The following is a 55,213-nucleotide window of genomic DNA, read 5'->3' on the forward strand; positions in this document are numbered from 1 at the left end:
ACGGGGAACACGACGGATGATCGACAGTCCACGACTCGAGCTGGTGCTTGCCAGATCCGGACGGGAGATCGCGATCGTGCTGGCCGTCGTCGGTGTCCTGTCGATCGCCGCCACCGGCTGGGCCGTCGCGAATCCAGTGACGACGACGACACCGCAGTTCGACGAGGAGCGTGTCTCGGCTGACATCGGGACGAGTGCCGTCGTTACCCAGAACAGCACGCTCTGGACGGAAGGCGACCGACTCACCGATAGTTCGGTCTATATGCTCAACGAGTCACCGGAGCTGACGGTCCACCCCGAGACGCGAGTGCAAAACGCGACCGGGGAGACGTCGCTCGAGGACGGTGACGTAAGCCACGAGCTAGTGCTTCGGTTCGAAGCGACCCGCAACGACGAGCCGTTCTGGAACGAGACGCGGCTCGTGTTGCGCGAGTCACCGGCGGTCGAAAACGGGGTTGCGACGTCGAACGCGACGATCGATATCGAATCGATCCGCCAGCGACAGCGACAACTCGAGCGGGAGGTCACCGGCGTTGGCTCGATCAAGTTAACGATGGAATTTCACACCGAGTACGATACCGGTCGCCATCAGGGGTCGATGACGACGACGACGCCGGTGACGATCACGGACGAGGCCTACTGGCTCGGCGGGTCGCTGTCGGATTCAGCAACGCACAGTCATCAAAGCGGAATCGATCGGACGACCGAGTCCCGGAGCCCGGTGCTCGTCGGTGGGCTGTCGGTGCTCGGGACCCTCGCACTCGCCGGTGCAGTGATCGTCGTCCGCCGGTCGCCCGCGGATATCGACGCCGCCCGCCGGGCGGTCCACGAACAGCGCTACGCCGAGTGGATCTCGCAGGGATCGATCCCGATGTGGATCGGCGATCATCACGTCGCGCTCGATACGCTCGAGGACGTGGTCGACGTCGCGATCGACACGAACGAGCGGGTCGTCTACGACGACCAACGGGACCTGTTTGCGGTCCTCAGCGACGGTGTCATCTACTATTACACCGATCGGGGCCTCTGGGAGGAGACCGCCTGGCCGGAGATGGATCTCCAGAGCCGGTCGTCCGCCGTGGACGCTGACGGGGAGTTGCCTCCCGGAGATGTCTCCGATCTCGAGGACCTCGACGAGTTCGCGGACGCTGACGATCCGGATAGCTTCGAGGACGACGAGGAGATCTGGAACCAACTGTAAGCCGTTTTTTCTTCGTGCAAGTGGGGGAGAACAATTCTGACAACGGATCGTGGCCGGGGAGCGATGGTGTTCGGATCGTGGACGAGTGGAGCATGCCTGCTGACAGCTTTTTAGCGCTTTCCCGCTGTCCCGGCGAGTCCGTAGGACGGGTCGCGAGTGTGCCGGCACCCACTGACAGGAGTTCGCATCAACCAGATTTTATGTACACGTCCGGTGTCCAGCCCGATCGGTTTGATACCTTCCAGTCGAGCAGTCACAGTCCGCGTCGCCACCTGATCGGTAATCACAGTCATACTTTCCGGACGTAAAAATACAGAGCTTTATCACGATCTTATTTTTGGTAAGGCTCAACTTTTATACTGCTGGGACCGTTCGATTCGTAATATGGTAGAGACCGACGGGGAGGAAATAGAAGACTTGCCACCGAGCGCGAAACTCGTCTTCAAGGTCCTCGAGTACGACGGGCCATTGACCCAGAAGCAGATCGTCGAGGAATCGATGCTCTCGGCTCGGACGGTACGCTACGCGCTCGAGCGCCTCGAAGGGATCGGGATCGTCGACGAGGACATCTACTTTGCGGACGCTCGTCAGAGCCTCTATCGACTCCAGGAACCGGTCGCGGCCGACGGTAACGGCGTCGAGGAGTCCCCGAAGAAGGACGCCTGCTGTGCGGAATAACGGCTGGAACGCCAGGATTATCTCCCAGCGGTGACCGTCTCCGATATGAACAAAGAGCGGCTCCCGCGGTGGGGCTGGCTGGTAGCCGGACTGTTTCTCGCGGTGCTGGTTTCGAACCTGCTCAACCTGCTGGTGCTGGTACCGGCGGTGCTTCCGGAGGCGTATCGATCGATTACGGTCATCGCGGCGATGGCACCGATCTTGATCTACGTCGGGGTCTGGTACGACGAGGAGCGGCAACCGTACTGGCGGCAGTCGCGGGTGAAAATCGCCGGCGACGTCCTGTTCGTCGTGACCGGCGCGATACTGGGATCGGCAATCGTGCTCGTGGCGCTGGTCGGCGTCGGACTTCCCAGCACAGTGTTGGATATCCTCGCGATGAGCGCCGGCTTCCTCCTGGCGTGGGGGCTGTTCTGGTGGCGCAATCCGGAACTCTACGCCGTCGACCTCGAGCCCTAGCCGTTCTCTCACACGAGCGTTCGACGGACAGTCATACGGTCTGCTGTCCCGGCGGGCCCGCCGGACGGATCGCGGGTGCGCTGACACCCACTGACAGATGTCCGTCTCAGTCGAACTGGGGAACTGTCTCGCCGCGACCGGCAAGTCCCGGCGTCGGTGGAACGGCGCGTTTATGCGCCGTCTCGGCGTACCGTGACGCGATTTCCGCGGCCGTCTCGCGGTCGATCCTGAGCCCGGCGATGGCCTCCTCGAGCGAGCGGTTCTCCTCGACGAAGCGGTAGAGTAATGGATCGATAACGTCGTAGCGTGCACCGAGTTCGCTGGCGTCCGTCTGTGTGGCCCAGAACCCCGCTGTCGGTTCCTTGTTGACGATCCGACGCGGGAGGCCGATGTGTTTTGCGAGCGCTCGCACTTCCGTCTTGTAGCAGTCGCCGAGCGGATGAATGTCGGCCCCGCCGTCGCCGAACTTGGTGAAGTAGCCGAGCAGCCGCTCCGAGCGGTTCTCCGTCCCGAGGACGAGCCGCGACTGGCGGTTCGCCGCGTAGTAGGCAGTGAGCATCCGCAGCCGCGCCGTCGCGTTTCCGATTTCGTGGTTGCGTTCGTTGGGCCGGTCGTCGGCGTCCGTCGCCGGTTCGAGCTCGCTTGCAACCGTCTCCTCGAAACACTCGAGCAACGGCCGCAACTGAATCTCCTCGAAATCGATCCCCATACCGTCGGCAATCGTGTGGGCGTCGCTGACGTGGACGCCATCGGTCATGTGACAGGGCAGCCCGAGTCCGAGGACATTGTCGTTGCCGATGGCTTCGACCGCCAGTGCTGCCGTCAGCGTCGAGTCGATTCCGCCGCTCATCGCGACGACGACGCCCTCGGCGTTCGCGTCGGCAACCGTCGCCCGGATGTCGACGACGATCTGCTCGCGGATCCGCTCGAGCGACCGCTGGTCCGTAAAAAACAGTCCGTTCGTGCGGTCGGTACTCTGACAGACGAACGTCTTACTATCTACTCCCATCTGTATGAATCACGTTGTTGTTCTGTACTTCTCCAAACGATTGTCTCATATATGAAGCTAATGCTTGAATGGCAAACACTATTGTCTGTGTCTAACAGTCACATGGTCGGGTGAAAGGTATATTGATGACTGTTCGTCCACTTTCTGTGTCAAGACGCGCCGCGTTCCGTTCGTTCGTGGATCCCCCGTGGCACCTCGTACGAAGGCAAAACGGATGCTGTGATCCTCGCGCGCGTACCGTTTCCGCGATCGCACTTCACTTCGAGACCTGGATCTCACGGATGCTCGAGAGGGGCCGGCTGCTCCAGGTCGCGTTTTCACTGCGACTTCGGCGCGAGATACCGGCTGACCAGGTAAACGACACCGGAACTGATCGCCGCTGCTGCGCCGACTGCGATCACGGGGATTGAGACGCCGGTCTGTCCGTACGGGTTTCGCGGAGCGGAGTTGATGAGTGCTTGAAACGTCTCGCCTCCTGCATGGCCGAGCGAAAAGAAGCCGACCGTGAGCAGGATGGCGAACCCGCCAGTTGCCAGACCGAACATCGACGCAACGTCCTCGACGTTCAGTAATACGTGTGCCTGTGACTCCGAGAGCTGCGGTTCACGGCTCCGGCGAACGATCGCTACCGCGACGAGACACGCCGCGGTTCCGAGCTCGATGCCACCGGCGTACACGCCGAGCCAGAGGACGAGCGGCGACGCCCACAGGGGCTCGCCGCCCGGGAAGGCTGCCCGAACCGACGTCGGATAGGTGGCCGCGATCGGCACGATGAGTGCGAGCGCGAGTAACAGGCCGCTTTGATAGACGAGCTTTTGGGGAATCCGTCGCTTGATCAGCGCGTATCGCTCTACTCGAAGCCGTTCGTACGTCGACTCGCCGAGGAGTGCGTCCGCAATCGGATCGTTTGGGTCAGTTGAAGTCATCAGTTCGAGAGCACGATCGGTTGCCGGTTCAGGTGGTCGAACACAGGACGTGAAAATATACACTCCGGTTTCTCATCCATGGTCAGAATTCCGGACATACACTCCTGCTTGAGGGTTATCTTCGTTAGGCCTAAGCGGTATATTTTGTAGGTCGCTACGCTCAGATATGACCGCACTAGTCGGTCCAGAATCCCTGTGGCTGTGGATCGGAACGATCGGAATGACCCTCGGAACCCTGTATTTCGTCGGTCGGGGGCGCGGTGTTCGCGACCGGAAGATGCAGGAGTTCTACATCATCACGATCTTCATCACGGCAATCGCTGCAGTGATGTACTTCGCGATGGCGACGGGTTTTGGCGTCACCGAAGTCATGGTCGGCGACGAGGCGCTCACGATTTACTGGGCGCGCTACGCCGACTGGCTCTTCACGACGCCACTCCTGTTGCTCGACCTCTCGCTGCTAGCGGGGGCACACCGCAACACGATCGCGACACTGATCGGCCTCGACGTCTTCATGATCGGGACCGGCGCGATCGCGGCGTTCGCGGCGACTCCCGGCACCCGGATCGCGTGGTGGGGCATCAGCACCGGCGCCCTGCTCGCTCTCCTGTACGTGCTCGTCGGGACGCTCTCGAAGAACGCGCGCGACCGGCCGTCGGAGGTCGCGTCGCTGTTTGGCACCCTTCGCAACCTGGTCATCGTGCTGTGGCTCCTCTACCCGGTGGTCTGGATCCTCGGCACTGAAGGAACGTTCGGCATCCTTCCGCTGTACTGGGAGACTGCCGCGTTCATGGTGCTCGATCTCTCGGCGAAGGTCGGCTTCGGAGTGATCCTGCTCCGGAGCCGCTCCGTCCTGGAACGGGCCGCCACGCCGTCCGCTGCGGCCGCGTGACGACCCAACCCAGCAGGACGCCTCTCGACGACCGGCGGCGTAACCGGCCGGTCAGGGAGCCGACGCCACGTACTGCTTGGCTCTCGGTGTGACCGCAGCACTGGCCGCTCACCGTTCGTTGACCGCTCAACACCCATGATGTTCCGTATCGGGACGGACACTCGTTTATGGGTAATGATGGTGCAGTAACTTGTACGCATGCAGTCACTTGTCGCGTCCGCACTCGCCGTACGGGCACACGCCCTCCAAAACGGCCCGACCGACGCGGAACTGTTCGAGTACGTCTTCGGTGGCGGTAACACCCTGCTCGCGCTGTCGTTCGTCATCAACATCGCCCTCGCCGGACTCACGATCCTCGGGATCGTCTATCTCGGACGGTCCCTCTCCGATCCGCGCTTGAAGGCGATCGCGACCGCGCTGATGCTGATTTCTGTCGTTTCGATCTCGAGTTATACCGGGCTCACGTCGGGGCTGACGCTGGGCGTCATCGAGATGCCAGCGGGCCACCCGGCCGCGGGTGCGACGACGGCCGGCGAGAGCGGCGTGCTGGTGATGTGGGGCCGGTACCTCACGTGGACCTTCTCCACGCCGTTCATCCTGATCGTGCTCGGGATGATCGCCGGGTCGAACTGGACGAAGATCCTCACCACCTGTGCGTTCACGATCGCGATGTGCGTCACCGGCCTGGCGGCGGCCCTGACGACGTCCTCGCTGGTGCTTCGCTGGTGGTGGTTCGTGCTGTCGTCGACCTTCTTTCTCGTGATCGTGTACGTCATCCTCGTCGACTGGACCGTCGAAGCCGAGCGGACGGGAACGTCGGACCTGTTCCGGACGCTCAAACTCCTCACCGTCGTCGGCTGGTTCGGCTACCCGATCCTCTGGGCGCTCGGCGTCGAAGGGTTTGCGATCCTGGACGTCGCGACCACCTCGTGGGGCTACAGCATCCTCGACATCGTCACGAAGTACGTCGTGACGTTCCTCGCCATGTTCTACGTCGTCGACGAACCGGAGTCGATCACCGGCGGCGCGGACTACGGTGCCAGCCTCCCTAGGGTTGGGTCGTCGGATGACTGACCGTCTCGGGCTGGTCCGGTACCCGTGTTGGCACCGACGTATTACCTCGCTCCGATCTGGCCTAACCAGTTCGGATTTGGGGCTTTGTCCGCGCCGGACCTAGTCCGATCACGGAGCCCGCTCTCTGCGGAGAGCCGGCGACACATGCCGACACGCTCATGACCGTTCCACTCACCTACTTCGGTGTTCACCTGGCGTTCATCCTCCCGCCGCTTTTGGTTCTGGGCTGGCTGGCGCGTCGGCGCGATCGGGCCTGGTGGGGTGCTCGGCCACTCTCCGGACTCGCCATCCTGATCGGCCTCGCTGTCATCTACACGACGCCGCTGACGAATCACCTGATCCCCGAAGGGGTCTGGTGGTACGGCGAGGGTGCGGTCGTCGCGACGGTCTGGCACACGCCGATCGAGGAGTATCTCTTCTTCGTCCTCCAGCCGATGCTGACCGCGTTCTGGCTGTTCCAGCTGCCGGCGACCGCCGATCGACCGCTGGCAATCCCTCTCACCCACCGGCTGCTCGGCGTCGGAGGCGGCCTGGCGATCGCCGGCGTCGGCTGGTTGTTGACCGCCAACATCTCGACGTACTATCTCGGATGGCTGTTGCTCTGGGCTGGACCGATCCTCGCCATCCAGTGGGGCTTTGGCCTCACGTACCTCTGGGCCGTCCGTCGACCGCTGGTGGTTGCCATCGCGGTCCCGACGATCTACCTCTGGATCGTCGACCGCGTCGCGATCGAGCTCGGCATCTGGGTCATCTCGGACGCCCACACGATCGGTTTCGCGCCCCTGGGACTCCCAGTCGAGGAGGCGCTGTTCTTTCTCGTGACCAATATATTCCTCGTTCAGGGACTCGTCATGTACGTGTGGCTGCTCGACCGCGTCAACGAACTCCCGTCTCTCACCAGGGTGGCGACCCGAATCGCCGCGAACTCCGATGAACGGTGACACGACCTCCAGTGGCGTTGTCCCCCACACGGATGCCGCGGCCCGCCGACTGGCGGCCCGCCTGAGCCTCGGCGTCGGACTGTTACTTATCGTCGCCGTCGTCTCGATCATGATCCTCGTGGGTCCGCCGCCGCTTGCGTACCAGTACGTTCCGCTGGCGCTCAGCGTCGTCGTCCTCGGGCTTCCCCACGGAGCCGTCGACCACCTCGTGTTGCCGCGAGCCCGGGACGACCCCGTCACCCCGGGATCGCTCGCGTTCGTCGGCGGCCTCTATCTGCTGGTCGGCTCCGCGTACGCCGCCGTCTGGTTTCTCGCCCCCGTCGTCGCGTTCGTCCTGTTCATTCTCGTCACCCTCGTCCACTGGGGGCAGGGCGACGTCTACGCCTTGCTCGCGCTCGTCCGCGCCGACTATCTCGAGACGCGAGCCAGCCGGCTCCTCGCCCTCGTCGTCCGTGGTGGGCTTCCGATGCTCGTCCCATTGGTCGCGTTCCCAGCTCAGTACGCGTTCGTCGCCGAGACGCTCGTCGGACTGTTCGACCCCGACGCAGCGGCCGCACTCGAGCCGGCGTTTTCCTCGTCGGTGCGAGTGGCCGTCGCAGTCGGCTTCGGCTCCCTCATCGTGCTCGTGACGGGTCTTGGCTTCGTCCGGACGAGCGACGGTAATCGCGGCCCATGGATCGTCGACACCGCGGAGACGATCGGGCTCGTCGCCTACTTCGCGATCGTCCCGCCGATTCTCGCGATCGGGCTCTACTTCTGTTTCTGGCACTCCCTTCGGCACGTCCTCAGAACAATGCTCGTCGACGCCGTCGCCGGCGCGGCGCTCGAACGCGGGGCGATCGGTGCCGCGTCTCGTCGCTTCGCCCGCGATGCAGCGCCGCTGACCGCGGGCGGACTGCTCGTCCTCGCCGGGATTGGGCTCTCGGTCCCGCGCACGCCCGCAACCATCCCCGACGTACTCGCGCTCTATCTGGTGACGATCGCCGTCCTGACGCTCCCGCACGTGGTCGTCGTCACGCTTCTCGATCGAGAACAGCGGCTCTGGTCGCCGTAGCACCCGGTTCGAGGCGATCGATCACTCGGCTGGCTCGCGGACTCTCGTACACGGACCTTTTTTGCGCGAGCGGTCGCCTCCGGCGACCCGAGCGGAAAAATCTCCACCAGAAAGAGCCGCTCGTTCGCGGTGCAAACGCTCTACGACGGAACGACCGTAATCGGATCTTTTCGGTCAATCGCTCGCTCGAGTTCCTCCGCGATCGCACTGCCCCGCGAGACCTGGATTTCGCCGCCGCGGCTCACCGTCGCGGTAAAGAGGTACTCGCCACCGGCCTGAACCTCGACGGTTTCGCCGTGGTTGCCGTCGACGGGGATGACGATGTGCCGGGAAGTGATCTCGGGCTGGACCATCTGGCCGGCCTGTGAGCCGCCGCCAGCGCCGCTGTTTGCGCTCGCGCCGCCGTCAGCGCCGGCACCGTAGTTGGGGTTCTCGTCGTGCGTCCGGACGTCGATGTCGATCCCCAGCCGGTTCTCGATGTCGGTGATCCGGCCGCCGCCTTTCCCGATGACACTCGAGATGTCGTCCTCTTCGACGTAGACGACGGCTTTGTCCTGGCTTTTGAGCTGGACGTCGACGTAGCCGCGGGCGACCGAACGGATCTCGCGTTCGATCTCCTGTTTGGCGATGCGGTCGACGCCGGACTCGCTGCCGGGGCCACCCTCCTCGTCTTTGAGCGGGACGGTGACGACCTGGCGGTTGAAGGTGTAGATCTCGTACTCGGGTTCGCCGGTCTGGAAGTTCGTGACCTGGATGACCGGTCGGGCGAGGTCCTCCTCGGTGAGTCCGGCGGGGACTTTGACTGTCGTCTTGACGTCGTAAACCGTCTCGATTTCGCCGGCTTCGATGTAGACGACGGTGTCGACGACCTGCGGGATCATCCCGAGTTCGACCCGGCCGACGAGCCGCTGGAGCGAGTCGATCGCGCGGGTCGCGTGGACGACACCGATCATGCCCACGCCAGCCAGCCGCATGTCCGCGAAGACCTCGAAGTCGTCGGTCTTGCGGACCTCGTCGTAGATGGTGTAGTCGGGCCGGACCATCAACAGGGCGTCGGCGGTTTTGGCCATCTCGCCGCCCAGTTCAGTGTACTGGGTGATGTCGGGACCGACCTGCAGGTCCCGTGGTTTCTCCATCGTCTTGACCGAGTAGTCGTGATCGGAGATGTAGCGGGCGACCGCCTGTGCGAACGTCGACTTCCCGGCCCCGGGGGCACCCGAGATGAGGACGCCGCGCTGGCGCTCGAGCAGCCGCTCTTTGAGTTCGTCGGCGTACTCGTAGTCCTCGATGTCGGTCTGGGCGATCGGGCGGACGGCGGTGATCTCGATGCCGTCAGAGAACGGCGGGCGGCCGATCGCGATCCGGTAATCCCGGAACTGGACGATCTTCATTCCGGGTTCGGAGAGCTCGATGAAGCCGTCGTGGGCTTCCTTGGCACCGTCGATGACCTCGCGGGCGTACTCGTCCATCGTCGCCTCGTCGAGTGGCTCGTCGGCGATCGCCTCGTAGTGCATCGCGCCGAGTTCGCCGCGTTTGGCCCGCGGGACGGCGTCGGTCTTCAGGTGGACGCTCATCGTCTGGTCGTCGAAGTACTCCTCGACGGCCAGCGTTCCGACCCGTCGCACCTCGGGAGAGACGTGTTCGACCTCGAGTCCCTTCGCCTGTGCGACCTCCGCCTGAACGACGTCGCTGGTGACGAAGGTCGCGTCGAGGTCCTCCGCGAGATCACGGATCAACGCGTCGATCTCCCCCTCGGAGGCGTGGCCGCGCTCGATGGCGCTTGGCCGCTCGCCGACGTACTCGAGGTCGACGACGCCCTCGTCGGCCAGGTCGGCCAGCCGCTGGAGCTCCTCTAGACCGTCCCAGCCGCTGTCGAGTCCGTCGTTTGCCTGCGCCTCGAGTTCCGCGACGACTGCCTCGGGGACACAGATCGTCGCTCCCTCGAACTGCCCGTCTTCGATTGTCGCCGAAACGCGGCCATCGATGACCACGCTCGTATCCGGCACGACGTTCATACGTAAACTGGTTCACGTACGCCTATAAGGGTTTCACAGCACTCCTCGCCGAGGACGCGACGGCTCGTTCAAAAACCCTGTGAGAATGGTATCTGTTCCTATCCAACGGGAACATCAATGGAACCTTAACTAATCGGCTGACTAGGGGTTCGGTATGCAACCAGAACAGTCATTTGGGAAGGGGGGACTCAACGGATTTCTTGACGTCGACGAACTCGTCGAACGTATCGGCCTCGACGAAGACGAGGTCGAGTGGCGAAAGCACTTCATCGGGTTCGGCGAAGACGACGAGCAGCGGCTGTCGGACCTCGAACCGCTGTTGCGGGACAACCGCCAGGAGATCGCCGACGACTTCTACGAGAACGTCCTCCAGTACGAGGGCACGCGGAAGGTGATCAATCGGTCGCCGAAGGGCGTCGAAGCGCTCAAAGAGACCCAGCAGGCCTATCTCGTCTCGCTGGCGACGGGGGACTACGACCTGTCGTACTTCGAAAACCGGACCCGGATCGGCAAACTCCACGAAATGCTCGACATGCCCCTGAAACACTACGTGGGGCAGTACGGCGTCTACTACGATCTGCTCCTCTCGCGGATGAACGAGCGGGTCCAGGATCAGGTCGTCGACGCGATCGAGGAGTGGGCGGCGGAACGCGAGGCCGAGCGTGACGAGGGCGGTCTCGGCCGGTTCGTCGGTGCCCTGGGGCTTGGCGGCGACGATGACGCCGACGACGGTCTCGAGGAATCGTTCGAAGCGGCTGTCAGGAACGCTATCGACGACGGCATGATGGACATCCTCTCGCTGTTGCGGATCATCAACCTCGACATGCAGATCGCGACCGAAACCTACGTCGACTCCTACGCGAAGCGACTCGAGGAGTCGATCGAGCGGCGCAAGCGCCTCGCCAGCGAGGTCGAAACCGACGTGCAGGCCCCGCTGTCCGAACTCCACGAGTCGAGCGAGGTGGTCTCGAAACGCGCCGAGGCGATCAGTCAGCACACCGAATCCCAGGCCGCCGGCGTCACGCGAGCGGCACGGGAACTCGACGAAGTGAGCGCCGCGGTCGAGGAAGTCGCGAGCGTCGCCGACGAAGTCAGCGACGAGAGCGCCCGAACCGAGCAACTCGCCGCCGAGGGGGTCGAGGCGGCCGACGACGCCTTGGACGAACTCGAGGAGATCGAGAACGCGACCGACCGCGTCGCCGACGCCGTCGACTCGCTGGCAGAGCGGACCGAAGAGATCGACGAGGTCGTCGACCGACTCGACGACCTCGCCGAGCGAACGACGGTGCTGGCGGCGAACGCGAAGATCGAGTCCTCCCGTGGCGGTGGTGGCGACACGATGGGCGTGATCGCCAACGAAGTGCGCTCGTTCGCCGAACAGACGAAATCGGACCTCGCGGAGATCGAAAGCGCCGTCGAAGCCGTCCGCGAGGACGCCAGCGCGACGGTCGCGACGACCGAGGAGACAGTCACCCGCGTCGACGCCGGCACCGACCGGGTCAGAGAGACCGTTCACTCGCTCGAGTCGATTCACGAGTCGGCACAGAAGACGGCGACGGGCATGGAAGATGTGGCGGCGGCGGCCGACCAGCAGGCACGGGGCGTCGAAGCGACTGCCGAGACGATCGCGGAACTGTCCCAATCGGCTGATAAGGTCGCGAGTGCGGCGGAATCGGTCGCGGCGGCGAGCCAGGAGCAGACGGCCAGCCTCCGCGAGGTGCGCGACTCGGTTGCTCGGCTCACCGGCGACGAACAGGAGACGGAGCCGCCAGTCTACAAGCAAGTTAACTGACGACGAACGGCGTTCGACGCCCTCCCCCACAGAGATAACAGCCCCCATCTTTTTCGGTGAACTGAACACGACAGCCGGCGATGGTCCCTGCATGACTCTCGTCGAGTTGACCCGCGACCTCGTTTCGATTCCCAGCCACGACGACGAGACTGAAGCCAGCGAGTTCCTCGAGTCGTGGCTGCGCCGCGAGACCGACGTCGACGTGAGCCGGGACGAGGTTGGAAACGTATTCGCCCGGAAAGGCAGCGGCGACGAGACGCTCGCGCTCGTGGGTCACCACGACGTCGTCGGGCCGGCCGACGCGCAGGTCGCCGCGGCGGGCGACGAATACACCGTCGAGGAACGCGACGGCCGACTCTACGGCCGGGGGACGGCGGATATGAAAGGTGCGGTTGCGGCCGCCTTGCTTGCGTTCCGGGATGCCGACCCAGCCGGTGAACTCGTGTTCGCGAGTTTCGTCGGCGAGGAAGTCGGCGGCGTCGGCGCACAGCACGCGATCGAGCAGGGATTCGTCCCGGAGTACGCCATCGTCGGTGAAGGGTCGACGAACTACTCGGGATCGGACGTCACAGACGTCGCCGTCGCGCACAAGGGCCGACGCGGGAGTACGATCACCGCCCACGGAACCGCCGCTCACGCCAGCGAGGCCGACGCCGGTGAGAACGCCATCTACCGCGCGACGGATGCGATCGATCGCGTTCGGGCACTCGAGGCCCCGTCGGTCGACGTGGCGGGCGAGACCCTCGCGGGCAGCCTCACCGTCACCGAGATCGAGGGTGGGTCCGCGTGGAACGTCGTCCCTGCCCGGTGTGCGGTCACCATCGACGAGCGGACGGTGCCGGGCGAGCGCGCCCCTCTCGAGCGGATCGCGGACCGCGAGGGCATCGAGTGGACCGTCGACCAGGACTGGCCGCCGATGCAGTGCGAGGACGCGGCCTTTGCCGATGCGGTCCTCGACGCTGCAACGGCGTCACAGACGGCCGAGCCCGAACACGTGACGAAACCCCACGCGACCGACGCGGGCTGGCTCTCGGCCGCCGGCACGGAGTGTGTGATCTGTGGCCCCTCCGAACCCGGCGAGGCGCACACCGACGACGAGAGCGTCTCGATCGCCGTCCTCGAGCGCTGTCGCGAGACCTACCGGCGGGTCGCGGAGGCCTGGCCGCCATCGCGATGACGCCGTCGAGTCGTCGACGGAGCGTAGCCGATCAGGCACCCGGGACGCCGACCGCGCCGAAACTCGTGATGCCGACCGCGGCGAGCACGTAGAGGGCGATCAGAACGGTGACCCAGGCGACGAGTCCGATCATTGCCGCTGCGGTCCAGTCACCGGGATACCGCCAGTTGATGACTGCGACGTAGGCCAGTAGGGCGACCAACGGGCCGACGAGTGGAATCCATCCGACGGCGAAGCCGACGATAGCCCAGACGATCGCGCCGATCAGCGCGGTGACGATAGCGTGATCGTAACTCGTCCGGCCGACGATAACGCGTGCGCCGGCGTAGATGCCGAGCGCACCGATCAGCAGGCTCACGAGGAATACGATGACTGACGCGAGTGGTGATGCGATTGCCATACCGATAGCTACGTATCCCGGCGGAACAGGCCGCTGCTTGCACGTTCTAACCGACTCTCACCGAGAGACGGCCTCTCGGATGCGACTCCCCGTGTGTACACTCGAGCTACCCGGAACCCAGACGTTGATACCGGTTCCGAGCGAACGATACGGCTATGGCGACCGATCAGGCTGGAAGCGACGCGAGCGAGGCCGACACGTACGAGCAGTTCGAACGACGCGTCCAGCGCATTTCGAACGTTGGCAACGCCGCCGGCATTCTGCGGTGGGACCAAGAGGTCGTGATGCCCGACGAGGGGACGCCGGCTCGAGCCCAGCAACTCTCGACGCTGTCGTCGATCAGTCACGAACTCCTGACTGCCGACGAGACCGGACAGCTGCTCGACGAGCTCGAGGACGCCGAACTCGAGGACGAACAGGCCGCAGTCGTCCGCGAGATCCGACGCCAGTACGACCGCGAGACGAGCGTCCCACAGGAACTCGTCGAGGAGATTTCCGCGACGGCGTCGAACGCCCACCCCACGTGGAAGCAGGCCCGCGAGGAGGATGACTTCGAACAGTTCGCACCGACCCTCGAGAAACTGGTCGAGCTCAAACGCGAGTACGCCAACCACATCGATCCCGATGCCGATCCCTACGCCGTGCTCTTCGCGGACTACGAGCCCTACATCGACCTCGAGACCGCCGAACGGGTCCTGGAGCGTCTGCGCGAGGAACTCGTCCCGCTGATCGACGCGATCCAAGAGAGTGACGCCGACCTCGCCACGGATGCCTTCGCGGGCGAGTTCGATGACGACGATCAGGAGGCGCTCGCGCGTGACGTGCTGGATTCGCTTGGCTACGACTGGGACCGCGGTCGCCTCGATACCGCGCCGCATCCGTTCTCCTCGGGGACGACGTTCGACGCGCGCGTGACGACCCGCTTCGACGAGGAAGACCTGCTGGGCTCGCTCACCTCGACGATCCACGAGTTCGGCCACGCAAACTACACACTCGGGCTCCCTGACGAGGGCTATGGAACACCGCTTGGCGAAGCCCGCGACCTCTCGGTCCACGAATCCCAGTCCCGGCTCTGGGAGAACCACATCGGCCGCTCTCGGCCCTTCTGGGAACACTTCCTGCCGGTCGCTCGCGAGCGATTCCTTGAGCTCGAGGACGTCACGCCCGACGCAGCTTACGAGGCCGCAAACCAGGTCTACGATGACAACCTCATTCGCGTCGAGGCAGACGAGCTCACCTACCACCTCCACATCGTGATCCGCTTCGAGATCGAACGTGATCTGGTCCGTGGCGATCTCGACGTTTCAGAGGTCCCGCAGGTCTGGAACGACAAGTACGAGGAGTATCTTGGCGTGCGCCCCGAAACGGACGCGGAGGGCTGTCTGCAGGACATCCACTGGTCTCACGGCGACTTCGGCTACTTCCCGACGTACTCGCTGGGGTCGGTGCTCGCGGCGCAGTTGTACGCCGCTGCCGAAGCCGATCGCGGCCCGTTCGACGACGCGATCCGCGAGGGCGAGTTCGACGCCCTCAACGGCTGGCTCCGCGAGAACATCCACCAGCACGGCAAGCGCTACATCACGCCCGCGCTGATCGAGCGAGCGACCGGCGAGGAACTGACCGCCGATCACTTCCTCGAGTACGTCGAGTCGAAGTACGGCGAGCTGTACGAGCTCGAGGGCTACTGATCGCCGGCACGCCCATCGCGCTTCCGTCGCGTTCGCGCTTCCGCGACCCTCGTCTTTAGGTCGGTGTCTGCCGATCCGTCACACGATGTCCGAGACACTCGAGCAGCAAACGGCGATCGTCACGGGTGCAAGCTCTGGAATCGGCGCGGCGACCTGCCACGAACTCGCAGCGGCGGGTGCGAACGTCGTCCTCGCGGCACGGAGCGAGGATCGGCTGCGGGAACTCGCCGACGACCTCGAGGCCGACCACGACGTCGAGACGCTGGTCGTTCCGACGGACGTCCGCGAAGAGGACGACGTCGACGCGCTCATTGAGGCGACCGTCAATCGGTTCGGCGGGATCGACGTACTGGTCAACAACGCGGGGCTGGCCCGCGGAAGCGATGTCGAGTCGCTGTCGACCGACGAGTACGAGACGATGCAGGAGACCAACGTCGACGGCGTCTTCTACGCGACGCGGGCGGCGATCCCACACGTCCGCGAGCGCGGTGGGCACCTGATCTTCGTCGGCAGTTTCGCCGGCCAGTACCCGCGGCCGTTCAACCCCGTCTACGCGGCCTCGAAGTGGTGGGTCCGGGGCTTCGCCAAGAGCGTTGCCGCCCAGGTCGGTGACGACGGCGTCGGCGTTACGGTCGTCAACCCCTCCGAAGTCCGCTCGCAGTTCGGAAGCGCCGACGGCGATCCCTTCGCCGAGCGCTTCGACGAGGGTGAGGCGACCGAACCCGGGGAAATCGCCGAGGCGATCCGCTTTGCCGCGAGCCGGGAAGGCTCGAGCGTGACCGAACTCGACCTCTACCGGCGGGACAAGCTCGCCGATACCTTCTAATAAAACGGGGTTGGGTGTGCCGGGTGTGGACTCACCCGTGACTGGCCCTCTCCCTCGAGTATGCGACTCTCCATTCCGGGCGTGCCGGGCGTCTACTTCGATACCGACGGCGAGTCGACGGCAAAGAGCGTCGCGCTGACCGCCGCCGGCCGTCGCGCACCGAAACCGCAGGGCTACGCCCTCCAGGTCCTGCCCTACCTCTGGTCGTTCAACGTCGACCTCCGGGAGGTCCCGACGGACCACCCGATCCAGTACCTCCACCCGGAGGGTGCACGGAGTCTGGGGACGCTCGTCGATCAGCGTGGCGTCCGCGAGGCCGGCACCGAACTCGAGTCGGTACTGCGGTTCGTCTGGTCGATCAATCAGGAAGTCGAGTCAGCGACTAGCCAGCTGTTGGGGGGATCGCCCGCCGACGACGGCGTCACCATCGAGATTCAGGACGGGGCCGTCACTGCCGACGGTTCGCCGCTCGAGACTGACGACTTCGACATCGACGATACCGGGACCGAGATCGAGATCGACGATGCAGACCCTGACGACGAACTGTAGGGGTCGACCAAGGCCGTCATCGGATCGCTCTCGAGATCGGCGCGCTGATGTTCGCGCTCTCTCCGCATTGCTTGCGTTCGTCTGGCCTCACAGCGAACAGTATAACATGCTGGCCCCGCTGGATCGACTCGAGACGATATGCCTCTCCGCGCGTTCCGGATCGCCTACGACGGCACGGACTACTACGGCTACCAGCGCCAGCCCGACGTCCCGACCGTCGAGGACGCAATTTTCGATGCCCTCCGGGCGCTCGGAGTCCTCGAGTCCGACGCCGACAAGCCCGACGGCTACGCTGCCGCCGGCCGCACCGACGCGGGCGTCTCTGCGCTCGCCCAGACGATCGCGTTCGAGGCCCCCGACTGGCTCACGCCGCGGGCGCTCAATGCCGAACTCCCCGCTGGCGTGCGCGCGTGGGCGAGCGCCGACGCGCCCGACGGGTTTCACGCGACCCATCACGCGAGCCGCCGGGAGTACACCTATCACCTGTACGCACCGGCCGACGACTCGCCTGGTCTCGACACGCCGCCCATCGATGACGAGCGCTTTCGGACGGCCTGTGGGGCCCTTTCGGGTACCCACGACGTCCACAATCTGACGCCGGACGACCACAACACCGAGCGCTCGCTGACGCTGTCGGCGGCTCGAGACGGTGACTACCTCGTCATCACCGCCAGCGCGGGAGGGTTCGCACGCGAACTCGTCCGGCGACTCGTCTCACTGGCCCGCGAGATCGGGACCGGCGAGTCGCCCCGTGCGAAGCTCGACCGAGTCTTCGACCCCGAGCCACTGCCCGGTCCCGAGGGGATCGCGCCGGCACCACCGGAGCCGCTCGTCCTGACCGACGTCGTCTATCCCGACCTCACGTTCGAGATCGACGCGGACGCAGCTGCGAGCGCTCGCGCCGTGTTCGACCGCCGTCGAATCGATCGGCGGACGGGAGCGCGGGTCGCTGGACAGGTCGCTGATGGAATGCGGTGAGAGCGAGAGCTGGCTCGAGCCACCTCTTGTCTATCGGCCCTGCGTGCGAGCGTTTTTTACCACCGAACACACACCTCGGAGCATGGAACTGTCTCCCGAGGAGTACGGTGCCTACTGGCGCGCGTCTATCCGCGTCGCTGCAGGCATCCTCGTGTTCTTTTTTGGACTCCGTCTCACGTCGCCGCTGCGAACCCATCCCGCGGTCGGCGCATCCGTCCTCGGGGTCGTCTTGCTCGTCTTGCTCGCGCTCGCCGGGACGTTTCTCGCGATACTCGGGGTCGCCCGCGTCGTCCGGACCGCGGTCGACGTCGAAACGTAGGTGGTGCTCGGTCGAGACCGCTCGAGCGCTCGTTATGTCTGCCCCGTCGAGGGAACGCCGCCGAGACACGCCGTGAAAGGGTCCGACACGCTTTACCCCTGGGACTCCGAAACCGGGCCTATGAGTTCCGTTCCCGACCGCTCCGAGGTCGACGAGGAATATACTTGGGACCTCGAGAGCATCTACGCGACCGACGACGACTGGGAGGCCGCCTACGAGGCCGTCGCCGAGCGCGTCGCGGACCTCGAGGCCTACGAGGGACAGACGACTGCCGACGCCGAGACCCTGCTTTCGGTCCTCGAGTTGCGCGACGAGATCATGCGCGAGGTGTCGACGGTCGCGGCCTACGCCCGTATGCGCCGCGACGAGGACACGACCGACCAACACTATCAGGCGCTGACTGCGCGCGCACAGTCGCTTGCGGCCGACGCCCAGTCCGCCGCGTCCTTTATCGACCCCGAACTCCAGGAACTGACCCGCGAGGAGTTCGATGCGATGATCGAGGAAGAGTCCGAGCTGGAGACCTACGACCACTACGTCGACGACGTGCTCCGGATGAAACCGCACACGCGCTCGGCGGAAGTCGAGGCGCTGCTGGCGGACCTGAGCGAGGTGACCGGCGCGACCGGGGAGGTCTACACCATGCTCTCGAACGCCGACATGTCGTTCCCGACCGTCGAGGACTCCGAGGGCGAGGCCGTCGAGATCACCCAGAGCAACTTCACCAACCTGCTCAAGCGACCCGATCGGGACTTCCGCAAGCGCGTCTACGAGAACTACTTCGACGAGTGGGAGTTGGTCCGGAACACGGTCGCGGCGAGCTACAAAAACAGCGTCAAAGCCGACGTCAAGACCGCACAGGCGCGCAACTACGATACCGCACGCGAGGCCGCCCTTGACGGCCCGAACGTCCCCGTCGACGTCTACGACACGCTCGTCGACACCGTCCACGATAACCTCGACAAGCTTCACCGTCATGCCGACCTCAAACGGCAGGCGCTGGATGTCGAGGAACTGCAGATGTGGGACCTCTACATGCCCCTGACCGGTGACGAAGGCCCGGACCTCGAGTACGACCAGGCGGCCGAGTACGTCGTCGACGCGCTCGCGCCGCTGGGCGAGGAGTACCAGTCCCGCGTCGCCGAGGGGCTTGACTCCCAGTGGGTCGACGTCTACGAGAACGAGGGCAAACAGTCGGGCGCGTACTCGGGTGGCACCTACGACACCCAGCCGTTCATTCTGCTGAACTACCAGCAGGACATCGCCTCGATGTACACCCTGGCCCACGAACTCGGCCACTCGATGCACTCCGAGCTCACCAAGGAGGAACAACCCTACGTCTACTCGAGCTACGAGATTTTCGTCGCCGAGGTCGCCAGCACGGTCAACGAGGCCCTGTTGACCAACCACTTGCTCGAGACAGTCGACGATCCCGAGTTCCGAAAGCACGTCCTGAACGAGTTCCTCGAACGTGTGCGCTCGACGCTCTATCGCCAGACGCTGTTTGCGGAGTTCGAACACGAGGCTCACCGTCTCGAGGAAGACGGCGAACCGCTGACCGCCGACCGCTTAGACGACCTCTATCGCGGACTCAAAGAAGAGTACTACGAGCCCGCCGCAATCGACGACCGAATCGCCCGCGAGTGGATGCGCATCCCCCACTTCTACCGCGCCTTCTACGTCTACCAGTACGCGACCGGCATCTCCGCCGCGCTCGCGATCGTCGACGATGTCCTAGAACGGGGCCAGCCCGCCGCCAAGGACTACCTCGAGTTCCTCCGACGGGGCTCCCGCGAGTACCCGCTCGAACTCCTGCGGATCGCCGGCGTCGACATGAGCAGTTCGGACCCGATCGACCGCGCGCTCGAGACCTACGGCGAGCGCTTGGACGAGTTCGAGTCGCTGCTCGACTGATCGGCGTCGGTTCCACGACCGATCGCTTGCACTCGCCGGGCCGACAGTACCCCCATCTCACTGGCCTGCCTCCGCGACCCAAAGGCACATTTACCGTCCACATCTTATCGGCGTATATCAGGATGTCTCGAAGCCCGTCTATTCCCGACCGACCTCACCGCGATATCGACTCCGATCTTCCCGACGACGAGCGGCTCGAGGCGCTTCGCGGGCACTACGAGGACCTCGTCGACGTCAACGAGCAACTGTCGGCCCAGCTCGACGACGCAGAGGACCGCCGCGAGCGCTTGCAGGGGAAAGTCGATCGGATCGAACGCGAAAACGAGATGTTAAAGAGCTCGTCGCTGTACATCGCCACCGTCGAAGACGTCCTCGACGACGAGCAGGTCATCGTCAAGCAACACGGCAACAATCAGGAGGTGCTCACCGACGTCTCCTCGCGGATGGTCGACCGCGTCGAGCCCGGTGACCGCGTTGCAGTCAACGATTCCTTTGCGATCCAGACCATCCTGAACGCCGAGACTGACGCGCGCGCCCAGTCGATGGAGATCACCGAAAAGCCCGAAGTCACCTACGACGACATCGGCGGCATCGACGAACAGGTCCGTGAAGTCCGCGAGGCCGTCGAGCAGCCACTGGCCGAACCCGAACTGTTCGCCGAGGTCGGTATCGATCCACCGAGCGGCGTTCTCCTGTACGGCCCGCCGGGCACCGGGAAGACGATGCTCGCCAAAGCCGTCGCCCACGAAACCGACGCCACCTTCATCAAGATGGCCGGCTCGGAACTCGTCCGCAAGTTCATCGGCGAGGGTTCGCGACTCGTCCGCGACCTCTTCGAGATGGCCCGCGAACGCGAACCCGCCATCATCTTCATCGACGAGATCGACGCCATCGCCACTCGTCGAACGGAGTCCAAGACCTCCGGCGACGCCGAGGTCCAGCGGACCATGATGCAACTGCTCTCCGAGATGGACGGCTTCGAGGCCCGCGGCGAGATCCGCATCATCGCCGCCACCAATCGCTTCGACATGCTCGACCGGGCCATCCTCCGCCCCGGCCGGTTCGACCGCCTCATCGAAGTGCCCGAACCCGACGAAGCCGGGCGTGAACAGATCCTCGAGATCCATACCCGCAACATGAACGTCGTCGACGACGTCGATTTCGCCGAGCTGGCCGCCGAGACCGATGGTTACTCCGGTGCCGACATCGAGAGTCTCGCCACCGAAGCCGGCATGTTTGCCATTCGCAACGACCGCGACGAGGTCACCCACGCCGACTTCGTCGACGCCTTGGAGAAGATCGAAGAGGACGACTCGAGCGACGTGGTCTCGTCGGCCGGGTACTTCTACCAGTAGGCTGCCCCTCGACGCTTTTTGTGGTGATTGGAGACGCGCGATCGCCACCAACCAGTCTCTTCCACTCGGATCGCAACGCCTTACGCCGCTCGGCCCCCAGTTCGGATATGAGCACGATTCGAGTCGTCTGGGGGACCGCGTCGGGCCCCACGGCGATGTCGTCCTACGACGCCGCGCTCGCCGAAGCCGGCGTCGAGAACTACAACCTCGTCTCGGTGTCCTCGGTAATCCCCGCCGAGACCCACGTCGAAGCTGTCGGTACCGCACCCGATCTCGGCCCCGCTGGCGAGCGCCTGACCGTCGTCGAGGCGCGGGCGACCACCGCCGGTCCCGGCCGCGCGAGCGCCGCGCTCGCGTGGTCACAGTCCGTCGACGACGGTCCGGGACTGTTCTACGAGACGTCCGGCGAGATGGACCGCGAGGACGTCGGACGCCGGGTCCGCGAAGGGCTCGCCGCGGGACAGGACCTGCGCGACTGGGAGTTTACCGAACCGCGCGTCGCCGTCGAGAGCAGCCAGGCCGATTCGGGCAGGTACACGACCGCAGTCGTCCTCGCAGTGTACGGCGAAAGCGACCCGATCCTGTAACCCGCTCGACCGTTCGAAGGCGAACCCTTTTCACCCGGCAGTTCGTTGCTACGGGTACACACTTCTCATGAACGGAAATACGCCGTACGCAGGGCTACCGGGCGAGACTGGGGCTGGGCAGCGTGCCGCGGCGGACGTTCCGGATCTCTCGAGTGCGCAAAAACGACTTCTCCACCGTGACGTCTCGCGGATCGCTGCGCGCACACGCGAGTTCCTCCCTAACGAATACGTTGTCGACGCCGACGTCTCGAGCGGCATGACCGGTCCGCAGGTCACCGTCGCCGTCCGGCCGCCGGTCGGTCATGCGGTCAGCGCCGGCTTCACGCCTGACCTCGAGGACGCCGTGGCTGCCGAGGAGGTCATCACCGACGACGAACGCGACGAGGTCGCCCGTGGGCTGGCAGCCAGTGCCGCCCTGCAGGTGAAACAGGCCGTCAGCGATAGCGTGCGGCCGACGGGGAAGTAAGTTAGTAGAGCAGTTGCTCGAGCTGGTGACGTCGCCGCTCGAGATCGATTGCCGGGTCGATCGATGGATCGGCGATCAGCCGGTCGAGCACCAACAACGGATCCGTGCCGGCTCGTTCGACTTCTCTAAGCAATAGTTCGATTGCGGTGCGGTTCGTCGCGAGCGACGAACACAGACCCAACGCGAGCGCAAGCGGGACCGCACGCTCGGGTTGGGTCGGAAACGTATCACTGACGCGTGAAAAATCGGGCTCGTTTCTCGCAGCCGGTTCCCGATCCGAAGCCGGCTCGAGGGTCAGACAGTGCGGACAGAACGAAACGACGCTGGCTTCCGATGGCGCGTCCGTGCGGTAGTCCTCCGGAACGGAAAACGAAATCGTGGCCGTCTCGCAGTTGGAACAGGCCATCGGAATCGAAGTCGGTGGTTGAGGGTCGGTCGAGTGACGGTGTGATACCCAGTCCGTTACTGGTTGGCCGCGGGGGATTGTGCGGCGGTATCGGGCTGGACGTCCTCGAGTTCCTCTTGCGCTGCGTCGGCCGCCTCGGCTTCGGCTTCGGCTTCGGCCGCTTCGGCTTCACGCTCTTCCTTCTCCTCGGCTTCTTTCTTCTCTTTGATCTTCTTCAGACGGAACGTCTCCTCGCGTTCCTGCTCTTCGAGTTTCTGCTCGATGTACTCCTGGTTCTCGTAGAGTTCCGGCAGGAGCTTGAACTCGAGGGCGTTGACGCGACGCTTGGTGGTTTCGATCTCTCGGAGCATCTTCTTCATCGCCGTCTCGACCTCGGCGGCGAGGATGATGCTCTCCAAGAGATCCTCGTAGGCCTCGGCGGCCTCGTCGATGCGGGCAGAGGTGCCCATGATCCCGTAGCCGCGCTGATCCAAGCTCTTCGAGACCCGCGAGGACTCGATCTGCGGGACGACGACGCCCATGATATTCTTGGACTCGGTCGTGATCTCGGGGTGTTCCTGCAGTGCCGCTGCGGCACCGCGGACGGCGACGTCACCCTCCATCGCACGAGCCATGTTGATCTTCTGCTGGGCTTCCTCGTAGTCGTCGGCGAGGTCGCCGCGGACGTCCTGGGCTTTGTCCAGGATGTCCATGAACTCCATGATGAGCCCGTCGCGTTTCTTCTCGAGCGTGCCGTGTCCCCGCTCGGAGAGCTCGATGCGATCCTCGATCGCCATCAAGTTCTTGCGGGTGGGCTTGACATCGTTGGCCATCTTGTGGGGGGATAGCAGTCCCAGTCGGATAACTGTTTACAGTTTCCGCGCGTGCTCGCGCCCGTGTAAGGGAATTGTGTGATGACCGATGCCGGTCGGCTGGTCCCGTCGGCGGTCAGAGGTGGGAGTCGAACCGAGACGGCCGCGTTATCCCTGTCCAACCATTCGTTCTTCGTCTTCCCACTCTTCCTGCCGGAGTTCGTACTTCTGGACTTTACCCGTCGCCGTTGTCGGCAGCTGCTTGACGAACTCGACCCGATGGACGGTCTTGTAGCCTGCGAGGTTTTCCCGAGTAAACTCCTCGAGTTCTGCTTCGGTCACTCCAGGCTCGTTCGGATCGCCGCTTGCGGGAACGACGAACGCCTTCGGCGTCTCGCCCCACTCGTCGCTGGGGGCCGGAATCACCGCCACGTCAGACACCCCGGGGTGGTCGAACAGGGTGTCTTCGAGTTCGATACTCGAGATGTTCTCGCCGCCGGAGATGATTATGTCTTTCTTGCGGTCCTGAATCGAGATCATCCCGTTCTCGTCAATGGTGGCGAGATCACCCATGTGGTAGTAGCCCTCGATGCGGTCGGAGAACGCCTCTTCGGTCGCCTCGGGCTTGCCCCAGTATTTCTCCATGATCTGGTTGCCGCGGACGACGACCTCGCCGAGCGTCTCGTCGTCGCGTGGAACATCGTTGCCGTCCTCGTCGACGACTCGGATTTCGGTGCCGAGATAGGCCAGACCTTGCCGTTTCTTGATCCGGAACCGGTCGTCGCTGTCGTCGTCGAAGTGCCGGCGAGCGTCGGAGGTGGTGATCAGTGGTCCGGTCTCGGTCGCGCCGTAGACGTGTTTCATGTACCAGCCGAACTCGTCTTCGACGGTCCGGATCGTCGCCTCCGGCGGTGCGCTGCCGGCGGTCGCGAGTCGAACGTCCGCGTCACCGATCGTCTCGGGGTCGTTCTCCTCATAGTAGTCGATGAGCATGTTCAGCACCGTCGGCGCACCACACATGTAGGAGACGTCCTCCGAGCGGACGGTCTCGAAGATCTCCCCGGCGTCGATCCCGCGCGTACAGACGTGTTTTGCACCGATCCCCGTCACTGCGAAGATGTGCCCCCAGCCGTTCGCGTGGAACATCGGCAGCGTCCACAGGTAGACGTCGTCGTCGGTCAGCTCTTGGTGGCCGACCGTCAGGTAGGCGTGGATCGTCTCGCAGCGATGGGTGCGGCAAACCCCCTTCGGATCGCCCGTCGTCCCCGAGGTGTAGTTGATCGTGATGATCTCGTCTTCGGCCATCTCCGGGCGGTCGTAGTCGGTGCCCGCCTCCTCGAGCACCGTATCAAATGCTTCCCAGTCACCGTCGACGGCGTCGGTATCGTTCGTGATGAACGTCTCCGTCGGCACCTCGTCACGGATTTCCTCGATCCTGTCGGCGTAGTCGTAGTCGGCGTAGATCGCGTCGACACCCGCATCCGACAGGATATACGCGAAGTCGTCCGGTGTCAGCCGATAGTTCAGCGGCGTGTGGACCGCCCCCGTTTGCATGATCCCGTAGGCCGCCTCGAGATGATAGTGTGTGTTCGGGTCCAACACCGCCACGCGGTCGCCTTTCTCGATGCCTCGTTCCTGCAGTGCCGCCGAGAACCGATCGGCGCGCTCGCCGAGTTCGTCGTACGTGAACCGCTCCCCCGTGGTGGCGACGACCGCCTCGTCGTCACCGTAGTGCGTCCGTGCCCGGTCTAAGAACTCCGGAACGAGCAGTGGTTTGTGCATGCATACCATAGATTGTTAACGACCTATACGATAGTTTCGATCAGGCACGTTTCTTACACGAATCGCTGCGCGCGTCGCTCGGCGAGAAATCAGTTATTAGTCGTGATCACTCGAGGGGCAACTCACAGAGAAGAGATACAACTCGCGGCTAACATGAAAGAACAGAACGGAACGGAGCGAGCGGCCGTTCAGTCAGCCTGCACGGCTTCGGCCGTCTCGTCTTCGCGGTAGTGCTCTTCGATGAGCTCCTCGTCGATCCGGTTGAGTTCCGTCTTCGGCAGGTCCGAGAGCAGGTCCCAGCCGAGCTCGAGCGTTTCGTCGATCGAGCGGTTGGTGTCGTACCCCTGCTGGACGAACTCTTCCTCGAAGCGGTCGGCGAAGTCGAGGAACTTGTTGTCCCGCTCGGAGAGTGCTTCGCGACCGACAATATTCACGAGGTCGCGCAGGTCCTCACCTTCCGCGTACGCGGCGTACATCTGGTCGGAGACGTCGCCGTGGTCCTCACGCGTGAGGCCCTCGCCGATCCCGTCGTCCATCAGCCGCGAGAGGCTCGGCAGGACGTTGACCGGCGGCTCGATCCCCTGGCTGTTCAGGTCCCGGTCCATCATGATCTGGCCTTCGGTAATGTAGCCAGTCAGGTCCGGGATCGGGTGGGTGTCGTCGTCGCCGGGCATCGTCAGGATCGGGATCTGCGTGACCGACCCTTCCTTGCCCTCGATTCGACCGGCACGCTCGTAGAGCTGTGCCAGGTCAGTGTACATGTAGCCGGGGTAGCCACGTCGACCCGGAACCTCCTCACGTGCGGCACCGATCTCGCGCAGTGCCTCACAGTAGTTGGTCATGTCCGTCAGGATGACCAGCACGTGGTAGTCCTTCTCGAAGGCCAGGTACTCGGCCGTCGTCAGGGCGAGTCGCGGCGTGACCTGGCGCTCGACTGCCGGGTCGTCCGCGAGGTTCATGAAGACGACGGACCGCTCGAGCGCACCGGTGCGCTCGAAGTCGTCCATGAACTCGTTTGCCTCTTCGGCGGTGATCCCCATCGCACCGAAGATGACGGCGAATTCGGAGCCGTCGCCGTCCTCGCCTTCTTCCTCTTCTGGCACGGTTGCCTGTCGGGCGATCTGGAGTGCGAGTTCGTTGTGGGGCAGCCCCGAGCCGGAGAAGATCGGCAGCTTCTGTCCGCGAACCAGCGTGTTCATGCCGTCGATGGCCGACACACCGGTCTGGATGAACTCCTCGGGGTACTCCCGGGAGTAGGGATTGATCGCTTCGCCGACGATGTCCTGTCGTTTGTCGGGGACGATCTCCGGGCCGCCGTCGATCGGGTTCCCGGAGCCGTCGAGCACCCGCCCGAGCAGGTCCTCGGTGACGGGCATCTTCATCGTCTCGCCCAGGAAGCGAACGGAGGCGTTGCGGTCGATCCCGCCCGTGCCTTCGAACACCTGGATCGAGACGATACCCTCGCTCGATTCCAGCACCTGTCCGCGAAGGGTGTCGCCCTGTGGGGTCTCGATTTCGACGATTTCGTCGTACCCGACCGGCTCGTCGACCTCGGCGAACACCAGCGGACCGCTGATTTCCGTGATAGTCTGGTACTCTTTCATTGTTAGTACAGTGCGCGAAGTTGTTCTTGGAGGTCGTTCTCGATCTCGTCGATGAACTCGTTCCACTCTTCGGCCGTGCCCATCCGGTTGAGCCGCGGCGCGGCATCGACGTCCTGGATCTCCTCGACCGGGACGCCAGCCTCGAGTGCCTCGAAGGCCTCGTCGCTGAACGTCTTGATCGCCTGGAGCATCCGGTAGGTCTTGTCGGGTTCGCAGTAGGTGTCGACGTCGTGGAGTGCGTTCTGCTGGAGCCACGCCTCACGGAGGTATCGTGCGACCTCGAGCGTGAGCTGCTGGTCTTCCGGCAGCGCGTCCTTGCCGACGAGCTGGACGATCTCTTGGAGTTCGTCTTCCTCGTCTAGCACGTCGACGGCCCACTGACGAACCTCGGGCCAGTCGCTTTCGACGTTCGATTCCCACCACGGGTCGAGCTGATCCTTGTACAGCGAGTAGGACTCGTTCCAGTTGATCGCCGGGAAGTGCCGCCGTTCCGCGAGGTCGGCGTCAAGCGCCCAGAACGTCTTGACGATACGCAGGGTGTTCTGGGTGACCGGCTCGGAGAAGTCGCCGCCCGGTGGCGAGACCGCACCGACGACCGAAATCGAGCCTTCGCCGCCGTTGATCAGCTGGAACTTGCCGGCGCGCTCGTAGAACTCGGAAAGCGCAGCCGCCAGATATGCGGGGTAGCCCTCTTCGCCGGGCATCTCCTCGAGTCGGCTCGAGATTTCCCGCATGGCCTCTGCCCACCGCGAGGTGGAGTCGGCCATCAGCGCGACGTCGTAGCCCATGTCACGGTAGTACTCCGCGATCGTGATTCCAGTGTAGATACAGGATTCACGGGCTGCGACGGGCATGTTCGACGTGTTGGCGATGAGGCAGGTCCGGGCCATCAGCGGGTTCCCGGTCTGTGGGTCCGGCAGTTCCGGGAAGTCCTCGATGACCTCGGTCATCTCGTTGCCACGCTCGCCACAGCCGATGTAGACGACGATGTCCGCGTCGGACCACTTGGCGAGTTGCTGCTGAGTGACGGTCTTCCCGGACCCGAAGGGGCCGGGAATCGCCGCCGTCCCACCCTTCGCGAGCGGGAACAGGCCGTCCTGAATGCGCTGCCCGGTCACGAGGGGCTCGGTCGGCGTCTCCTTCTCACCGGCGGGCCGGGCTTCACGGACCGGCCACTCCTGGTGCATCTGGATCTCTTCGCCGTTGTCGAGTTCGACGACGGCCTCCTCGACCGTGAACTCGCCGCTCTCGATCGACGTGACTTCGCCGCCTTCGTAGTCCGGCGGCACCATGACCTTGTGGTCGATGGTGACGGTCTCTTCGACGACCCCGACGACGTCGCCGGGCTCGACCGTGTCGCCTTCCTCGACTTCGGGCGTGAAATCCCACTTCTTCTCGAGGTCGATCCCGGGGGCGTCGACCCCACGGTCGAGGAACGCGGTCCCCATCTTCTCCTCGAGGACGTCGAGCGGGCGCTGGACGCCGTCGTAGATAGAGTCCAGCATGCCGGGTCCGAGGTCGACGCTCAGGGGCTCGCCCGTGTTCTGGACGGGTTCGCCCGGGCCGACGCCGGATGTTTCCTCGTAGACCTGAATCGTGGTCAGGTTCCCTTCGATCTCGATGACCTCGCCCATCAGTCCTTCGTCGCCGACGTAGACGACGTCGTTCATCCGGGCGTCGAGGTCCGCGGCGGTCACGACAGGACCGCTCACGCTTTCGATTACACCGTCTTCGTCGACGGATTCGATGTCTTCTGCCTGGCTCATAGTTTAGCTGTCTTCGTCCTCTTCCATCAGGTCGATACCGATCGCGCGTTTGATCTGCTCGCGCAGGCCGCCGCCACCGGTGCCGCTCCCGATCGTGACGACGACTGGCTCGACGCTCGTCTCGACCTCCTGGCGAACGTTACGCGACAGGTGCTCGAGGTCGTCGTCGTGCATGACGACGATCCCGACGCCCTCGTCTTCGAGAGCGGCTGTCGCGGCGTCGTCTAGCTGTTCGTCTTTCTCGTCGTCCGGCACGTTCTCGAACCGGCTGACTCCCGCGAGGCGGAAGCCAGTCGTAAACTCCGGGCTGCCGACGACTGCGATTTCCTGGCTCATAGCACCACCAGTTCCTCTTCGATCTCGTTTTCGTCGAGTCCGACCTCTCGGCCCCGTGCGATGGCACGGATGTTCTCGACCTCGCGTTCTTTCGCGAGGATGTACGACAACACGGCCGAGACCGAGGTCGGGTAGATGCTCGAGAGCGTATCCGAGTACTCGAGCAACGCAGCGTCTAGTGCGTGCTCGAACTGGATAAGGCTGTCAGCATCGCGCAACTGATCGAGCGCCTCCGAGAGGCGGTCGCCGTAGCGGCGGTTCTCGGAGATGTGATCGACGAGCGCGTCGTAGTCGCCGACGAGCCGATTGAGATCGGACTCGTCGAACAGGACGCCGCCGTCGATGTAGTAGGCCGCGGGATCGAGGTCGGCCCCGCTGCGGGCGAGCCGCAACGCGTTCCGGGCGTTCCGGAAGTCGATCTCGGCCTGCAGGAACTCGATGTAGTTCGCTATCGGGCCCTCCTGTGGCTCAGCGCCCGGACCACGGGAGACGTCTGCGAGCAAGTTCTCGTAGAACTCCCGGTCTAAGGCGTTCTCGAGGGGGACGAGTGCGCCGGTCTCTTCGTACTCCTCGAAGGCCTCGGTCAGCGCTTCGTAGTACATCGTGCCGTAGAGCACTTCGATCGCGTCCTCGATCGTGTCGGTCTCGATGAGGCGATCGACCGTCCGGTCGTCGAGTTCGCCGGCACGGATGAGGTCCGTGCGGATCTCCTCGGGAGCGGTGTCGGTGTAGATCCCGCGGAAGATCGTCTTCAGGTTCCAGACGTCGAACTTCCGGAGGTACCGAGCGATGAGGTCGTAGAGCCGTCCCTGCGACCAATCGATCAGATCCTCGAAGTGCTTTGCGAGATTGCGGTTGAGCGCGTACTCGATCAGGTCGACGCCGGAAAAGCGCGTTCCGAGCTCGTTGATCTCGCGTTCGTACTCGGTCTCCTCCATGAACCGCGCGATCTCGCTCGGCCCCATCCGGATCAGCTTGCGATAGTCTTCGTCCGAGAACAGCGAGGCTCGGCGTGACCGAACGCGAGCGTTCACGTATTCCGGATTCGAGGCTCCTGCGCTCATTGCTCGAAGAGTCGGTTGCTGATCTCCTGAAGGTTGTCTTCCCACACGTCCTCGAGAACCGAGTCGAACGTGTTGTTGACTCGGACGCGGGACTGCTCGCTCTCGACGACGACGCCGCCGAGACAGTCGACGTCGCCGGCGTACTCGTAGCCGTCGTACTCGTCGACGATCGACTCGAGCAGTGCCTGGTCGTCGCTGCGACCGTAGACGCTGACGTCGTCGCCCGCGTCGAATTCGACGCTTGCGGCCTCGAGCAGCTCGCGGGTCAGTTCCTCGCGAGTGTCGCCCTCGAGGCCAGCGAGTTCGTCCTCGACTGCCTCACGGACCTCTCCGAGGACATCACGGCGGGCCTCCAGACGCTTTTGTTTCGCCTCCAGTTTCGCACTGGAGAGACGCTGTTCGCGGAGCTGGTCGATTTCGCGCTCGACCGCCGTTTCCGCGTCCGCGAGGATCTCCTCGGCGTCGGACTCGGCGGCCGATTCGATCTCCTCGGCGCGCGTTTCGCCCTCCGCGCGGATGTCCTCCGCACGCGCGTTGGCCTCTTCTCGAATGTCTTTGACGACTGTGTCCAAACTCATTGGTGAAGAAGGGGGTTGCTTTTACACGATGAAGACGACGACCAGGGCCAGGATCACGAGCGTCTCTGGGAGGACGGTCATGATCAGGCCTGGAACGAACATGTCGTCGTCTTCAGCGATGGCGCCGACTGCAGCTGCGCCGATACCACGCTCGGCGTAGCCCGCCGCGAGCGCGGCGAGGCCGACAGCGATCGCCGCTGCGCCAGCGTTTTCGAGGGTTGGTCCAGCCGCCTGTTCTGCTTGCAGTGCAACATCCGCCGCGAGTTCAAGTCCACTCATTGTTAGTAGTCCTCAATGTGGTTTCGATCGGTTCCGAACGGTTCGTAGTTCTCCCCACCGCCTTCATAAAACTTGTTAAAGAATTCGACGTACTCGAGACGAACGGCCTGTAAGCCGGCGCTTGTCACGCCAAGTGCTAGCACGACCACGTGTCCGAGTACGAGAATCACAAGTCCGCCGATCAGGGCTGCGGTGCCCGAGTGCATGAGGCCGCTGAAGACGACCTCGGCACCCTCGCCGTAGTGTTCGGCGACGTAGCTCGGCTCGTGCGTTCGAAGGAAGTGGAACTCTCCATCGGGGTCCTCGTAGGCACCGAAGAACAGCAGGTTGACCACGAACGCCATGCCGGCCTTCGCGAGCAACACTGCGCCCATCCGGGTGTACGAGAAGACGTTCACGACGACGTCGAGCGCTTCGACGGCCTCGACGGGTTCGCTGACGATCAGCATCACGAGTCCGACCAGGAACGCCAGCAGCGGGACCGACAGCGGGAACTCGAGACCTGGGACGGTGAAGAGTACCCACTCCGGGAACCCGGCAAAGCCGATCGGGAACGGTCCGCCACTTGCGAACGTCTCGAACAGGAAATCCGGCTTCGCGGCCTCTGCCTGTTTCGAGAAGATCCAGACCCAGATTCCGTTGAGCATCAGGAGCCAGGATCCACTGTGGAAGAGGGCATCTTTGAAGCCGTGGCTGAGGTTCTCGAAGAAGTCCAGGATGTATCCAATGTTGAGATGGAGGATCCCGAACATCACGCTAATGACCATCCAGCCAAGCGCGAAGTCGGCGGCTGCCGGCTCGAGTCCCTTGTTCAGCGGGAGCCAGTCGATGCCAAGCGTCTGGTGCCAGACGATCTCTCCGAGGACGTGCAGGCCGAAGATCTCGCCGTACACGAACCCAAAGATGGTCGTGAACAGACCAGCCCAGACGGCGACACCGCCGAGACTGGAGATCGCGTCGTTGTCGACCTGGGTTACCATGTAGCCCCCGATAGCCATGTAGATGACGCCGTAGCCGGCGTCACCGATCATGAACCCGAAGAACAACGGGAACGTCAGGAACAGGAAGATCGTCGGATCGAACTCACTGTATTTCGGCATGCTGACTGCCTGTACGAGCACTTCGAACGGTTTCGCCGGACCCGGATTGTCCTGCACCGTCGGCGGCTCGTCGCCCATCGTGATCGTCGAGCCACCGTCGGTAACCGCCTTCTGCTGCTGGTCGTCCGCTTCGGCGGGTGATTCGTCTTCTTCGTCGGCCGCCGCGGGCGCGCCCTTCTGGACGTCTTCGGTGTGGGCGTGTGCGCCGTGGCGGTCGTAATCGGCCCGCTCGAGTTCTTCGATCTCGACGCTGTCGCCGACGGCGTCGTCTAACGCAGCGACGAGTCGATCGTACTCGTCGGTCGGGATCCAGCCTTCCGCGATGAACGCTCGATCGGTCGTCGCGAACTGCAGCGGCGCTTCCGCCTGCTGGACCTCGATCGTCAGTCGCTCTTCGACACGCAGGAGGAAGTCGGCCTCCTGCTGTTTGATCTCCTCGAGTTCCGCGTCGAGTTCTTCACGCTGGGCCTCGAGGGACTGCTTTTCGTCCTCGAGGTCGGCGACGTACGCCTCGGGGCTCTGTTCGGTCTCGGGCACCTCGTGTCGGGTGACGTCGACACCGACCAGCGCGTCGTCGATCGGCGCCTCGTCGGCGTCGTCGGTGGGTGCGGCGACGATCGCCACGACGTCGCCACCGGTGAACGTCTCGAAAGCCCGAATCTCGTCGGCGGCGGCGACGGCATCCTCGATCGCGTCGACGTCACCTTCGACGACGAGTACGTCGACCGTCTCGTACCCCGACAGCAAGTCGAGGTCGATGCCCAGTTCCGCGAAGGGCGCGACGCGGTTGATCTTCTCGTCGACCTGCCGCAGTTCGTTGGTGATCTCGCCGCGGCGATCGTCGAGTTCGTTGACCCGCGTGCGGATCTCCTCGAGTCGCGCTTCCCAGTCCTCGTCGATGCGCCCCGGTTCGGCCTCGTCGGCCGACAGCTCCAGGGTGCTCTCGAGGGCGCGGACGGTCACCAACTTCTCGGACGCCTCGTCGGCGCCGGCGATGGGATTGCCGTTGTCGAAGCCCTCCCACGAGCCGTCGTAGTCCGAGAGATGCACCAGGTTCAGTCCGTGGATCGTCTCGATGACCGTGGGCATAACGCCCCGGGAACCGGTCACCGAGACCTTGCTCATCCGTTCAGGTCTGAGCATGGACGTCCTCCTGGAACAGTTCGACGACGTGGTCGGTCACTTCGTCGACCCGGTCTCGGGCGCGCTCGGCGAGTGCCTCGCGCTCCTGTTCGCCTTCTTCGAGGACCTGCTCGCATTCCGCATCGATCTCTTCGCGAGCCTCCTCCAGGCGGCGCTCTTTTATCTCCTGCGCCTCCTGTTCCGCTTCTGTGCGAATTTCCTCGGCACGTTTCCGGGCCTCGGCTATTCGCTCGTCGCGGTCGTTTTCTGCCAATGCGACGATCTCGTCGGCCTCGTCTTCGGCCGACTTAATTCGTTCGAGAACCTCTGGCCTCGGCATACTCTAAGCAATCAGACGTTTGCCAGAGCGTGTATATGGTAGTTGCGAAAGTGACTCAGTGGCTGTCGTTCTCGAACATCCAGTAATAGCTTGTTAGGTGCATCTCATAGCGCCGGGAACAGCAGACATATGTCGATCGGATCGAAATCCATCACTAATGGGACTTCTCGAGAACAAGGCCCGTGCCCGACTGTTTTATAAGTACCTCTCGCGGGTCTACGATCAGGTGAACCCCTTCATCTGGACCGAGGAGATGCGCAACGAGGCCCTCTCCCTGCTCGAGTTCGAGGAGGGAATGACCGTCCTCGACGTCGGCTGTGGGACCGGCTTCGCGACCGAGGGACTGCTCGAGCACGTCGACGAGGTCTACGCGCTCGACCAGAGCGAACACCAGCTCGAACAGGCCTACGAGAAGTTCGGCAAACGCGCCCCGCCGGTGCACTTCCATCGGGGTGACGCCGAACGACTCCCGTTCGCGACGGACACGTTCGACGTCGTTTGGTCGTCGGGCTCGATCGAGTATTGGCCGAACCCGATCCTCGCGCTCCGGGAGTTCCGCCGCGTCCTCAAACCCGGCGGACAGGTACTCGTCGTCGGCCCGAACTACCCCGACAACGTCGTCAGCCAACTGCTAGCCGACTCGATTATGCTCTTCTACGACGAGTACGAAGCCGATCGGATGTTCAAGACCGCCGGCTTCGAGGACGTCAAACACGCCTTCATGGGCCCGTCGTACGACCCCGACGTCGCGATCACGACGATCGGCCGCGCGCCGGAATAGCGGCGCTTAGCTCGCTGTCGTCTCGAGTGTTGCCACCTGTCGATCGTCGACGGCGAGCGTGACGGTGACCGAATCGCCTGCTGCAAGCGTCGGACTGTTCGTCTCAGCGATCGAAACGCCGGCACGCTCCCCTGCTGTCCACGTCGAATCGCTTTTCGCATTGAACGGGCCGTCGGGCGCGCCATCGAACCCGCGCGCGCCGACGAACGGAATCGGCGGTTGTGCGGTCAGCTCCGTGCCGTTGATTGCAATCGTCACCGACAGTGTCTCGACGTCGAGGTCATCTCCTGCGAGGTGTTCGATCACGATCGCAGCGCGGTCGCCGTCAGCCGAGAGTTCGAACGTCGCGGTTGGGCTGGTTGGCTCAAGCGACCACACCCCTGCGCCGACTGCGACGACGGCTGCCAGACAGACGGTGAGTGTGATCAGGAGAGCAGTGCCAATGATCGGACTGATAGCACGCGTACCACTTGCGATTGGCCCCTGTCGATAACGACCGTCTTGCGCTCCGTTCATTGAATTCTCTGGCTGTTCTTTCACATATAAATCACGGCCCGCGGTTGCCGAGGAATCGACGATCGCTTCTCACCGTCTCGATGTGGGGAGTTCCCTTCGTTACACTCCGATATCAGGTGCCGCCCGTGATCGTCGCATTGACACTTTCAGTTGTTGTCTCTGCTTTCAACCGGTAATCATTCTGGGGCTGAACGATCCATAGATGCCCGTCCTCGTCGGTCATGCCGAGTTCGACGCCATCGACAGTGATCGTCGCCTGCACAGGATCTCCGGTTTCCGAATCCGTCACTTCTACCTCGAGAGGTCCGTTCGCTGGCGTTTTCGTGATCGTCATCTCGAGTTCGTCTCGGGACCACGTCTGGTTATCCACCGTGGGGAGCGTGGGTACAGATAGCTCCTGTATCTCGCGATAGACGTCACCTGTCTCGCTATCGAAATAAAACTCGAGTCGACCCTGATCGTGGGCGATCTCTGCCCAGTAGTAGTCAGGACTGTTGTCCTGGAAGTGGGGCCCGAACTCGCTCGCCCACGGATAGAGCTCGTCGATATGATCGTACGCTTCTCCGTTTTCGAACCGATCGGATCCCGACTCGGCACGGTTATCGAACCGGCTCCGCTCAACGAGATATTGATTTCCGTCGATCATCGAGATGCTGTATCCGTTCTGTGTGGTCGAAATGAGGACCTTGTGTGGGTCGTTCTCAGCTGGCAGGTTACGTTCGAGGTTCGACCGCAGCACCGTCTGATGCGACTCGAGGGCTTTGTCTTCGGCGCGTATCTGACTCGCCGAAAGCGAGTAATCCGGGACCCGTTCGGCTCGATCGTCGATCACACTGATCTGTTGGGACAGGGCCACCGCTTCGTTCTGGTTCCGTAACAGCGTCTGAAGCAACGCGGCTGACGAACGCTCACCGGCAGCGTGCTCTCTTACGGCGGTTCGTTCGCGCTCTTCGAGTTCGTCTGCTTGTCGTGTGAGCCGTTCGTATGCCGTCTCGAGCATCGCTGCTCGTTCCTCGGCGCTCGCCTCGGCGAACTCGTCGTCGACGAGTACGTACTGGCCGTGATCAACCCGTAGTTCGTCGTCAGCGCTTGCGAGCGTCGTTCCGAGACCGGTGGCGGAGTTCGTATGCTCGCTTCTGACGTCGTCGTCAAGTTCGAGGCGGTTCGTTGTGTTCGTGACGTCCGTTTGCAAGGAGGGGTTTCGCTGGACGGAGGCATGAGATCCGTCTTCGGGGGCAGGCGCCGCCGCGGTAACGGTTACCGAGGGCACCGAAAGGATGAGGAGGACGACAAGGAAGGTAGAAGTCACCTTGTTCATCGCGCCACCGTTTGGGCTCCTGATATAAAAACAGGTCGTCTATCGTTACGGACGTGAAATACTGTCTTCAGACCGGCTAACTATATCTTATACCCTTCAGTACCGTTCCTAACGTTTTATTTTTCAATGGAAAGTGTTTTTTCCCCCGGGAAACCACCCGTTGATACGTATGCGGATTTCCACTGCCGCCGCAGTCGCCCTCACAGCCCTCCTCGTTACGTCCAGTTTAGGGGCAGTGGCCGCCACATCGTCGAGTCCCACGTCGACGACCGTCGAGCGGTCCCCCGCAGCGTCGTTTTCTACCCCTGCTTTTGAACGATCTCACCCTGCCCCGTCGATCTCATCACAATCAACTGCTGAACCATTGGATCGTCCCGATACCTGGCAGGTGATTCGGATTCGGATCACGGACGACGGAAACGCGAAATGGACGGTTGAAAGCCGATTTCTCGTGACAACCGAAGCCGAGGCTGAAACCTTCGAGGACTACGCCAACGAGGTCAGTTCGGGACAGCGAACCGAACCGTACAACCGCCAGCTATTCCAACCACACGTAGATCTCGCGGCCGAGTCGACCGGTCGTGACATGACGATCGAGAACGCAGGCTGGGATGACCCCCGAATCGAACGAATCGAAAACGAGGGTGAACGATCAGCGGATGCCGAGACCGTCCGGGTCGGGATTATGTCCTATTCGTTTACCTGGACGAATTTCGCGACAGTCGACGGCGATCGGATTCACGCTGGTGACACCCTCCGGACGGCCGGCCTGTTCCGGACGCTGGATTCCGGTCAGCGACTTATTATCGAACCACCTGACAACTATGGCTTCGTCGAGGCACCGACGAGCACCGTGGACGGCGCGCTCGTCTGGAACGGTCCCCATCAGTTCGACACGGACAGCCTCGAGATCACAATCATCAAGGGCGCAGGCTCTGGCTTACCGCCCAGCTCAGGTACGGGCTGGCTTATCGCCTCGGCTCTCGGACTTGTCATCCTTGTTGGTGGTGGAGCCTATCTCGTCACACGGCGAACCGAGGACGCCGACGACTCGATCTCGGTCGATCGGCTGTTGACGCTCGAACATCTCCGATCTCTCGAGTTAACAGAACGGTTGGGCCGCCGTGAGAGCCCCGTTGATGATTCCGGTTCCACCGGGACCGCTGAGGACGGCGAGCTCGCGAACGCTGCCGCTGAGTCGCCCGAACCATACACCAACGAGTCTGGAACTCACCTCGAGTTCGAGGAGTCCGACCTCCACGACATCGACCCCGAACTGTTGAGTGACGAGGAGCGCGTGCTTCGCCTGCTCAAACAGAACGGCGGTCGGATGAAACAGGCGTCTATCGTCTCGGAGACTGGCTGGTCGAACGCGAAGGTGTCACAGCTCCTGTCGAAGATGGACGACGATGACGAGATCGAGAAACTCCGCATCGGACGCGAGAACCTCATTACGTTGCCGGGCGTCGACCTGACCGATCTCGACTGATCGGCCTGGCTCGTCACAGTCGATCCGGAGTCGATGCCTATAGTAACAACTGAAACGCTTCACACACTGACTGTCAGTGGCTACTATCGTTCTAGTCCTCGGTCGAGTCCGAGTCGGGTGCGGTCGAACTCGAGTCGTCAGCATCTGTGTCCGGGTTGTACTGAATATCAGTGCTCACCGCACCGTAGATATCGTCCCAGTCTTTGTCCTCGTCCATCAGGAAGACCTCGACGGTCAGCGAGCCGGCGCCAAATTCTTCGATACCGGCCGGTCGAACGTCGATGTGGAACGTCCCGTTTTCGTCCATCTTGACCTCGTCCGTCCGTTCGATAATCTTCCGGTTGCCCTCACCTTCGTTGATCTTGACGAAGAAGTACGGCTCGCCCTCCACGTCACCGTGTTCCGGCGGATCGACGTTCTCCATGCTGGTGTTGGCGACGACCTCGAGGTTAAAGTTTGAGTACCCGTCACCGCTCTCCGCGGGCTCTTTGTCGACGAATTCGACGGATTCGATACGGTCCTCGCGTTTGTCTTCCAGTGGCCGATTCGGTTCTTCGGGCGGATACCACGCTGCATCTGCGGTGTCGTCGCTGCTATCCGTGCTCGTGTCTTCTCTGGTTCCGTTCACTTGATCGTCGGGTTCGGTTGCGCCCGTCTCAGTCACCGATTCCGTGTCGGTCTCGTTTGTCGGCTCACCCGCTTGAGAGCCACCGAGGGCACTACACCCGGAGAGAGCCACGAGCAGTGCAACCACGACAACTGCGGCGTTTCGGAATTGCATCGTAGTTCCGTCTTCCGAGACAGTCGCCATTACTACAGTCTCGATAAACGGTCGCCACTCGGTTGACGACGGGCGGAACGGATACCCGCTGGAACGACTGTTTTCGCGATGTTGTCCGGCATGGGACGATCGTTATACTGTGCAAAAGGTCGGAATTCCGTCGGATACGGGACAGTTCCCACTTCGTTCGCTCGCCGTCAGACCAGCGGCACCCACTCGACGACTTGCCACGTAGACCCGTTTCCGCTCGGGTTCGCGGTGCTCACCCTCGCACGAAACGCTCTAAAAAGCCGCTCGCTCTCGCCGTTCGTTCGCAGTACTTACGCTAGAGGTGTCCGCTCGACGACCTGCCACATGCACCTTTTTCCGCTCGGGTTCGTTCGACTCACCCTCGCACAAAAATCTGCACCAAAAACTGGTCGTGGTACCTACGCTAACGGCGTCCGCTCGACCACTTGCCCATCGTAGGTCGGATACTGCTCGACGATCTCGCCGTCCTCGAGGTCGCCTTCTTCGATCATCTCCTCGAGGAGCCACCAGGCGACCTCGACGTGGTTCGTCTTGACGGTGTAGAACTCCTCGGGGACGCCGAGCGCCTCGAAGCGTTCGGGGTTGGCGTACGTCTTGCCGTAGACGAGCGTGCCGTCGTCGGTGACATCGTCGAACTCGCGGCGGACGTTGCGGGCCATGCGCTTGAGTCGACGGCGGTGCTGGGCCGCGTCCTTGAACACGGAGGTACAGAAGTAGACCCGCTCGTGGTCCCCCATCGCCTCGAGAATGTCCTCACGGGAGCCATCAACTGCGCTCATGTGATCCTCTTTGAGTTCGAATCCCTGGTCCTGCATTCGGCGGTAGTTGCCCTGGGACATCTCGAACTCGTTGACGTTACAGAACTCCGCTGCGCCCTCATCGAGGAACTCGAGGAATTCCTCCTCGGCGCGGATACCCGGGATCTCGAAGGCAGGTGTGAGGCCTTCTTCGCGGGCGATGTAGAGGATATCCTCCCACTCCGTGCCGTGGAGGTCACCCCACTGTTCGTAGGGTGGGTGGAAGCGAATCTCGTCTAAGCCTGCTTCGGAAAGGCGGCGCATGTTCTCGCGGCCGCCCGTAATCCCGGTGTAGAGGTGGGTGTGGTGGTCCTCGCCGAACTCGTCTTTGAGCAATTCGAGATAGTGACAGGTCCGACCTAAGGCTTCCTGGGGTTCACCACCGGTAATCGACGTGCCGAGCGCGTCCATGCGGTGGGCTTCGGTGAGAACGTCTTCGTCGCTCTCGACGAGCCGTTCGTTGGCGTAGACGTCGGTGACGTTCTTGCGGTTCTCGCCGAGCGGGCAGTAAAAGCAGTCGCGCTGGTCGCAGTAGCCGTAGACGAACAGCACCATCTTCCCACCTTTCGCGCACTGCTCACAGCCCTTCGAGATCATTCGACAGAACGTAGCCGTCCGAGCCTCAAAAGAAGTGCGGATCACGGCGTCGCTGCGCCTCGTTGATCCGTCACGTGGGTCGGACTGCTCGAACGGCCCGTTCGACTGTCTCACGGTCCGATACCCTATCGGACAGGTGATGGGATAGACTGTCCCAGAAGACGGAAATAGCGCGGCGTGCAACCGTAACCCGATGCTGCTGGTCCTCTGTGTCGACCTCGACGACGATCTCGGCCGCAAGACCGGCTTCTCGACGCCGGTTATCGGCCGCGAGCCGGTCGAGGAGGCAGCCGTCGCCCTCGCGACTGCGGATCCGGAGGACTCGGACGTCAACGTCATCTTCCAGGGATTGCACATCTACGACGATCTCGACGAGCGCGACGAGAGCGTCGAGGTCGCGGTCGTCACCGGCAACGATCAGGGCGACGTCAGCGCCAACCGCGAGGTCGGCGACGAGGTCGATACCGTCCTCGCGAGTCTCTCGACTGGTGAGGACGTCACCGCACTCGTGATCACCGACGGTGCACAGGACGAATCCGTTATCCCGATCATCCGCTCGCGGGTTCCCATCGACGGCGTCCGCCGGGTCGTCGTCCGGCAGGCCCAGAATTTAGAGTCGATGTACTACACGATCAAACAGGTGTTAGACGACCCCGAGACACGCGGGACACTGCTCATTCCGCTTGGCATTCTCCTGTTGATCTACCCGCTTGCGCTCGTCGGCACCGTCCTGAACTTGCCCGGCTTCGTCCTCGGAACGACATCGACGCTGCTCGGCCTCTATCTCATCTCGCGTGGCCTCGGCCTCGGCGACCGACTCGACACAGCCGTCGAACGTGCCCGTCGCTCACTGTACGCCGGCCGGACGACCCTGTTTGCCTACGTCGTCGCCGCCGTGCTGTTCGCTCTCGGCGGCGTCAGCGGACTCGACAGCCTCGAGGCCGTCCGATCGCCGTCCGGCAGCGACCTCGAGGCACCCGTCATGCTCGCTGCGCTCGTCTACGGCTCGATCCACTGGTTCGCCGCGGCAGGGTTGACGACCAGTCTCGGCCAGATCACCGACGAGTACATCGCCGGCTCGCTCGAGTGGCGCTATCTCAACGCACCCTTCTACGTCCTCTCGATCGCGGTCGTCCTCCACGCGGTGAGCGCGTTCTTCCTCGGGAACGTCGGTATTACCTATCTCGCGACAGCACTGACTGCGGGGACGCTACTCGGGATCGTGAGTACGCTGACGTTCGCCGTCGCGGAATCGCGGTTCTCCGACTCGGATCGGGAGGAGGGAACGCGACAGGCCGACCGAGCCTGAGACGGACTCCTGTCAGTGGGTGCCAGCGCATCCGCGATCTATCTGCGAGTGCGCCGGGACAGCAGGCTGTATGAGCCCCCGCCGTGAGCGCTCGGCGTTACCGTTCGCGCTGGACGACGAACTCCGCGAGCTCGAGCAGATACTCCCGGGCCTCGGGGTCGGCCGTCTCGACCCGATCCAGGGCGTCGATCGCTCGGTCGGCTTCCCGGCGGGCGGCGGCGTTTGCCTCGTCCGGTGTGAGATCGGTCACCTGGACGACCGATGGCCGCTCCAGGGCCGCGTCGTGGCCGGTCGGTTTGCCGAGCGCCTCGGGATCGGCGACGGCGTCTAAGACGTCGTCTCTGATCTGGAAGGCGACGCCGACCCGTTCGGCGTACTCGCCGAGCGCCTCGACGGTGACGGGATCGGAGTCGGCGGCGATCGCGCCGAGTTCTGCGGCGGCACGGAACAGCGCCCCGGTCTTCCGGCGTGCGAGTGTCATGTACTCGTCTTCGTTGGCCGGTTCGGCCGCCAGTTCGGTCGCCTCGCCGACGCCGAGTTCGACCATTGCCTCGGCGACGACACGCGTCGCGTCCGGATCGGGTGAAAAGAGCGCGAACGCCTCACCCAGCAGGCCGTCGCTGGTGATGATCGCCGGGCCGTGACCGAACTCGGCCCAGGCGCTGGTCGTCCCGCGTCGCAACTCGGAGCGATCGATGATGTCGTCGATGACCAGCGACGCCGTGTGGACGAGCTCGATACCGACCCCGAACTCGACGGCATCCTCTGCCCGTCCACCCACTGTTTCGCAAGCCAACAGCGTCACCATCGGCCTGACACGTTTCCCCCCGGAGAGCGCGATATGGCGAACTTCGTTGGAGAGCGTCTCGGGCTCGACCCCTTCGACCACCTCGACGAGGCGCTTTTCGATCAGTGCCCGTCGGCGCTCCAGCAGTTCCATCAACCGCGCTTAGGAGTGGGTAGAAAAGTAGCTGACGGATCCGAAACGAAATTTTTGCATGAGTAGTGACTCCCGCAAAAGATACCGTCAAAAACACCGGAAGAGTGCAGCGCTTCCGAGTTCCCGTTCACTTCGTATACGGGAAAGGCCGCTCACTCGCGGTGTGATTACTGGAACTCGTCGATGAGTTCGGGGACGACGTCGAAGAGGTCGTCGACGATCGCGTAGTCGGCGATGTCCATGATCGGCGCGTTGGGGTCGGTGTTGATGGCGACGATCGTATCGGAGCCTTTCATGCCGGCGACGTGTTGGACAGCGCCGGAGATGCCGATCGCGATGTAGACGTCGGGCGTGACGACCTTTCCGGACTGGCCGACCTGACGGTTCTTGGGCAGCCAGCCGTTGTCGACGATCGGGCGCGATGAGGACAGCGTCGCGTCCAAAGCATCGGCCAGTTCACGGATCATCTCGAGGTTCTCCTCTTCTTCGATGCCGCGGCCGATCGAGACCAGCAAGTCCGCCTCACCGATGTCGACGTCGCCGCCGCCGACCTCTTCGAAGCCGTTGACGGTCGAGCCGACCGCGTCCTCGTCGATGTCGACGTCGAAAGCCTCGATCGTGGCGTCGCCGGTCCCCTCGGCGGCGGGCCACTCGGCACCGCGGATCGTCACGACCGCAGCCCCCTCGAGTTCGGTGGTGGTTTCGACCTTGCCGCCGTACATCTCGCGAGTAGCAGTCAGGGTCTCGCCGTCGGTCTCGAGGTCGATGGTGTCGGTGACGATCGGCAGATCGAGTTCGTTCGCGACGGCGGGCGCGTAGTCGAGCCCGTTGACGCTGTTGGGCGTCAGGACGTACTGCGGAGCGAGTTCGTCGTAGAGCTGGGTGATCGCCTGCGTGTAGACGTCGTGATTGAACTCCTCGCCGTGGTCGACGGTGTGGATGGCGTCGACGCCCTCGCGGTTGAGTTTGTCCGCGAAGTCGTCGACGGTGCCGCTGATGACCGCGAGGTGGAGGTCGCCGCCGGTTTCGTCGGCGAGTTCGCGACCGGCGTTGACGAGTTCGTAGCTGACGTCACGCAGGTCGCCACGCCGGTGGTCCGCGATTGCGAGGACGGCCGTCATTGTGCCACCCCCTTGTCGCGGAGCAGCTCACCGAGCTCTGTGGCCGTCTCCTCGGCGCTGCCCTCCCAGACGGTCGCGTCGCTTTCGCTTTCGGGCTCGTACATGTCGGTGAGTTCGAGTTCGGTTTCGATCGTGCTCTCGTCGACGCCGATGTCGGCGAGGGTCTGGACGTCGAGTTCCTTGCGCTGGGCCTGGCGAATGCCCCGCAGACTCGCATACCGGGGCTCGTTGATCCCCGTCTGGATCGTCAGTACGGCCGGCAGTTCGATGTCGGTCAGCTCTTCGACGCCACCCTCGAGTTCACGGCGAACCGAGGCGACGCCGTCCTCGAGATCGTGCTCGAGGTGGTTGACGACAGCGCCCCACTGGTAGCCGAGTTGTTCGGCCATCGAGACGCCGGTCGCGGCGAAGCTGTCGTCGCCGGCCTGGACGCCGGTCAGCACGAGGTCGGGATCCTCGGCGTCGACGACGGCGCTCAGGATCTCCGTCTTGGCGTTGACGTCGAGTAAGTCGACGTCCTCGAGGGCGTCGTCCCAGACGCGGACGGCGCGGTCGGCTCCCTTCGCGAGCGCTTGCCGGATGGTCTGTTCACAGTCTTCCGGCCCGATGGTGACCGCCACGACCTCGTCAGCGATCCCGTCTTCCTGGAGCTGGACGGCTTCTTCGACCGCGTAGTCGTCCCACTCGTTGAGATCGGCACCGAGGTACTGGTCCGCGATTTCGGTTCCCTCGATTTCGAACTCGTCTTCGACGGTCGCCACCTCTTTGACCGTAACGAGAATTTTCATCATGGGATAGTGCAACGCCCACCCCGTAAACCTTTTCGAAATCGGAAGTGGTTCACCCCCGGTTCAGCTACCATCTTTCAATAATTATTCGTTCATGGTTAGATCTGCTTTCGACTCTTCTGATGTTCGCTTCCAGCGTTTCGTTCGGCATCGGTATCCGTCTCGAAGACGGAAACGGTTTAACACCGCCGCTGGTAGTACTGTGCATGGCAGACTGTCCACTCGCCGACGACTGCCCGGAGTTCTCCGAACGGATCTCGGGCATGGGGTGCCAACACTACGGCGACCGGGGTGGCAAGGAGTGGTGTAACCACTACAACCAGCCGATCGAGGATCTCAAAACTCAGCCGGTCAAGGCAGGCGAGGAGGTCGTCATCGACGTCGTCGACATGCACGAAAGCGGTGCCGGCGTCGGCCGAACCGAGGACGGGTTCATCGTGATGGTCGACGGCGTCCTGCCCGAAGCTCGCGCACGCGTCGAGATCACGCGAGTCCACAGCAATCACGCCCGCGCGGAGGAACTCGAGCTCCTGCCGATGGAGTCCGACGAGGACGCCGAAAACGATGACGTGTCAGCGGACGATGTGTCCACCGAACCGGTCGACGAAGACGACGATAACGATGACGGCAGCCCTCACCGCGAGCGACTCGGGAGCCGCGAAAACTTCTGGGGTTCCTAGGTCCCGAGTGGACAGTCGACGCGGTCGATTTGTTCCCGGTCGGCACGGCCGTGACGTCTCGGTCGGGTCCCGGTTGATGGCAACAAGACGTAAATATCGATTCTGTTTGCTGTACAGTAATCGATGGGGAGTGGACCACGGATCGGACGACGGTTTCTTGCAGTCAGTGCGCTCGTGTGTGCGATCGCGGACTTGTGCTTGCAGCAAGCGCCTTGCCACCGCTCGCGTCGGAGTCGCCGGCGAGTGGAGTTTTCGATGACGTCCCCGAGCGATAGACAGACGACGAGATGGCCGATGAAACGGCGTCGTCGCTGCCAGCTACTCCCGGCGGAACTGGCGGTGGCTCGAGCAGTCCCGTCGCGCTGCCGGCCGCGGACCGGCCGTGGTACTCGCTCAACTGATCGCGCCGATCGCCGGCGGCGCGCTCGTCGCGCTCGTGCTCGCACGGGTACTTGCCGGTGCGGGGCTCGAGGCCGAACTGCAGACCGCCCTCGAGGGGCCGGCACCGGCGTCGGCCCTCGAGTTGCTCGCCTCGGTGCCACCGTTCGTGCTGGTCGCGATCGTGCTGATCGGCACATTGCAGGTGCTCTCGTCGCTGCTGTGGACCGTATCAATGGTACGGATGGTTCGAGTGCTTCCCCGGCAGGGAATCGGGGCTGCCCTCGCTGCGGGGGCCGTGTTCGTGCTGGCCATCGGGCTTACGATCGTCGGCCGGCTCGAAATGGCGATCACGACGGCGGCCGGGGCGTTCGTCCTCTGGGACATCGGCGAGTACGCTGATGGGGTTCGACGGGAATTCGGTCGCGACGCGGCGACGATGCGGGCGGAACTCGTCCACGTTGGCGGGACGGTGCTGTCGGGTGGCGCCGTCGCCGTCGGCACCGTCGCGCTTTCCCGCTCGGGCATGGCTGATCTCTCGGTCGTCGATCCGACCCTCGCGGCCGGCACCCACTGACAGGAGTCCGTATCAGACAACGTTTTCTCGGATAGCGCGTGATGTATGGTCATGGAACGGCTCTCGCTGTCGAACGCGGCGTTCGAAGGTGACAACAACGCGTATCTCTTCGCGGATGGCTCGGAGACGGCGCTGATCGATACCGGCGACTGGATGGCGGCGACTCGCCGGCAACTCGAGGCTGCACTTTCTGAACACGACCTCACACCGGCGGACATCGACCGGATCTTTCTCACGCACTGGCACCACGACCACTGCGGGCTGGCCGGCGAGATCCAGGCCGAAAGCGGCGCCGAAGTGTACGTCCACGCCGCCGACGCTGCACTCGTCGCAGACGACGAGGACGCCTGGAACGAGATGTACGACCGTCAGCAGCGCTATTTCGAAGAATGGGGAATGCCCGAAGACGAACGGGCGGTGCTCATCGACCTGATGACCGACGCCGAGACGACTGTCGAGACACCGACCGTGACGTCCTTCGAGGACGGCGAGACGTTCACCGTCAACGGCACCGACCTCGAGGTCGTTCACACCTCCGGCCACGCGGCCGGCCTCTGTATGTTCGAGGCCGAGATGGATGGCGAACGGCAGGTCTTCTCCGGGGACGCGCTGTTGCCAGTCTACACGCCCAACGTCGGGGGTGCCGATGTTCGCGTCGACCGCCCGCTCGAGAAGTACCTCCGTGCCCTGCAGGGGATCGTCGATGCCGAGTACGACCGCGCGTGGCCGGGCCACCGCGAACCGATCGACGACCCCGCCGCTCGCGCCCAGTACATCATCGACCACCACGAAGAGCGCTCCTGGCGGGTGCTCGACGCGCTGGATCGGCTCGGCCCCTGTGACACCTGGACCGTCAGCGCTGACCTGTTCGGGGATCTCGAGGACATCCACATCCTCCACGGCCCCGGCGAGTCCTACGCCCACCTGGAACATCTAGAGCGCGAAGGAACCGTCGTCCGGGACGGAACCGAGTATCGTCTCGCTGATGGCGTCGCCGCCGAACTCGACGATATCGAGGGAGAGCGCTGGCCGCTCGAGTACTGATTCGGACGATCGACGATCGACGGTCGGCGGTCGGCCGCCAGCGTGTCACCGTCCACTGGGCCGTCGAGCCGACGTGATGATCGTTCCCTCGGATCGAACAGTGTCGAACGCCTGCTTTGCGCCGTTTTCGAGGAGGTGCGACCGTCTAGCTGTCCATCGAGGGAACCGGGACGCTGTTCAGCGCACCGTCGACGATCGTGCGAGGATCGACGTCGCGGACGTCTGCTTCCGTCGTCAGCACGATGCGGTGGTCGAGCACCGGGTGAACGATCGCGTGGACGTCCTCGGGGGCGACGTAATCTCGGCCGGCAGCAAGTCGGGCGTAAACTGGATCCGGGAGAACTCCAGATCCAGCGCCGTCGCGAGAGTCTATGCCGTCAGTCTTGCCGGTCCCGGGAACGTCCTCGAGGAGGACGTGGCCCTGTCCAACGACCGCCGTGAGGATCGTCTCGAAGAGGTGCTGCTCGCCGATGACCGCCGTCCGAATCTCCGAGAGAACGTTCTGGCACGTCTCGGGGCCCGCTAAAACGTTCATACTCCGCGTCTCTGTTCGATCATCATATATGACTCGGCCAACACTTCTCTCGCCGTTTGATACCGAGAAGTATTTACTCATTACTGAGTTAGGGACGGATATGATGTGGCAAGACCTCGTCTTTCTGGCCGGCAGCGTCCTTTCGATCGCCTTTCTCGCGCCGACGGTTCGCGACGCGACGGCGAACGTGCCCCTCGGCTCGAGCGTGCCGTCGATGACGATCGGGGCGATCTACGCGGGAACGTACGCGACGATGGGCATGTCGTTCTCGGCGCTGGGATCGCTCGGCGTCGCGACGATGTGGTCGCTGATCGTCTCCTATCGCTCGCCCGGCCCACACGACGGCCCCGCGAACGTCGTCCGGTTCGTCCGTTCGATGAGCCAGCAAGCACGCCGATCGGTCGTTGGGACGCCGACAGAACCCGAACAGGCCGCGTCCAGTCACTCCGCCGACTGATACGATCTGCTGCCCCGCTGTCCCGGTGGGCCGCAAGACGGGTTGCGGGTTCGCAGAAACCCACTGACAGGAGTCCGTATACCGACGATCGGCTCCGTTCTCGACGCACCCTGATCCGACTTCTGTGCCGCCATCGCGGTCGTCCGATGCCGAGACCGTGGAAGCTTTGATCCCGCCGACAGCTAGAGGTACCTATGGCCACGCGAGCCTGCAGCGTCGGGGGTGGTGGGTCGCCGTGATCGACGACATCGATGAGCTCTTGGCGGAGATCGGATTCGATCCCGAGACCAGCGTATTGACCTACCGGCAGGCACAGGTGCTCGCGTTGCGCGAACGCGACGTTTCGCAGGCCAACATCGCCGAGGCCCTTGGCACCTCGAGAGCGAACGTCTCCTCGATCGAGTCCAGCGCCCGCGAGAACGTCGCGAAGGCCCGCGAGACGGTCGCCTTCGCGGAGGCGCTTCGTGCGCCGGTTCGGGTCCGCGTCCCCGCCGGGACTGACCTCTACGACGTCCCCCAGATGGTCTACGACGCCTGCGACGAGGCCGGCGTCAAGGTCGATCACACTGCGCCGGACCTGATGAAGGTCGTCAGCGACGCTGCCGGGACCGCGGTGTCGGGCCGGCAGGTGTCGTCGCCGCTGATCGTCGGTGTCACGTCGGAGGGAATGGTTCGCGTTCGACACCAGGAGTAACGGACCAGCCGCTCCCATCACCGTGCCCGCAGAGATCACCGAACTCGAGTCCTTTATGACGCCCGGACGGGCGCTGACCGACGTCCTCGGTACGTGGGCGATGCTCCTGTTCCTCGGCGGGACGCTCGTCGCCGCGTTCAACAGCATCATTCCGATTCTGTGGTGTCCCGCCTACATCCTCCACGAGGCCCGCAGCAAGGAGATCCGTTCGTCCGACCCACGACAGGCTCGTCGGTCGTTCAAGCTGGTCTTTGCCGCCCTCTGTCTGCTCAGCGCCCTCTCGCCGCTCGTCCACCTCGGACTGGGCCTCAGCGTCGTCGACATGATCGTCCTGTTCCCGGCGTGGAACGGCGTCTTCGGGCTGCCGATCGCCGCCGTCTTGCTGTTCTGGGCGGTCAACGACCGGGAGACGATGGGCGACCGCGTCAACGGACTGACGCAGAACGTCGCCAACGCCGTGTTGGTCGCCCTGTCGATCGTCCTGGCTGCGAGTTCACTTCAGGACGTCGTCGGCGCGATCGTCGGCGGCGGCCTCTAAGCGGCTGCCGACTCCCCGAGAGATTTGTACGCGCCTGCCGTCGAGTCGGGTATGGACCTCGAACTCGAGGGCAACAGCGTATTGGTGACCGCCGCCTCAAGCGGCCTCGGCTTCGCGAGCGCCCAAGCACTCGCCGAAGAAGGCGCGAACGTCGCGATCTGTGGTCGTGACGAGGCACGGCTCGCGGACGCCCGTGAGGAACTGGACGCGACGGGGACGGGCGACGTCCTCGCCGTGCAGGCGGATCTGACCGATCCCGACGACGTCTCCCACCTCGTTCGCGAGACGGTCGATGCCTTCGGCGGTCTCGACCATCTCATCACCTCGTCGGGGGGCCCGCCGAGTACGACGTTTCTCGAGACCGACGAACAGGACTGGTACCAGGCCTACGACCTGCTGGTGATGAGCGTCGTCTGGACGATCGAGGAGAGCTACGAGCACCTGCTCAACTCCGACTCCGGGACGATCACCTGCATCACCTCTCGGACCGTCCGGGAGGTCGCCGACGGCCTCCTGCTCTCGAATTCGGTTCGCCGCGGCGTGATCGGGCTCGTCAAGACGATCTCGCGGGAGTTCGCCCCCGAGATCCGGGCGAACGCGGTACTGCCGGGGACGATCGAGACGGCCCGAATCGAGGAACTCATCGATGCCAGGGTCGACCGAGGTACCTACAGCGACTACGAAGAGGGACTGGCGGCGATGGCCGGCGACATCCCGATGGACCGCATCGGCGAACCCCGCGAACTCGGCGACGTCGTCGCCTTTCTCTCGAGTCCCCGCGCGAGTTTCGTCAACGGGGCCGAGATCCCGATCGACGGCGGCCTGCTGCGGAGCTAGCTCGGCAGGTGTGTCCGCCTACCGGTCGCCCACGATCGGTGTCCCGATCCGAACGCCGGGACGCGATTTCCGAATCGTAACCCACTCCGTTCCCCTCGCCCCAGAAGCGATGTGTGTACAGTCGGGTTCGACTCGTCGGCTACGTCGCGTTGCTGGTCACACCTGCCGCGTTGCTTCTCGGTGCCGTTCGTGCGCCGCCTGCCCTCTCGGCCGGCCTGTTGAGCGTTCAGTTCGGGGTCGTGCTCGCGGGAACCGTCGTCGCTGCGACGGAGCGCCAGCGTCTCTCGCGAATCGACACGGTTGGTCTCGATCGAACGGACGCTGTCGACGCGCTCGCGGTTGCAACGGCGGCAGTCGTGACCTACGGACTGAGCGTCCACGCCGACTTCGGGCCGGTACGTGCCTCCGCGCTCGTCGGCCTGGCCGTCGGCCTCGGGCTCTCACAGGTCGACGGTGCGGCCTACTGTGGCTCGTTCGTCGGGATGGTCTCCCCGGTCGTCCTCCCGTCGCTCGAGGGAGTCGCGCTGGCGGGGACGGTCGCCGCGCTCGCGTTCGTCGCGACGACGGACGTCTTCGGCGGTTTCGGTGGCAAATACGGCACGCTCGCCCTCTTCGGCTGTCTCACGAGCGTGGCCCTGCTGGACGCCGACTACGCCGCCGGCAGCGCGCTCGCATGGGATCTCGTTCCTGCGATCGTCGTCGTCGCCGTCGTCGGGGCAGTCGCAACTAGCGTTTTACGCACGCACACTGGTGCGAGCGCGGTCGTCGCGTCTGCAGCGGTCGGGCTGGCTGCCGGCCTCGTGTTCCCGGCCGTCCTGCCTGCACTGGGTCCGACGCTGGCTGCCGTTGCCTTCTGTGCTTCGTTCGTCGGCATGTCGAGTGCCGACCGACTCGAGACTCACGGTCAGGTTGCGGGGGCCGGCCTCGTCTGTGGGCTCGTCTACGTCGTGGTCACCCCCGCTCTCGCCGGCGCAGGCGGCAAACTGGGGACGACCGCGTTCGTCTCCTGTCTCGCCGTCGCTGGCGGGCTCGAGCTGCCGGCTCTTATGCGCTCGCGTATCGGCCAGTCTCCGCTACGCTGGTACTAATTATCGGAAGACCTCGGTTCAAAACAGCATCTGAAACGGGAACGCGCGATTCGGCAACTGGCGAACTGACCGGGTTGAGCGTCGCGCTCAGAGTACCGGATTCCATGTCACCGCGAATGAGTTGACCCACCGATTGACAATCCTTATGCGCGCCGAGTCGATTCCCTGAGACAGGATGGTACGTGAGAGTTGGGCGAGTCGCGCCGGATTCATCCTGGCCGCGGTCGGAAGCGCGATCGGACTGGGGAATATCTGGCGATTTCCCTGGATGACCGCGGAGAACGGCGGGAGCGCCTTTCTGCTGTTGTATCTGCTCATCGTCCTCGTCGTCGGGGTGCCGGGGCTGCTGGCCGCGTTCGTGATCGGCCGACGGTCGAATCGGAACCCAGTGGGGGCGTTCAAATCGCTCGCCGGATCGCGTTTCTGGACTGCGTTGGGCGCACTCTGTGTCGTCACCTCGATCATGCTGATGTCGTTTTACAGCGTCGTCGGCGGGTGGATCCTTCGGTACTTCCTCGAGAGCGCGACGGGTGCTTATTTTGCGGCTCCCGAAACCCACTTCGCGGCGATCAGCTACGGTGCCGAAGCGTTCGGCTACCAACTCGCCGTCCTCGCGGCCACGTCTTTGATCGTCGCTGCGGGGATCAGACGCGGCATCGAGGCGACGACGAAGGTGATGATGCCCGGCATCGTCGTGTTGCTCGTCGGACTCGCGATCTGGGCGGCACGGCAACCCGGCGCCGCGCAGGGATACGAGTTCTACCTCGAATTCGACGGCGCCTACCTCGCGGAGAACTTCCTCACGGTGCTGGGATCGGCCGCTGGCCAGGCGCTGTTCACCCTCTCGATCGGCAGCGGGACGATGATCACCTACGCCTCCTACGTCGACGACGACCGTTCGCTGCCCCTCGACGCCTCGGCTATCGCCGTGTTCAATCTCGGTATCGGCATTCTGGCCGGACTCGTGGTGTTCCCGTTGCTGTTCTCGTTCGCGCCGGGCCCGACCGAGGGCGGCCCCGGCGCCCTGTTCATCGGGATCGCCGGTGCGTTCGCGAGTCTGCCCGGCGGGCGACTGCTCGGCGCGGTCTTCTTCCTCGTCGTTCTCCTCGCAGCCCTGACGAGTCTGATCAGCATGCTCGAGATTCCGGTCTCGTTTTTGATCGACGAGTTCGATCTCGAACGGTCGACGGCGACCCGGGGGTTATTCGCGCTGGTCGCACTCACTGGCGGCGTGAACGCGTTCAGCCCCGCGGTGTTTACGCTGTTCGCGGACCACCTCGTCGATCTCCTCCTGGTGCTCGGCCTGACAGGGTTCATGGTGTACACGGCCTGGGTCCTCGGTCCGGCCGCGGTCGAGGAGTACCTCGAAGGTGCGGGACCGCTCTCACGCCAACTGGTGGTCCCGTGGCGGTACGCGATCGGGACCCTCTTCCCGGCGTTTCTCCTCTTTACGTTCTACGCCGACGTCGCAGCCCTCGTCGGACTCTCCGCGGGAACGGGACTGTTGTTGGTCGCGACGCTGCTGACGGTGATGGCACTCGTCTTCGTGGCCCGCCGTTCCGTCTCCGAAAACCGACCGCAACCGGGCGAGAGCGCGGACTGACTGACACGAGTCGCTCAGTGCGAACCGAACGTTTCTGCTGCGAGCGCGACGGAGTCGCCCCCTCGGCGAAATATCGTCGGCCCGTTCGCTCGCGGTGAGTCTGCGTCCACTCTCTGTCCTGTCTGATCTAAAATCGCCCGTTATCCCATCCCCGTACTTACCGCACGTTTCGTGTGCCTCTCACTACCGAAATCGCACTCCTGGGTGGGTGCAACTCGAGACACGACTCGCCGGTCAGTCCGCCGAAATCTCGCAGGTTCCCTCGTAGGCGACGTCCTCGACGTCCTCGATCTCGGGGTCGTCCCCACAGACCGGACACGCCGGGTTCGACTGGACCGGGACTTCCTCGAAGGTCATGCCCATCGCGTCGTACATCAGCAGGCGGCCCTCGAGCAGGTCGCCCTTCCCGATGAAGTATTTGACGACCTCGGTAGCCTGGATACAGCCGACGGTACCCGGGAGAACGCCGAGCACGCCCGTGGTCGCACAGTCGGGGACGGTCCCGGGTTCGGGGGCTTCGGGGAAGATACAGCGGTAACACGGTGGGTCGTCGTCCCCGCCGCGGTCGTTGGTAAACGACGTGAGCTGGCCCTCGAAGCGGTAGATCGCGCCGTGGAACAGCGGCGTCTCGGTGAGCACGCAGTGGTCGTTGAGCAGGTACCGCGTGGCGAAGTTGTCGCTGGCGTCTAAGACGACGTCGTAGTCGGCGACCAGTTCGTCGACGTTCGCTGCGGTGATACGGGTTTCGTGAGTCTCGACGTCGATATCGGGGTTCAGCGCCGCGACGTAATCCGCGGCGCTCTCGACTTTCGGCCGGCCGACGTCGTCGTCGCCGTGGACGATCTGGCGTTGCAGGTTCGACCGTTCGACGACGTCGTCGTCGACGATTCCCAGTCGGCCGACGCCGGCCGCTGCGAGGTACTGGATCGCCGGCGAGCCGAGCCCGCCAGCGCCGACGATCAGGACCGATCCCTCGAGCAGGCGCTGCTGGCCTTCGGGGCCGATCTCGTCCATGATGACGTGTCTCGAGTAGCGGTCGAGCTGGGTCGCATCGAGGCGCAGGTCGCTCATACCGTAGTGTTCGGACGTGAGCGAGAAAAGAGCGTGGGTCGTTTGCACACCTGCACGTGACGAGCCCGGGATCGTGGTCACTTATGTGTGCTTCCGGAGGGGGCAGCATCTTCACCGACCCAACGATTTAATAGTATGGTGTGCGTTCACACACCTATGGCAACCTCACCCAACGATGCCGGTGACGACGTCATCGATCAATTCCTCGCCGATCGCGGTCACTCGGTCGAACCAGTAGGGTGGGACCAAGAGTATAACAAGAAGCAGTGTCCGGAGTGTGGCGGACTCCACGATACGTCTGCCAGTTCCTGTACCGTCTGTGGCTGGGAACCCGCGTCGTAGGACGCGCTCCTCGCTGGAGACGGGGTATACGCTGACCTTGTAATCCCCGTTTCCGACCGCCGCGTTCTGTGCAAACCACTCCTCCATCGTTTTTTATCACATACAATCGACACGGTTATATTTCAGTACTCGTGACACGATCGTGTGAGGACCTATGCCGGAATGTCAGAACTGCGGCGCGTTCGTCACCAAACGATACGCACGAGTGTTCACGCCACGGGGCGTCGACGAGCCGCGCGTCTGTCCGGACTGTCAGGACAAGATCCGCGACGGCGCTGACGTCCGCGAGGCCCGCTCTCCGCGCGATCCGTGACGGTTCGTTTCTGTCGACGAAAACCCACGTCACTTATGCGTGTCGCGCTCTTGTACAGCTACAATGGCTACGACGGATACGACGGTTACCCGCCTGTTCGGTGGTCCGGGAAGCGGGAAGACGACCGCGCTTCTCGACCACGTCGAAGATATTCTCGAGCAGGACGGCGTCACCTTCCGAGACATTCTCGTCGTCTCGTACACGCGAGCGGCTGCCCAGGAGGTCCGAGAACGACTCGCCGAGCGCCTCGGCGAGAGTCCGCGTGCGTTGCAAGGCAACGTCTGTACGATGCACGCGAAGGCCTACGAGCTGCTCGATCTCTCTCGAAGCGACGTCATTGGCGAATCTGACAAAGAGGACTTCTGTGACGAGTACGGCATCGAGTACGAGGACGAGTACTCGGGTGCCGGCCGGCGAACCGCCCGATCGACGACGATCGGGAACAAGGTCATCGCGACCAGCCAGTGGCTCCAGCGCACCAGCCGCGACGTTTCCGACTGGTACGACGTCCCCTTCCAGTGGGACGAGGAAGAGGTCCGCCTCCCACCCGAGATCGACCCCAACGCCCAGGAAGGCAACAAATACACCCCGACCTGGCCCAGCGACGACGATCGGATCGACGTCCCCGAAGCGATCCGCGCCTGGCGCTCCTACAAGGGCGAACAGGGCAAGATCGGCTTCGCCGATATGCTCGAGCGCGTCGAACAGCGCTCGCTGCTGCCCAACGTCGACTACCTCGTGATCGACGAGTTCCAGGACATCACGACCCTGCAGTACGACGTCTACGAAGAGTGGAAACCCCACATGAAGCAGGTGCTGATCGCCGGCGACGACGATCAGGTCGTCTACTCCTGGCAGGGTGCCGATCCCGCGCTCTTGCTCGAGGAAGAGGTCGACGAGGACATCATTCTCCCGAACTCCTATCGGCTGCCCTCGAACGTCCTCAACGCAGTCAATAAGGAGATCCGCCACATCGACCACCGACAGGACAAAGACCTCAAGCCCCGCAAGGAAGGCGGGGCCGTCGAGGCACGCACCAACGCGTCGATGCTCGACGTGGTTCGGATGGTGCGGCGCACGCTCGTCGAGGGTGACGGCACTATCATGGTGTTGTTCCGCGC

At 63.7% G+C, this 55,213-nt stretch carries 57 protein-coding genes and 1 pseudogene (1 of these 58 cut by a window edge); 33 read left to right on the forward strand and 25 right to left on the reverse strand.

Translation table 11 applies throughout. From position 1 onward, the window contains the following. The first annotated feature begins 16 nt into the window (after positions 1-16). The 3 genes from ACFR99_RS06625 to ACFR99_RS06635 all read left to right on the forward strand — a co-directional run bounded on the left by ACFR99_RS06625 (position 17) and on the right by ACFR99_RS06635 (position 2,338). The gene (locus ACFR99_RS06625; protein ID WP_390285583.1) at positions 17-1,201 is read left to right on the forward strand and encodes a DUF5305 domain-containing protein; all 1,185 of its coding nucleotides are present in this window, start codon (positions 17-19) and stop codon (positions 1,199-1,201) included. A gap of 384 nt (positions 1,202-1,585) precedes the next feature. Continuing rightward, on the forward strand, positions 1,586-1,879 hold the full coding sequence (locus ACFR99_RS06630) for a MarR family transcriptional regulator (RefSeq protein ID WP_390285585.1): 294 nt from the start codon (positions 1,586-1,588) through the stop codon (positions 1,877-1,879). Positions 1,880-1,924: 45 nt separating this feature from the next. Next, positions 1,925-2,338: a hypothetical protein gene (locus tag ACFR99_RS06635; protein ID WP_390285587.1), complete on the forward strand. Its 414-nt coding sequence runs from the start codon at positions 1,925-1,927 to the stop codon at positions 2,336-2,338. Positions 2,339-2,444: 106 nt separating this feature from the next. On the opposite strand, the gene ACFR99_RS06640 is transcribed toward ACFR99_RS06635, so the two are convergent. Together ACFR99_RS06640 and ACFR99_RS06645 are read right to left on the reverse strand one after the other, a co-directional pair. Continuing rightward, on the reverse strand, positions 2,445-3,347 hold the full coding sequence (locus ACFR99_RS06640; protein ID WP_390285589.1) for an NAD+ synthase: 903 nt from the start codon (positions 3,345-3,347) through the stop codon (positions 2,445-2,447). 317 nt (positions 3,348-3,664) lie between these two features. Further along, the gene (locus ACFR99_RS06645; RefSeq protein ID WP_390285590.1) at positions 3,665-4,273 is read right to left on the reverse strand and encodes a hypothetical protein; all 609 of its coding nucleotides are present in this window, start codon (positions 4,271-4,273) and stop codon (positions 3,665-3,667) included. A 166-nt stretch (positions 4,274-4,439) separates the two neighbouring features. Here ACFR99_RS06645 and ACFR99_RS06650 point away from each other — a divergent pair, with 166 nt between their 5' ends. The 4 genes from ACFR99_RS06650 (at position 4,440) to ACFR99_RS06665 (ending at position 8,234) form a co-directional block, all read left to right on the forward strand. Continuing rightward, positions 4,440-5,165, forward strand: coding sequence for a bacteriorhodopsin (locus ACFR99_RS06650; RefSeq protein WP_390285592.1), 726 nt, complete (start codon positions 4,440-4,442; stop codon positions 5,163-5,165). A gap of 198 nt (positions 5,166-5,363) precedes the next feature. Beyond that, positions 5,364-6,239, forward strand: coding sequence for a bacteriorhodopsin (locus ACFR99_RS06655; protein WP_390285594.1), 876 nt, complete (start codon positions 5,364-5,366; stop codon positions 6,237-6,239). 158 nt (positions 6,240-6,397) lie between these two features. Beyond that, positions 6,398-7,180 (forward strand): lycopene cyclase domain-containing protein, encoded by a 783-nt coding sequence (locus ACFR99_RS06660; protein ID WP_390285595.1) that lies wholly within the window; start codon positions 6,398-6,400, stop codon positions 7,178-7,180. Further along, positions 7,170-8,234, forward strand: coding sequence for a Brp/Blh family beta-carotene 15,15'-dioxygenase (locus tag ACFR99_RS06665; protein WP_390285597.1), 1,065 nt, complete (start codon positions 7,170-7,172; stop codon positions 8,232-8,234). The genes ACFR99_RS06660 and ACFR99_RS06665 overlap by 11 nt, the downstream gene beginning before the upstream one ends. Before the next feature lie 140 nt (positions 8,235-8,374). Here the strand turns inward: ACFR99_RS06665 and ACFR99_RS06670 are convergent, their stop codons facing one another. Beyond that, entirely contained in the window at positions 8,375-10,249 is a 1,875-nt protein-coding gene (locus ACFR99_RS06670) for a PINc/VapC family ATPase (RefSeq protein ID WP_390285599.1), read from the reverse strand. Between the two features lie 154 nt (positions 10,250-10,403). Here ACFR99_RS06670 and ACFR99_RS06675 point away from each other — a divergent pair, with 154 nt between their 5' ends. Together ACFR99_RS06675 and ACFR99_RS06680 are read left to right on the forward strand one after the other, a co-directional pair. After that, on the forward strand, positions 10,404-12,041 hold the full coding sequence (locus tag ACFR99_RS06675; RefSeq protein ID WP_390285601.1) for a protoglobin domain-containing protein: 1,638 nt from the start codon (positions 10,404-10,406) through the stop codon (positions 12,039-12,041). A gap of 91 nt (positions 12,042-12,132) precedes the next feature. Then, the gene (locus ACFR99_RS06680) at positions 12,133-13,218 is read left to right on the forward strand and encodes a M20 family metallopeptidase (RefSeq protein WP_390285603.1); all 1,086 of its coding nucleotides are present in this window, start codon (positions 12,133-12,135) and stop codon (positions 13,216-13,218) included. A gap of 31 nt (positions 13,219-13,249) precedes the next feature. Here the strand turns inward: ACFR99_RS06680 and ACFR99_RS06685 are convergent, their stop codons facing one another. After that, a complete protein-coding gene (locus tag ACFR99_RS06685) occupies positions 13,250-13,618 on the reverse strand; it encodes a hypothetical protein (protein ID WP_390285605.1) in 369 nt (122 codons plus the stop codon). Positions 13,619-13,773: 155 nt separating this feature from the next. Between ACFR99_RS06685 and ACFR99_RS06690 the strand changes: the two genes are divergently transcribed. The 9 genes from ACFR99_RS06690 (at position 13,774) to ACFR99_RS06730 (ending at position 22,300) form a co-directional block, all read left to right on the forward strand. Further along, a complete protein-coding gene (locus ACFR99_RS06690; RefSeq protein ID WP_390285606.1) occupies positions 13,774-15,306 on the forward strand; it encodes a carboxypeptidase M32 in 1,533 nt (510 codons plus the stop codon). Between the two features lie 85 nt (positions 15,307-15,391). Continuing rightward, entirely contained in the window at positions 15,392-16,132 is a 741-nt protein-coding gene (locus ACFR99_RS06695; protein WP_390285608.1) for an SDR family oxidoreductase, read from the forward strand. A 60-nt stretch (positions 16,133-16,192) separates the two neighbouring features. Further along, positions 16,193-16,681 carry a hypothetical protein gene (locus ACFR99_RS06700; protein ID WP_390285610.1) on the forward strand — a complete coding sequence of 163 codons (489 nt, stop codon included), beginning with the start codon at positions 16,193-16,195 and terminating at the stop codon, positions 16,679-16,681. A gap of 138 nt (positions 16,682-16,819) precedes the next feature. Next, positions 16,820-17,659 (forward strand): tRNA pseudouridine(38-40) synthase TruA, encoded by an 840-nt coding sequence (gene truA, locus ACFR99_RS06705; protein WP_390285612.1) that lies wholly within the window; start codon positions 16,820-16,822, stop codon positions 17,657-17,659. 82 nt (positions 17,660-17,741) lie between these two features. Next, positions 17,742-17,978, forward strand: coding sequence for a hypothetical protein (locus ACFR99_RS06710; protein ID WP_390285614.1), 237 nt, complete (start codon positions 17,742-17,744; stop codon positions 17,976-17,978). Positions 17,979-18,098: 120 nt separating this feature from the next. Beyond that, complete coding sequence (pepF, locus tag ACFR99_RS06715) at positions 18,099-19,892, forward strand: oligoendopeptidase F (RefSeq protein WP_390285616.1); 1,794 nt, start codon at positions 18,099-18,101, stop codon at positions 19,890-19,892. 122 nt (positions 19,893-20,014) lie between these two features. Next, a complete protein-coding gene (gene pan2 / locus ACFR99_RS06720; RefSeq protein ID WP_390285618.1) occupies positions 20,015-21,247 on the forward strand; it encodes a proteasome-activating nucleotidase Pan2 in 1,233 nt (410 codons plus the stop codon). 107 nt (positions 21,248-21,354) lie between these two features. Further along, positions 21,355-21,834 (forward strand): pyruvoyl-dependent arginine decarboxylase, encoded by a 480-nt coding sequence (locus ACFR99_RS06725; RefSeq protein WP_390285620.1) that lies wholly within the window; start codon positions 21,355-21,357, stop codon positions 21,832-21,834. A 67-nt stretch (positions 21,835-21,901) separates the two neighbouring features. Then, positions 21,902-22,300, forward strand: coding sequence for a DUF5811 family protein (locus ACFR99_RS06730; protein ID WP_390285622.1), 399 nt, complete (start codon positions 21,902-21,904; stop codon positions 22,298-22,300). 1 nt (position 22,301) lies between these two features. On the opposite strand, the gene ACFR99_RS06735 is transcribed toward ACFR99_RS06730, so the two are convergent. The 11 genes from ACFR99_RS06735 to ahaH all read right to left on the reverse strand — a co-directional run bounded on the left by ACFR99_RS06735 (position 22,302) and on the right by ahaH (position 33,468). Next, positions 22,302-22,706 (reverse strand): DUF6276 family protein, encoded by a 405-nt coding sequence (locus ACFR99_RS06735; protein ID WP_390285624.1) that lies wholly within the window; start codon positions 22,704-22,706, stop codon positions 22,302-22,304. Positions 22,707-22,762: 56 nt separating this feature from the next. After that, the gene (locus tag ACFR99_RS06740; protein WP_390285625.1) at positions 22,763-23,518 is read right to left on the reverse strand and encodes a V-type ATP synthase subunit D; all 756 of its coding nucleotides are present in this window, start codon (positions 23,516-23,518) and stop codon (positions 22,763-22,765) included. A gap of 147 nt (positions 23,519-23,665) precedes the next feature. After that, positions 23,666-25,279, reverse strand: a complete 1,614-nt coding sequence (locus ACFR99_RS06745; protein WP_390285627.1) for a long-chain-fatty-acid--CoA ligase — start codon at positions 25,277-25,279, stop codon at positions 23,666-23,668. Positions 25,280-25,467: 188 nt separating this feature from the next. Next, positions 25,468-26,883 carry an ATP synthase subunit B gene (locus tag ACFR99_RS06750; protein ID WP_390285629.1) on the reverse strand — a complete coding sequence of 472 codons (1,416 nt, stop codon included), beginning with the start codon at positions 26,881-26,883 and terminating at the stop codon, positions 25,468-25,470. A 2-nt stretch (positions 26,884-26,885) separates the two neighbouring features. After that, entirely contained in the window at positions 26,886-28,649 is a 1,764-nt protein-coding gene (locus ACFR99_RS06755; RefSeq protein WP_390285631.1) for an ATP synthase subunit A, read from the reverse strand. A 3-nt stretch (positions 28,650-28,652) separates the two neighbouring features. After that, positions 28,653-28,985: a V-type ATP synthase subunit F gene (locus ACFR99_RS06760; protein ID WP_092930529.1), complete on the reverse strand. Its 333-nt coding sequence runs from the start codon at positions 28,983-28,985 to the stop codon at positions 28,653-28,655. Further along, the gene (locus tag ACFR99_RS06765) at positions 28,982-30,049 is read right to left on the reverse strand and encodes a V-type ATP synthase subunit C (RefSeq protein WP_390285633.1); all 1,068 of its coding nucleotides are present in this window, start codon (positions 30,047-30,049) and stop codon (positions 28,982-28,984) included. Before ACFR99_RS06765 ends, ACFR99_RS06760 begins: the two co-directional genes overlap by 4 nt. Then, on the reverse strand, positions 30,046-30,627 hold the full coding sequence (locus tag ACFR99_RS06770; protein WP_390285635.1) for a V-type ATP synthase subunit E: 582 nt from the start codon (positions 30,625-30,627) through the stop codon (positions 30,046-30,048). The genes ACFR99_RS06765 and ACFR99_RS06770 overlap by 4 nt, the downstream gene beginning before the upstream one ends. Positions 30,628-30,648: 21 nt before the next feature. Further along, complete coding sequence (locus ACFR99_RS06775; protein ID WP_390285637.1) at positions 30,649-30,906, reverse strand: hypothetical protein; 258 nt, start codon at positions 30,904-30,906, stop codon at positions 30,649-30,651. 2 nt (positions 30,907-30,908) lie between these two features. After that, on the reverse strand, positions 30,909-33,149 hold the full coding sequence (locus tag ACFR99_RS06780) for a V-type ATP synthase subunit I (RefSeq protein WP_390285638.1): 2,241 nt from the start codon (positions 33,147-33,149) through the stop codon (positions 30,909-30,911). Next, the gene (gene ahaH, locus ACFR99_RS06785) at positions 33,136-33,468 is read right to left on the reverse strand and encodes an ATP synthase archaeal subunit H (protein WP_390285640.1); all 333 of its coding nucleotides are present in this window, start codon (positions 33,466-33,468) and stop codon (positions 33,136-33,138) included. The genes ACFR99_RS06780 and ahaH overlap by 14 nt, the downstream gene beginning before the upstream one ends. 157 nt (positions 33,469-33,625) lie before the next feature. Here ahaH and ACFR99_RS06790 point away from each other — a divergent pair, with 157 nt between their 5' ends. After that, positions 33,626-34,249: a methyltransferase domain-containing protein gene (locus ACFR99_RS06790; RefSeq protein WP_390285642.1), complete on the forward strand. Its 624-nt coding sequence runs from the start codon at positions 33,626-33,628 to the stop codon at positions 34,247-34,249. A 6-nt stretch (positions 34,250-34,255) separates the two neighbouring features. Here ACFR99_RS06790 and ACFR99_RS06795 read toward each other — a convergent pair whose 3' ends face one another. Beyond that, a complete protein-coding gene (locus ACFR99_RS06795) occupies positions 34,256-34,765 on the reverse strand; it encodes a type IV pilin domain-containing protein (protein ID WP_390285644.1) in 510 nt (169 codons plus the stop codon). A gap of 112 nt (positions 34,766-34,877) precedes the next feature. Further along, positions 34,878-36,083 (reverse strand): DUF7096 domain-containing protein, encoded by a 1,206-nt coding sequence (locus tag ACFR99_RS06800; protein ID WP_390285646.1) that lies wholly within the window; start codon positions 36,081-36,083, stop codon positions 34,878-34,880. A gap of 169 nt (positions 36,084-36,252) precedes the next feature. On the opposite strand from ACFR99_RS06800, the gene ACFR99_RS06805 reads away from it, so the two are divergent. Next, positions 36,253-37,572, forward strand: a complete 1,320-nt coding sequence (locus ACFR99_RS06805; protein ID WP_417398434.1) for a helix-turn-helix transcriptional regulator — start codon at positions 36,253-36,255, stop codon at positions 37,570-37,572. A 91-nt stretch (positions 37,573-37,663) separates the two neighbouring features. Here ACFR99_RS06805 and ACFR99_RS06810 read toward each other — a convergent pair whose 3' ends face one another. Both ACFR99_RS06810 and ACFR99_RS06815 read right to left on the reverse strand, forming a co-directional pair. Beyond that, positions 37,664-38,353 (reverse strand): hypothetical protein, encoded by a 690-nt coding sequence (locus tag ACFR99_RS06810; protein WP_390285650.1) that lies wholly within the window; start codon positions 38,351-38,353, stop codon positions 37,664-37,666. A gap of 428 nt (positions 38,354-38,781) precedes the next feature. Next, a complete protein-coding gene (locus ACFR99_RS06815) occupies positions 38,782-39,777 on the reverse strand; it encodes a radical SAM protein (protein ID WP_390285651.1) in 996 nt (331 codons plus the stop codon). Positions 39,778-39,970: 193 nt separating this feature from the next. On the opposite strand from ACFR99_RS06815, the gene ACFR99_RS06820 reads away from it, so the two are divergent. Next, entirely contained in the window at positions 39,971-41,086 is a 1,116-nt protein-coding gene (locus ACFR99_RS06820) for a DUF373 family protein (protein WP_390285653.1), read from the forward strand. A 97-nt stretch (positions 41,087-41,183) separates the two neighbouring features. Here the strand turns inward: ACFR99_RS06820 and ACFR99_RS06825 are convergent, their stop codons facing one another. The 3 genes from ACFR99_RS06825 to ACFR99_RS06835 form a co-directional block, all read right to left on the reverse strand. Next, positions 41,184-42,026 carry a polyprenyl synthetase family protein gene (locus ACFR99_RS06825; RefSeq protein WP_390285655.1) on the reverse strand — a complete coding sequence of 281 codons (843 nt, stop codon included), beginning with the start codon at positions 42,024-42,026 and terminating at the stop codon, positions 41,184-41,186. A gap of 167 nt (positions 42,027-42,193) precedes the next feature. After that, a complete protein-coding gene (locus ACFR99_RS06830) occupies positions 42,194-43,147 on the reverse strand; it encodes an electron transfer flavoprotein subunit alpha/FixB family protein (protein WP_390285657.1) in 954 nt (317 codons plus the stop codon). Next, positions 43,144-43,935, reverse strand: coding sequence for an electron transfer flavoprotein subunit beta/FixA family protein (locus ACFR99_RS06835; protein WP_390285659.1), 792 nt, complete (start codon positions 43,933-43,935; stop codon positions 43,144-43,146). Before ACFR99_RS06835 ends, ACFR99_RS06830 begins: the two co-directional genes overlap by 4 nt. 206 nt (positions 43,936-44,141) lie before the next feature. Here ACFR99_RS06835 and ACFR99_RS06840 point away from each other — a divergent pair, with 206 nt between their 5' ends. The 3 genes from ACFR99_RS06840 (at position 44,142) to ACFR99_RS06850 (ending at position 46,614) form a co-directional block, all read left to right on the forward strand. Continuing rightward, positions 44,142-44,615, forward strand: coding sequence for a TRAM domain-containing protein (locus tag ACFR99_RS06840; protein WP_390285661.1), 474 nt, complete (start codon positions 44,142-44,144; stop codon positions 44,613-44,615). A 382-nt stretch (positions 44,616-44,997) separates the two neighbouring features. Next, positions 44,998-45,570, forward strand: a complete 573-nt coding sequence (locus ACFR99_RS06845) for a DUF7519 family protein (protein WP_390285663.1) — start codon at positions 44,998-45,000, stop codon at positions 45,568-45,570. Between the two features lie 51 nt (positions 45,571-45,621). Continuing rightward, a complete protein-coding gene (locus tag ACFR99_RS06850; protein ID WP_390285665.1) occupies positions 45,622-46,614 on the forward strand; it encodes an MBL fold metallo-hydrolase in 993 nt (330 codons plus the stop codon). A 145-nt stretch (positions 46,615-46,759) separates the two neighbouring features. Here the strand turns inward: ACFR99_RS06850 and ACFR99_RS06855 are convergent, their stop codons facing one another. Continuing rightward, positions 46,760-46,873, reverse strand: coding sequence for a hypothetical protein (locus ACFR99_RS06855; RefSeq protein ID WP_390285667.1), 114 nt, complete (start codon positions 46,871-46,873; stop codon positions 46,760-46,762). Between the two features lie 35 nt (positions 46,874-46,908). Beyond that, positions 46,909-47,149, reverse strand: a pseudogene (locus ACFR99_RS06860) (AAA family ATPase); the annotation flags it as partial. A gap of 100 nt (positions 47,150-47,249) precedes the next feature. On the opposite strand from ACFR99_RS06860, the gene ACFR99_RS06865 reads away from it, so the two are divergent. The 6 genes from ACFR99_RS06865 (at position 47,250) to ACFR99_RS06890 (ending at position 52,366) form a co-directional block, all read left to right on the forward strand. Further along, positions 47,250-47,606, forward strand: coding sequence for a hypothetical protein (locus ACFR99_RS06865; protein ID WP_390285668.1), 357 nt, complete (start codon positions 47,250-47,252; stop codon positions 47,604-47,606). Positions 47,607-47,841: 235 nt separating this feature from the next. Continuing rightward, positions 47,842-48,300: a Tfx family DNA-binding protein gene (locus tag ACFR99_RS06870; protein WP_390285670.1), complete on the forward strand. Its 459-nt coding sequence runs from the start codon at positions 47,842-47,844 to the stop codon at positions 48,298-48,300. Between the two features lie 22 nt (positions 48,301-48,322). Beyond that, positions 48,323-48,838, forward strand: a complete 516-nt coding sequence (locus tag ACFR99_RS06875) for a divalent metal cation transporter (RefSeq protein WP_390285672.1) — start codon at positions 48,323-48,325, stop codon at positions 48,836-48,838. 51 nt (positions 48,839-48,889) lie between these two features. Then, positions 48,890-49,675 (forward strand): SDR family oxidoreductase, encoded by a 786-nt coding sequence (locus ACFR99_RS06880; protein WP_390285674.1) that lies wholly within the window; start codon positions 48,890-48,892, stop codon positions 49,673-49,675. Between the two features lie 113 nt (positions 49,676-49,788). Continuing rightward, the gene (locus tag ACFR99_RS06885; RefSeq protein WP_390285676.1) at positions 49,789-50,763 is read left to right on the forward strand and encodes a hypothetical protein; all 975 of its coding nucleotides are present in this window, start codon (positions 49,789-49,791) and stop codon (positions 50,761-50,763) included. A 175-nt stretch (positions 50,764-50,938) separates the two neighbouring features. Continuing rightward, a complete protein-coding gene (locus ACFR99_RS06890; RefSeq protein ID WP_390285678.1) occupies positions 50,939-52,366 on the forward strand; it encodes a sodium-dependent transporter in 1,428 nt (475 codons plus the stop codon). 234 nt (positions 52,367-52,600) lie between these two features. Here ACFR99_RS06890 and ubaA read toward each other — a convergent pair whose 3' ends face one another. Continuing rightward, positions 52,601-53,437, reverse strand: a complete 837-nt coding sequence (ubaA, locus tag ACFR99_RS06895) for an SAMP-activating enzyme E1 (RefSeq protein WP_390285680.1) — start codon at positions 53,435-53,437, stop codon at positions 52,601-52,603. Between the two features lie 156 nt (positions 53,438-53,593). Here ubaA and ACFR99_RS06900 point away from each other — a divergent pair, with 156 nt between their 5' ends. The 3 genes from ACFR99_RS06900 to ACFR99_RS06910 form a co-directional block, all read left to right on the forward strand. After that, entirely contained in the window at positions 53,594-53,779 is a 186-nt protein-coding gene (locus tag ACFR99_RS06900; RefSeq protein WP_390285682.1) for an HVO_0416 family zinc finger protein, read from the forward strand. Between the two features lie 154 nt (positions 53,780-53,933). Next, on the forward strand, positions 53,934-54,092 hold the full coding sequence (locus tag ACFR99_RS06905; RefSeq protein WP_390285684.1) for a DUF7563 family protein: 159 nt from the start codon (positions 53,934-53,936) through the stop codon (positions 54,090-54,092). A 63-nt stretch (positions 54,093-54,155) separates the two neighbouring features. Further along, positions 54,156-55,213 carry the 5' portion of a UvrD-helicase domain-containing protein gene (locus ACFR99_RS06910; protein WP_390285686.1) on the forward strand. The gene runs 814 nt beyond the window's last position, so the window shows 1,058 of its 1,872 coding nt (coding positions 1-1,058); it begins with the start codon at positions 54,156-54,158; its stop codon lies beyond the right edge, outside the window.

It is taken from the genome of Haloarchaeobius amylolyticus, assembly GCF_042678045.1.
Taxonomy (GTDB): Archaea; Halobacteriota; Halobacteria; order Halobacteriales; family Natrialbaceae; genus Natrinema; species Natrinema amylolyticus_A.

What these genes read in the sequence shown, in the direction of transcription:
- ACFR99_RS06835 (WP_390285659.1), bottom strand. Translation starts at nt 43,935, where the DNA reads ATGAAAATTCTCGTTACGGTCAAAGAGGTGGCGACCGTCGAAGACGAG.
- ACFR99_RS06830 (WP_390285657.1), bottom strand. Translation starts at nt 43,147, where the DNA reads ATGACGGCCGTCCTCGCAATCGCGGACCACCGGCGTGGCGACCTGCGT.
- ACFR99_RS06840 (WP_390285661.1), top strand. Translation starts at nt 44,142, where the DNA reads ATGGCAGACTGTCCACTCGCCGACGACTGCCCGGAGTTCTCCGAACGG.
- ACFR99_RS06880 (WP_390285674.1), top strand. Translation starts at nt 48,890, where the DNA reads ATGGACCTCGAACTCGAGGGCAACAGCGTATTGGTGACCGCCGCCTCA.
- ACFR99_RS06625 (WP_390285583.1), top strand. Translation starts at nt 17, where the DNA reads ATGATCGACAGTCCACGACTCGAGCTGGTGCTTGCCAGATCCGGACGG.
- ACFR99_RS06660 (WP_390285595.1), top strand. Translation starts at nt 6,398, where the DNA reads ATGACCGTTCCACTCACCTACTTCGGTGTTCACCTGGCGTTCATCCTC.
- ACFR99_RS06645 (WP_390285590.1), bottom strand. Translation starts at nt 4,273, where the DNA reads ATGACTTCAACTGACCCAAACGATCCGATTGCGGACGCACTCCTCGGC.
- ACFR99_RS06825 (WP_390285655.1), bottom strand. Translation starts at nt 42,026, where the DNA reads ATGGAACTGCTGGAGCGCCGACGGGCACTGATCGAAAAGCGCCTCGTC.
- ACFR99_RS06795 (WP_390285644.1), bottom strand. Translation starts at nt 34,765, where the DNA reads ATGAACGGAGCGCAAGACGGTCGTTATCGACAGGGGCCAATCGCAAGT.
- ACFR99_RS06710 (WP_390285614.1), top strand. Translation starts at nt 17,742, where the DNA reads ATGGAACTGTCTCCCGAGGAGTACGGTGCCTACTGGCGCGCGTCTATC.
- ACFR99_RS06670 (WP_390285599.1), bottom strand. Translation starts at nt 10,249, where the DNA reads ATGAACGTCGTGCCGGATACGAGCGTGGTCATCGATGGCCGCGTTTCG.
- ACFR99_RS06770 (WP_390285635.1), bottom strand. Translation starts at nt 30,627, where the DNA reads ATGAGTTTGGACACAGTCGTCAAAGACATTCGAGAAGAGGCCAACGCG.
- ACFR99_RS06665 (WP_390285597.1), top strand. Translation starts at nt 7,170, where the DNA reads ATGAACGGTGACACGACCTCCAGTGGCGTTGTCCCCCACACGGATGCC.
- ACFR99_RS06650 (WP_390285592.1), top strand. Translation starts at nt 4,440, where the DNA reads ATGACCGCACTAGTCGGTCCAGAATCCCTGTGGCTGTGGATCGGAACG.
- ACFR99_RS06780 (WP_390285638.1), bottom strand. Translation starts at nt 33,149, where the DNA reads ATGCTCAGACCTGAACGGATGAGCAAGGTCTCGGTGACCGGTTCCCGG.
- pepF (WP_390285616.1), top strand. Translation starts at nt 18,099, where the DNA reads ATGAGTTCCGTTCCCGACCGCTCCGAGGTCGACGAGGAATATACTTGG.
- ACFR99_RS06790 (WP_390285642.1), top strand. Translation starts at nt 33,626, where the DNA reads ATGGGACTTCTCGAGAACAAGGCCCGTGCCCGACTGTTTTATAAGTAC.
- ACFR99_RS06755 (WP_390285631.1), bottom strand. Translation starts at nt 28,649, where the DNA reads ATGAGCCAGGCAGAAGACATCGAATCCGTCGACGAAGACGGTGTAATC.
- ACFR99_RS06750 (WP_390285629.1), bottom strand. Translation starts at nt 26,883, where the DNA reads ATGAAAGAGTACCAGACTATCACGGAAATCAGCGGTCCGCTGGTGTTC.
- ACFR99_RS06850 (WP_390285665.1), top strand. Translation starts at nt 45,622, where the DNA reads ATGGAACGGCTCTCGCTGTCGAACGCGGCGTTCGAAGGTGACAACAAC.
- ACFR99_RS06745 (WP_390285627.1), bottom strand. Translation starts at nt 25,279, where the DNA reads ATGCACAAACCACTGCTCGTTCCGGAGTTCTTAGACCGGGCACGGACG.
- ACFR99_RS06760 (WP_092930529.1), bottom strand. Translation starts at nt 28,985, where the DNA reads ATGAGCCAGGAAATCGCAGTCGTCGGCAGCCCGGAGTTTACGACTGGC.
- ACFR99_RS06640 (WP_390285589.1), bottom strand. Translation starts at nt 3,347, where the DNA reads ATGGGAGTAGATAGTAAGACGTTCGTCTGTCAGAGTACCGACCGCACG.
- ACFR99_RS06655 (WP_390285594.1), top strand. Translation starts at nt 5,364, where the DNA reads ATGCAGTCACTTGTCGCGTCCGCACTCGCCGTACGGGCACACGCCCTC.
- ACFR99_RS06735 (WP_390285624.1), bottom strand. Translation starts at nt 22,706, where the DNA reads ATGGCCTGTTCCAACTGCGAGACGGCCACGATTTCGTTTTCCGTTCCG.
- ACFR99_RS06805 (WP_417398434.1), top strand. Translation starts at nt 36,253, where the DNA reads ATGCGGATTTCCACTGCCGCCGCAGTCGCCCTCACAGCCCTCCTCGTT.
- ACFR99_RS06800 (WP_390285646.1), bottom strand. Translation starts at nt 36,083, where the DNA reads ATGAACAAGGTGACTTCTACCTTCCTTGTCGTCCTCCTCATCCTTTCG.
- ACFR99_RS06890 (WP_390285678.1), top strand. Translation starts at nt 50,939, where the DNA reads ATGGTACGTGAGAGTTGGGCGAGTCGCGCCGGATTCATCCTGGCCGCG.
- ubaA (WP_390285680.1), bottom strand. Translation starts at nt 53,437, where the DNA reads ATGAGCGACCTGCGCCTCGATGCGACCCAGCTCGACCGCTACTCGAGA.
- pan2 (WP_390285618.1), top strand. Translation starts at nt 20,015, where the DNA reads ATGTCTCGAAGCCCGTCTATTCCCGACCGACCTCACCGCGATATCGAC.
- ACFR99_RS06690 (WP_390285606.1), top strand. Translation starts at nt 13,774, where the DNA reads ATGGCGACCGATCAGGCTGGAAGCGACGCGAGCGAGGCCGACACGTAC.
- ACFR99_RS06810 (WP_390285650.1), bottom strand. Translation starts at nt 38,353, where the DNA reads ATGCAATTCCGAAACGCCGCAGTTGTCGTGGTTGCACTGCTCGTGGCT.
- ahaH (WP_390285640.1), bottom strand. Translation starts at nt 33,468, where the DNA reads ATGCCGAGGCCAGAGGTTCTCGAACGAATTAAGTCGGCCGAAGACGAG.
- ACFR99_RS06900 (WP_390285682.1), top strand. Translation starts at nt 53,594, where the DNA reads ATGGCAACCTCACCCAACGATGCCGGTGACGACGTCATCGATCAATTC.
- ACFR99_RS06815 (WP_390285651.1), bottom strand. Translation starts at nt 39,777, where the DNA reads ATGATCTCGAAGGGCTGTGAGCAGTGCGCGAAAGGTGGGAAGATGGTG.
- ACFR99_RS06905 (WP_390285684.1), top strand. Translation starts at nt 53,934, where the DNA reads ATGCCGGAATGTCAGAACTGCGGCGCGTTCGTCACCAAACGATACGCA.
- ACFR99_RS06675 (WP_390285601.1), top strand. Translation starts at nt 10,404, where the DNA reads ATGCAACCAGAACAGTCATTTGGGAAGGGGGGACTCAACGGATTTCTT.
- ACFR99_RS06630 (WP_390285585.1), top strand. Translation starts at nt 1,586, where the DNA reads ATGGTAGAGACCGACGGGGAGGAAATAGAAGACTTGCCACCGAGCGCG.
- ACFR99_RS06775 (WP_390285637.1), bottom strand. Translation starts at nt 30,906, where the DNA reads ATGAGTGGACTTGAACTCGCGGCGGATGTTGCACTGCAAGCAGAACAG.
- ACFR99_RS06685 (WP_390285605.1), bottom strand. Translation starts at nt 13,618, where the DNA reads ATGGCAATCGCATCACCACTCGCGTCAGTCATCGTATTCCTCGTGAGC.
- truA (WP_390285612.1), top strand. Translation starts at nt 16,820, where the DNA reads ATGCCTCTCCGCGCGTTCCGGATCGCCTACGACGGCACGGACTACTAC.
- ACFR99_RS06740 (WP_390285625.1), bottom strand. Translation starts at nt 23,518, where the DNA reads ATGGCCAACGATGTCAAGCCCACCCGCAAGAACTTGATGGCGATCGAG.
- ACFR99_RS06700 (WP_390285610.1), top strand. Translation starts at nt 16,193, where the DNA reads ATGCGACTCTCCATTCCGGGCGTGCCGGGCGTCTACTTCGATACCGAC.
- ACFR99_RS06635 (WP_390285587.1), top strand. Translation starts at nt 1,925, where the DNA reads ATGAACAAAGAGCGGCTCCCGCGGTGGGGCTGGCTGGTAGCCGGACTG.
- ACFR99_RS06865 (WP_390285668.1), top strand. Translation starts at nt 47,250, where the DNA reads ATGATGTGGCAAGACCTCGTCTTTCTGGCCGGCAGCGTCCTTTCGATC.
- ACFR99_RS06725 (WP_390285620.1), top strand. Translation starts at nt 21,355, where the DNA reads ATGAGCACGATTCGAGTCGTCTGGGGGACCGCGTCGGGCCCCACGGCG.
- ACFR99_RS06680 (WP_390285603.1), top strand. Translation starts at nt 12,133, where the DNA reads ATGACTCTCGTCGAGTTGACCCGCGACCTCGTTTCGATTCCCAGCCAC.
- ACFR99_RS06820 (WP_390285653.1), top strand. Translation starts at nt 39,971, where the DNA reads ATGCTGCTGGTCCTCTGTGTCGACCTCGACGACGATCTCGGCCGCAAG.
- ACFR99_RS06695 (WP_390285608.1), top strand. Translation starts at nt 15,392, where the DNA reads ATGTCCGAGACACTCGAGCAGCAAACGGCGATCGTCACGGGTGCAAGC.
- ACFR99_RS06730 (WP_390285622.1), top strand. Translation starts at nt 21,902, where the DNA reads ATGAACGGAAATACGCCGTACGCAGGGCTACCGGGCGAGACTGGGGCT.
- ACFR99_RS06765 (WP_390285633.1), bottom strand. Translation starts at nt 30,049, where the DNA reads ATGAGCGCAGGAGCCTCGAATCCGGAATACGTGAACGCTCGCGTTCGG.